The organism is Hafnia psychrotolerans (genome assembly GCF_014639435.1).
Taxonomy (GTDB): domain Bacteria; phylum Pseudomonadota; class Gammaproteobacteria; order Enterobacterales; family Enterobacteriaceae; genus Ewingella; species Ewingella psychrotolerans.
Map to the genome: position 1 here is coordinate 115,343 of NZ_BMFZ01000011.1, position 46,371 is coordinate 161,713.

Annotated in this window: 36 protein-coding genes, 1 tRNA gene and 1 riboswitch (1 of these 38 running past the window's edge); of the genes, 20 read left to right on the forward strand and 17 right to left on the reverse strand. The window is 52.5% G+C overall.

Annotated features, from left to right (window positions below; translation table 11 throughout):
• Together uca and atzF are read right to left on the reverse strand one after the other, a co-directional pair.
• Positions 1 to 3,349, reverse strand: the 5' portion of a protein-coding gene (gene uca / locus IEV89_RS18120; protein ID WP_188474919.1) for an urea carboxylase. Its footprint begins 284 nt before the window's first position; only the first 3,349 of its 3,633 coding nucleotides appear in the window; its start codon is at positions 3,347 to 3,349; its stop codon lies beyond the left edge, outside the window.
• 12 nt (positions 3,350 to 3,361) lie between these two features.
• Entirely contained in the window at positions 3,362 to 5,209 is a 1,848-nt protein-coding gene (atzF, locus tag IEV89_RS18125; protein ID WP_188474920.1) for an allophanate hydrolase, read from the reverse strand.
• A gap of 287 nt (positions 5,210 to 5,496) precedes the next feature.
• Between atzF and IEV89_RS18130 the strand changes: the two genes are divergently transcribed.
• The 5 genes from IEV89_RS18130 (at position 5,497) to IEV89_RS18150 (ending at position 10,220) form a co-directional block, all read left to right on the forward strand.
• Positions 5,497 to 6,939 carry an alpha/beta hydrolase gene (locus tag IEV89_RS18130; protein WP_188474921.1) on the forward strand — a complete coding sequence of 481 codons (1,443 nt, stop codon included), beginning with the start codon at positions 5,497 to 5,499 and terminating at the stop codon, positions 6,937 to 6,939.
• An 81-nt stretch (positions 6,940 to 7,020) separates the two neighbouring features.
• Complete coding sequence (locus IEV89_RS18135) at positions 7,021 to 7,485, forward strand: MarR family winged helix-turn-helix transcriptional regulator (RefSeq protein ID WP_188474922.1); 465 nt, start codon at positions 7,021 to 7,023, stop codon at positions 7,483 to 7,485.
• Between the two features lie 194 nt (positions 7,486 to 7,679).
• Entirely contained in the window at positions 7,680 to 8,102 is a 423-nt protein-coding gene (locus tag IEV89_RS18140; RefSeq protein WP_122097196.1) for an organic hydroperoxide resistance protein, read from the forward strand.
• A 254-nt stretch (positions 8,103 to 8,356) separates the two neighbouring features.
• Positions 8,357 to 10,042, forward strand: a complete 1,686-nt coding sequence (eptB, locus tag IEV89_RS18145; protein WP_188474923.1) for a kdo(2)-lipid A phosphoethanolamine 7''-transferase — start codon at positions 8,357 to 8,359, stop codon at positions 10,040 to 10,042.
• Between the two features lie 101 nt (positions 10,043 to 10,143).
• Positions 10,144 to 10,220, forward strand: a tRNA-Pro gene (locus IEV89_RS18150).
• Positions 10,221 to 10,308: 88 nt separating this feature from the next.
• Here IEV89_RS18150 and glpX read toward each other — a convergent pair.
• The 3 genes from glpX to IEV89_RS18165 all read right to left on the reverse strand — a co-directional run bounded on the left by glpX (position 10,309) and on the right by IEV89_RS18165 (position 13,890).
• On the reverse strand, positions 10,309 to 11,319 hold the full coding sequence (gene glpX, locus IEV89_RS18155; RefSeq protein WP_188474924.1) for a class II fructose-bisphosphatase: 1,011 nt from the start codon (positions 11,317 to 11,319) through the stop codon (positions 10,309 to 10,311).
• Between the two features lie 141 nt (positions 11,320 to 11,460).
• Complete coding sequence (gene glpK, locus IEV89_RS18160; RefSeq protein ID WP_188474925.1) at positions 11,461 to 12,984, reverse strand: glycerol kinase GlpK; 1,524 nt, start codon at positions 12,982 to 12,984, stop codon at positions 11,461 to 11,463.
• A 45-nt stretch (positions 12,985 to 13,029) separates the two neighbouring features.
• Positions 13,030 to 13,890: an MIP/aquaporin family protein gene (locus IEV89_RS18165; protein ID WP_188474926.1), complete on the reverse strand. Its 861-nt coding sequence runs from the start codon at positions 13,888 to 13,890 to the stop codon at positions 13,030 to 13,032.
• A 600-nt stretch (positions 13,891 to 14,490) separates the two neighbouring features.
• Here IEV89_RS18165 and zapB point away from each other — a divergent pair.
• A complete protein-coding gene (gene zapB, locus IEV89_RS18170) occupies positions 14,491 to 14,730 on the forward strand; it encodes a cell division protein ZapB (protein ID WP_140474731.1) in 240 nt (79 codons plus the stop codon).
• Positions 14,731 to 14,806: 76 nt separating this feature from the next.
• Here zapB and rraA read toward each other — a convergent pair whose 3' ends face one another.
• The 7 genes from rraA to priA all read right to left on the reverse strand — a co-directional run bounded on the left by rraA (position 14,807) and on the right by priA (position 22,879).
• A complete protein-coding gene (gene rraA, locus IEV89_RS18175) occupies positions 14,807 to 15,292 on the reverse strand; it encodes a ribonuclease E activity regulator RraA (protein ID WP_188474927.1) in 486 nt (161 codons plus the stop codon).
• Between the two features lie 111 nt (positions 15,293 to 15,403).
• On the reverse strand, positions 15,404 to 16,330 hold the full coding sequence (locus IEV89_RS18180; protein ID WP_188474928.1) for a 1,4-dihydroxy-2-naphthoate polyprenyltransferase: 927 nt from the start codon (positions 16,328 to 16,330) through the stop codon (positions 15,404 to 15,406).
• Between the two features lie 96 nt (positions 16,331 to 16,426).
• Complete coding sequence (gene hslU / locus IEV89_RS18185) at positions 16,427 to 17,761, reverse strand: ATP-dependent protease ATPase subunit HslU (RefSeq protein ID WP_188474929.1); 1,335 nt, start codon at positions 17,759 to 17,761, stop codon at positions 16,427 to 16,429.
• A gap of 12 nt (positions 17,762 to 17,773) precedes the next feature.
• On the reverse strand, positions 17,774 to 18,304 hold the full coding sequence (gene hslV, locus IEV89_RS18190; protein WP_188474930.1) for an ATP-dependent protease subunit HslV: 531 nt from the start codon (positions 18,302 to 18,304) through the stop codon (positions 17,774 to 17,776).
• Between the two features lie 113 nt (positions 18,305 to 18,417).
• Complete coding sequence (gene ftsN / locus IEV89_RS18195; protein ID WP_188474931.1) at positions 18,418 to 19,311, reverse strand: cell division protein FtsN; 894 nt, start codon at positions 19,309 to 19,311, stop codon at positions 18,418 to 18,420.
• 97 nt (positions 19,312 to 19,408) lie between these two features.
• A complete protein-coding gene (gene cytR, locus IEV89_RS18200; RefSeq protein WP_188474932.1) occupies positions 19,409 to 20,437 on the reverse strand; it encodes a DNA-binding transcriptional regulator CytR in 1,029 nt (342 codons plus the stop codon).
• 246 nt (positions 20,438 to 20,683) lie between these two features.
• On the reverse strand, positions 20,684 to 22,879 hold the full coding sequence (priA, locus tag IEV89_RS18205) for a primosomal protein N' (RefSeq protein WP_188474933.1): 2,196 nt from the start codon (positions 22,877 to 22,879) through the stop codon (positions 20,684 to 20,686).
• Positions 22,880 to 23,079: 200 nt separating this feature from the next.
• Between priA and rpmE the strand changes: the two genes are divergently transcribed.
• On the forward strand, positions 23,080 to 23,292 hold the full coding sequence (rpmE, locus tag IEV89_RS18210) for a 50S ribosomal protein L31 (RefSeq protein ID WP_188474934.1): 213 nt from the start codon (positions 23,080 to 23,082) through the stop codon (positions 23,290 to 23,292).
• A gap of 147 nt (positions 23,293 to 23,439) precedes the next feature.
• Here the strand turns inward: rpmE and metJ are convergent, their stop codons facing one another.
• A complete protein-coding gene (gene metJ, locus IEV89_RS18215; protein ID WP_004392248.1) occupies positions 23,440 to 23,757 on the reverse strand; it encodes a met regulon transcriptional regulator MetJ in 318 nt (105 codons plus the stop codon).
• A gap of 326 nt (positions 23,758 to 24,083) precedes the next feature.
• Between metJ and metB the strand changes: the two genes are divergently transcribed.
• From metB to metF, 3 genes are all read left to right on the forward strand, one after another.
• Positions 24,084 to 25,244, forward strand: coding sequence for a cystathionine gamma-synthase (gene metB / locus IEV89_RS18220; protein WP_188474935.1), 1,161 nt, complete (start codon positions 24,084 to 24,086; stop codon positions 25,242 to 25,244).
• A 2-nt stretch (positions 25,245 to 25,246) separates the two neighbouring features.
• Complete coding sequence (locus IEV89_RS18225) at positions 25,247 to 27,682, forward strand: bifunctional aspartate kinase/homoserine dehydrogenase II (protein WP_188474936.1); 2,436 nt, start codon at positions 25,247 to 25,249, stop codon at positions 27,680 to 27,682.
• A gap of 228 nt (positions 27,683 to 27,910) precedes the next feature.
• Positions 27,911 to 28,825 (forward strand): methylenetetrahydrofolate reductase, encoded by a 915-nt coding sequence (gene metF / locus IEV89_RS18230; protein ID WP_188474937.1) that lies wholly within the window; start codon positions 27,911 to 27,913, stop codon positions 28,823 to 28,825.
• Between the two features lie 86 nt (positions 28,826 to 28,911).
• Here the strand turns inward: metF and ppc are convergent, their stop codons facing one another.
• Together ppc and argE are read right to left on the reverse strand one after the other, a co-directional pair.
• The gene (ppc, locus tag IEV89_RS18235) at positions 28,912 to 31,560 is read right to left on the reverse strand and encodes a phosphoenolpyruvate carboxylase (RefSeq protein ID WP_188474938.1); all 2,649 of its coding nucleotides are present in this window, start codon (positions 31,558 to 31,560) and stop codon (positions 28,912 to 28,914) included.
• Between the two features lie 293 nt (positions 31,561 to 31,853).
• Positions 31,854 to 33,005 carry an acetylornithine deacetylase gene (gene argE, locus IEV89_RS18240; protein ID WP_188474939.1) on the reverse strand — a complete coding sequence of 384 codons (1,152 nt, stop codon included), beginning with the start codon at positions 33,003 to 33,005 and terminating at the stop codon, positions 31,854 to 31,856.
• A 225-nt stretch (positions 33,006 to 33,230) separates the two neighbouring features.
• Between argE and argC the strand changes: the two genes are divergently transcribed.
• The 5 genes from argC to oxyR all read left to right on the forward strand — a co-directional run bounded on the left by argC (position 33,231) and on the right by oxyR (position 39,025).
• The gene (gene argC / locus IEV89_RS18245) at positions 33,231 to 34,235 is read left to right on the forward strand and encodes an N-acetyl-gamma-glutamyl-phosphate reductase (protein WP_188474940.1); all 1,005 of its coding nucleotides are present in this window, start codon (positions 33,231 to 33,233) and stop codon (positions 34,233 to 34,235) included.
• A 56-nt stretch (positions 34,236 to 34,291) separates the two neighbouring features.
• Positions 34,292 to 35,065, forward strand: a complete 774-nt coding sequence (gene argB / locus IEV89_RS18250) for an acetylglutamate kinase (protein WP_188474941.1) — start codon at positions 34,292 to 34,294, stop codon at positions 35,063 to 35,065.
• Positions 35,066 to 35,125: 60 nt separating this feature from the next.
• Positions 35,126 to 36,343 carry an argininosuccinate synthase gene (locus IEV89_RS18255; RefSeq protein ID WP_188474942.1) on the forward strand — a complete coding sequence of 406 codons (1,218 nt, stop codon included), beginning with the start codon at positions 35,126 to 35,128 and terminating at the stop codon, positions 36,341 to 36,343.
• A gap of 68 nt (positions 36,344 to 36,411) precedes the next feature.
• A complete protein-coding gene (gene argH, locus IEV89_RS18260) occupies positions 36,412 to 37,785 on the forward strand; it encodes an argininosuccinate lyase (RefSeq protein WP_188474943.1) in 1,374 nt (457 codons plus the stop codon).
• 319 nt (positions 37,786 to 38,104) lie between these two features.
• Entirely contained in the window at positions 38,105 to 39,025 is a 921-nt protein-coding gene (gene oxyR / locus IEV89_RS18265) for a DNA-binding transcriptional regulator OxyR (protein ID WP_188474944.1), read from the forward strand.
• Here oxyR and sthA read toward each other — a convergent pair.
• Positions 39,008 to 40,408 (reverse strand): Si-specific NAD(P)(+) transhydrogenase, encoded by a 1,401-nt coding sequence (gene sthA, locus IEV89_RS18270; protein WP_188474945.1) that lies wholly within the window; start codon positions 40,406 to 40,408, stop codon positions 39,008 to 39,010. The genes oxyR and sthA overlap by 18 nt on opposite strands.
• A gap of 212 nt (positions 40,409 to 40,620) precedes the next feature.
• On the opposite strand from sthA, the gene fabR reads away from it, so the two are divergent.
• The 3 genes from fabR to IEV89_RS18285 are packed head-to-tail and all read left to right on the forward strand — an operon-like array spanning position 40,621 to position 41,813.
• Positions 40,621 to 41,298 (forward strand): HTH-type transcriptional repressor FabR, encoded by a 678-nt coding sequence (gene fabR, locus IEV89_RS18275; RefSeq protein ID WP_188474956.1) that lies wholly within the window; start codon positions 40,621 to 40,623, stop codon positions 41,296 to 41,298.
• Positions 41,273 to 41,632 (forward strand): YijD family membrane protein, encoded by a 360-nt coding sequence (locus tag IEV89_RS18280; RefSeq protein WP_188474946.1) that lies wholly within the window; start codon positions 41,273 to 41,275, stop codon positions 41,630 to 41,632. The genes fabR and IEV89_RS18280 overlap by 26 nt, the downstream gene beginning before the upstream one ends.
• The gene (locus tag IEV89_RS18285; protein WP_188474947.1) at positions 41,625 to 41,813 is read left to right on the forward strand and encodes a hypothetical protein; all 189 of its coding nucleotides are present in this window, start codon (positions 41,625 to 41,627) and stop codon (positions 41,811 to 41,813) included. Before IEV89_RS18280 ends, IEV89_RS18285 begins: the two co-directional genes overlap by 8 nt.
• 125 nt (positions 41,814 to 41,938) lie before the next feature.
• Here the strand turns inward: IEV89_RS18285 and trmA are convergent, their stop codons facing one another.
• On the reverse strand, positions 41,939 to 43,039 hold the full coding sequence (gene trmA / locus IEV89_RS18290) for a tRNA (uridine(54)-C5)-methyltransferase TrmA (RefSeq protein ID WP_188474948.1): 1,101 nt from the start codon (positions 43,037 to 43,039) through the stop codon (positions 41,939 to 41,941).
• A 146-nt stretch (positions 43,040 to 43,185) separates the two neighbouring features.
• Positions 43,186 to 43,436, forward strand: a riboswitch (cobalamin riboswitch).
• A 68-nt stretch (positions 43,437 to 43,504) separates the two neighbouring features.
• Between trmA and btuB the strand changes: the two genes are divergently transcribed.
• Both btuB and murI read left to right on the forward strand, forming a co-directional pair.
• A complete protein-coding gene (gene btuB / locus IEV89_RS18295) occupies positions 43,505 to 45,370 on the forward strand; it encodes a TonB-dependent vitamin B12 receptor BtuB (RefSeq protein WP_188474949.1) in 1,866 nt (621 codons plus the stop codon).
• Positions 45,315 to 46,196, forward strand: a complete 882-nt coding sequence (gene murI / locus IEV89_RS18300; RefSeq protein ID WP_188474950.1) for a glutamate racemase — start codon at positions 45,315 to 45,317, stop codon at positions 46,194 to 46,196. The genes btuB and murI overlap by 56 nt, the downstream gene beginning before the upstream one ends.
• Positions 46,197 to 46,371: the final 175 nt, after the last annotated feature.

Genomic DNA, 46,371 nt, shown 5'->3' on the forward strand with positions numbered 1-46,371 from the left:
TCTCCGCTTCATGCCAGTGCGCAACCTCTTTGGTAAAGGCTTCAGCCTGTTTTGTACGGAAATCGGCAATATCGGCGGCGTTGTCGGCAAGGAATTGGGTATATTGCGCAAAATCGAACTCGGTCTCTTCGATGCGCACCTGCGCACGGCCTTCGCGGAAGGCGTCACGCTGGGCGTCTAGTTCCGCTTCGGTCACTTCATAGAAACGCACCTGATCGAAGAAGTGCAGCAGCCAGGGTTCACCATTTTTGAACTGTTCATTTTTAAGAAACTTGTTCCAGATAGGCAGCGTGCGGCCGACCAGCTGATAGCCACCCGGCGAATCCATACCGTAGATGCACATGTACATCCCGCCGATGCCGACGGTGCCTTCGGCGGTGTAGGTGCGTGCCGGATTGTATTTGGAGCTGAGCAGGCGATGGCGTGGATCGACAGGAACCGCGCACGGCGCGCCGAGATACACATCGCCCAGTCCGAGGATTAAATAGCTGGCGTCGAAAAGGATGTTTTTGACTTCTTCGCGGCTCGCCAACCCGTTAGTGCGCTGGATGAAATCGACGTTGTTCGGCAGCCATGGCGCGTCGGCGCGCACGGTTTGCTGATAACGCTCCACCGCGCCGAGCGTGGCAGAATCCTCAAACGCCATTGGCATATGCACGATGCGGGTCGGGATTTTGAGCTGGCTGACATCCGCCAGACTTTGCTCGAGCGTCAGTAAATGCTCAAGCAGCGCGCTTTGGTGCAGCACGCGGCTGTCGTAGCGAATTTGCAGCGAACGCACGCCCGGCGACAGTTCTTCGATGCCTGCCTGACCGGCGGCGTTGATAGCGTTCATCAGCAGATAAATGCGCATCCGCACCGCCAGATCCAGCACGTTATCGCCGTACTCAATCAGCACGTAGCCGTCGCCCGCCTGCCGGTATTCCACCGCAGGACGATCCGCCGTGGCCGGTAAAGCCGCGAGAATGGTGGCCGAGGTGGTGGTGTCTGGCAGCAACGACGGCACCGGCAGCGGCATGGCCTCAATCGGCATCAGGGAATCGAGGGTGCCTTGCTGCGCCAGTTCCAGCGCCTGCGCCTGTTCGAAACTGATTGGGTGGAAGCAGATTTTATCGCCCGGTTTCACCTGCCCGACTTTCCACAGTTCGGCTTTGGCGATGGTCACCGGACAGACGAAACCGCCGAGGCTTGGCCCGTCGCGGGTCAGGATCACCGGGAAGTCGCCGGTGAAGTTGATCGCGCCGATGGCGTATTCGCAGTCATGCACGTTTGACGGATGCAGACCGGCTTCGCCACCGTCCTGCCGCGCCCATTGCGGTTTCGGGCCGACCAGCCGCACGCCGAGACGGTTGGAGTTGTAATGTACCTGCCATTCGGCGGCGAAAAAGGTGTCGATGGATTCTTTGGTGAAGAAGTCCGGCGCGCCGTGAGGGCCATACAGCACGCCAATGTTCCAGAGATCACCATACGTTGGAACGATGTTTTCCGCCGCAGGCTGCGGCAATCCGACCGGCGCGGGCGTGGTGCAGGCGGCGAGTTCGGGTTGGGAAACCGTCAGCATATCGGCGACGCGCAGCGTGCGACCGGCATGGCCGCCGAACTGGCCGAGGGCAAAGGTCGAACGGCTGCCGAGATAAACCGGTACGTCGAAACCGTTACGCACTGCGAGATAGGTACGGCAGCCTTGTGTGGCGCGGCCTAACGTCAGCGTCTGACCGGCTTTGACCGCCACCGGCTGCCAGTAGTCAATCGTCTCGCCATCAAGATCGGCCGGGCAGCGCGCACCGGTCAGGGCAATGGTCGCCTCGCAGTGAAAACGCAGCGTCGGGCCTTGTAAGGTGAATTCCAGACCGGCGGCATCCAGATGATTGCCGACAATGCGGTTGGCGAGGCGGAACGCAAAATCATCCATCGGACCGGACGGCGGCACGCCGATATCCCAGTAACCGAGACGGCCCGGATAATCCTGTACGCTGCTGTAGGTGCCGGGAGCGATCACTTCGATGGCGTTCGGCGCGTAAGCAAAACTGTCGAGCATCCGCGTCCACATGTCGCCGTCGCGGAACACCGGCGTGGCCACCACCTGACGCAGATAGTCGATATTGGTGGCGATACCGTGCAGGCGCGTAGCAGCTAGCGCGGTGGACATTTTTGCCAGCGCGTCCTGACGGTCGGTGCCGTGGACGATCAGCTTGGCGATCATCGGGTCGTAAAACGCCGAGACTTCACTGCCGGTCGATACCCAGCCATCGACGCGGACATCCTGCGGGAAAAAGACGTCGGTCAGCACGCCGGGGCTTGGCTGGAAGTTTTTCAGCGGGTCTTCGGCGTAAATGCGCACTTCCATTGACGCGCCCTGAGGGGCTTGTTCCAGATGCGGCCAGTCGAGCGGTTCATCCGCGGCGACGCGCAGCATACATTCGATCAGATCCAGCCCGGTGACCATTTCGGTGACCGGATGCTCGACCTGCAAACGGGTGTTCACTTCGAGGAAGTAAAATTCGTCGCGTGCGGCGTCATAAATAAATTCGACGGTACCGGCGCTGCGGTAATTCACCGATTCGCCCAACTGCACGGCGGCGCGATGCAGGGCTTCGCGGCTGGCCTGTGGCAGATTAGGCGCTGGTGTTTCTTCTACGACTTTCTGATTGCGGCGCTGCAGGGAACAGTCGCGTTCGCCGAGCGCTACCACGCGGCCTTTACCGTCGCCAAAAATCTGCACTTCGACGTGACGGGCGCGATCCACAAAGCGCTCCAGAAATACGCCCGCATCACGGAAAAACTGCTCGCCGAGGCGCTTCACGCTGTCCCACGCAGCACGTAGCCCGTCTTCGTCGTCGCAGCGTGTCAGACCAATGCCACCACCACCTGCGGTGCTTTTTAGCATAATCGGATAACCGATGTTTGCCGCGGCGGTCACTGCATCCTCAATGCTGTCGAGCAAACCGGTGCCCGGCGTCATCGGCACATTGGCGGCACCGGCTAGCTCACGGGCGCGGTGCTTGAGGCCGAATTCACGGATCTGGCCGGCGGTCGGGCCGATAAAGGCAATCCCTGCGGCTTCACAGGCATCGGCAAATTCGGCGCTTTCGGATAAAAAACCGTAACCGGGATAAATCGCTTGTGCGCCGGTTTCTTTCGCGGCGGCCAGGATTTTGTCGATCATCAGGTAGCTTTCGCTGGCTTTTTCGCCGCCCAGTGCGATGGCGATATCAGCATCAGCGACGTGCGGTGCATTGCGGTCGGCGTCGGAATACACGGCCACGCTGGTGACCCCAAGGCATTTCAGCGTACGAATAGCGCGGCAGGCGATTTCGCCACGGTTGGCGACCAGAACAGTCGTGAACATAGGTGTGGCTCCTCAGGCGTTTTTCAGGGAGGCGAGGTGAGAGAGGTAACTTCTCCAGCCGCCAAAATGGGTGATGTCGGTGGCGTCAGGGATCGCCCACGGCTCGCAGATAAAGCCTTTCACCGTGCGGCCATCGGCCAGTTCGAGCGAGCCGATGCCGAGCGGTGCCGGGATTTCGGCGACAAACTCGCCAAAGTGCGCCAGCGGGATGTCCCACAGTTCGACGATGATGGCGCTGCCCGTTTCTGCCCGCACCAGCCCCGGCTTGGGCGGCGTGGTGTTGGCCAGAGCGTAGAGTTTGTAGGTCGCGGCCGTGGTGGTTTGCTCGACGCGCACCGCGTTGCGGCTGGTGAGCTGGACATTCAGCGGCATACCGGTCAGGTGCGCACCGACTACCGCGACACGTACGCAGGCAGGGTTGACCGGTATGGACGTCATGAATGCTTCAGGCTTGAGCCTGATCCCGGTCGCGCCGAGCGGCAGGTTGAGACTGCGCTGCCACTGACGTCCAAAGCTGGCTAAGGCATCGTCGTGCCAGGCTGGCGCAATCAGCGTGATCCCGGCGGGCAGGCCGTCAGCACGCAGGCTGGCCGGTAGCGCCAGCGCAGACAAATCCGCCAAATTAGTGAAGTTGGTGTAAACCCCGAATTGCGAGTTATAAAGTATCGGCTCTTGCACCATCTCTTCCTGTGTGCGGATGGTCGGTGAGGTCGGTACCACCAGCGCATCAAACCCTTCCAGCGCCAGATTGATTTTCCTCGACAGCTCAGCGCGCAAATACTCCGCGCGCCAGGCATCGCAGGCGGTGTAATCCAGACCGTTTGCTACAATGCCGCGCACCACCGGGTCCATCGCTGCTGGGTTTCGTTCGAAAATCCCGCCCACGGCCACGGTGCGTTCAGCTACCCATGCGCCGTAGTACAACTGCTCCGCCAGTTCGCGGAACGGCGTGAAATCAATCGGTACCAGCGTAACGCCGCTGCTGCTCAGACGCTCGAGTGCCTGGTCGAATTCAAATTCGGCCAGCGCATCACCACAGAATTCCAGACTGTCGGGTACGGCAAAGCGAGGATGAGCAGAAATCGCGACCGGGGCGGTACGGGGATTTTTACGTGAATAGGCATCGGCGGTGTCATATCCGCCAGCAGCATGGGCGACAGTTTGCGCATCGGTGACGGTCAGAGCGAAAATGGAGACGGAATCATTCAGGCGGCAGGCGGGTACCACACCTTTATTCGATAGCCATCCCTTGGTCGGTTTGAGGCCAACGATGTTGTTGAAACCGGCAGGCACACGGCCGGAACCGGCGGTGTCAGTACCGAGTGAGAAAGCGACCAAACCTCGCGCCAGCACCGAGGCCGAGCCCGAGCTGGAGCCGCCGCTGACGTAGTCCGGGTTGAAGGTGTTGCGTACTGCGCCGAACGGCGAGCGGGTGCCGACCAGACCCGTGGCGAACTGGTCGAGATTGGTTTTGCCGATGACAATGGCGCCTTTGGCTTTCAGATTGGCGACGACGGTAGCATCGGCTTCGGCGGTATAGGTGAAAGCCGGGCAGGCGGCGCTGGTCGGCCAGCCCGCGATATCAATATTGTCTTTGACGGCAAATGGCACGCCAAACAGTGGCAGGGCAGCCTTCGAGCCTTCGGTCTTCTGAAGCAGGCTTTCCAGATGGGCAATCTGGTCTTCAAGCTGATTGGCCGTCGCGCGATAAATCCAGGCGTTATCGCGATGATTCAGACTGCCCAACACCATCGAAAGCGTGGTGCGCAGGCTGCCTGGCGCAGTGCGGTAATGCTCTTGCCATTCCCGCAGGGTAAAACCGCGATAAGGCGAGATGACTGAGTCTGAAGTTGAAGCCATGTTTTGAATTCCATCTAGTACACAAGATTGAATTCACTAAAGCAAAGCCTGTGCCAATTTTTTATTTATTGATTTATAATGGTTTGTTGATGATTCCATCATCGGGTCATTGGTTTGTTGCACCATGACGGGAATATGACTGAACAAAAAAGGGGCGAAAGTTTGCACTTGTGCAGTCGCCGTTCAACTTATATGGCATTATTATTTAGCGAATAAAGTGTGGTGTGAGTGGCATATCGTTGTGCTGCTCGATGCCGCTGTGACGGGTTTTAGGAAAATGCCATTTGATGCAACTTCATACTCTCTTTGAACGCCTGAAAAAGCTGTTACTGGCGATCGTTCTGGTGGTTATCACGCTGTTGGGTGTGCGGACTTATGACGCACTACAGGGACCGCCGCTCGAGCCGTGGCACAAGCTGGTGCCGGATGAACTGAGCGCGGAACAGTTGGATAAAAGCGACTGGACGGCCTATTTACGTGCTGAGCAGCAGGCGTTTATTGAAGTGAAACAAGAAGTGACGGATAAACTGGACGCTGAAGAGCGTATCCCGCTTAACCGGTATTACGATCGCAGCCCGATTTATCCTGAACATTTTTCGCAAGACTGGAACCGTTCTTATGAACTGATGCCCGCAGGAAAACCGGTGGGTGCGGTGGTGTTATTGCACGGGCTGACGGACTCTCCTTATAGCTTGCGTCATATCGCGGAGGATTACCGTCGGCGTGGGTTTGTTGCCGTTGGGATCCGTCTGCCGGGGCACGGCACGGTACCCGGCGGGTTGACCAATGTAGATTGGGAGCAGTGGCTGGCGGCAACCCGCTTAGCTGTACGCGAGGCGCGTCGTGCGGCCGGTGCGGATGTGCCATTGCAACTGGTCGGCTTTTCCAACGGTGGCGCGCTGGCAATGAAATACACGCTCGATACGCTCGACGACTCCGCCCTTACGCGACCTTCCCGCGTCGTGCTGATCTCCCCGATGATTGGCATCACCCGTTTTGCCCGCTTCGCCGGTTACGCGGGCTGGCCGGCTATTTTCCCTGCGTTCGCCAAAACCGCCTGGCTTAACGTGATGCCGGAATTTAATCCGTTTAAATACAATTCATTCCCAGTGAAAGCGGCACGCCAGTCCTATCTGCTCACCCATGTTTTGCAGCAGCAAATCAGTAAAGATGCGCAATCCGGTAAATTGGCGCAGTTGCCGCCGCTGCTGGCGTTTCAGTCGGTGGTGGATTCCACCGTCAGTACCCGCGCGGTGGTGAGCAGTCTGTTTAATCAGTTGCCCGCCAATGGCAGCCAACTGGTGCTGTTTGACATCAACCGCAGCGCGTACGTTGGGCCGCTACTGCGTCCGGCGGTAGAAGCGGCGGTCGAGCGTCTATTACCGCCATCCCCGCGTCATTATCAGACCACGGTGATCACCAATGCTTCGCCCGATCAGTCGGCCACCGTAGCGCAGATAACCCAGGCGGGTCAGACAGAAGCGATAACGACGCCGCTGGGGCTGGATTATCCTGCGGAATTCTTTTCGCTATCGCACGTTGCGCTCCCGTTCCCCACCGATGATTCGCTGTATGGCCGAAATCCGCAGGGCGCACCACAATATGGTATTCATCTTGGTCGTCTTGCTGCCCGTGGGGAAACCGGGGCGCTGGTGGTGAGTATGGACCAATTGATGCGGGTTTCATCGAACCCGTTTTACCCCTATATGCTACAGAGAATTGCAGAGTAAACACCGGCGATACCCCATGATAGGGTGGCTTGGTGTTTAAAGTGCTTGCTATAATATAGTGCGCTATATATATTGAGGTCCATGAGCACCAACAATGATTCTGCCTCACCGGCCAATGCCCTTTTACATCTCGATCAACAGATGTGTTTCGCGCTTTACTCGGCGAACCTGGCATTGCACAAAGTTTACCGTAAGCTGCTGAGCAAGCTCGATTTGACCTATCCGCAATATCTGGTGATGTTGGTCTTGTGGCAGCGCGATGATGTGACGGTGTCTGAGATCGGCGAAAAGTTATTCCTCGACTCGGCGACGTTGACGCCATTGTTGAAACGGCTGGAAGCCGCGGGTTTGCTGATGCGGCACCGCGCAAAAACCGATGAACGACAGGTGATTATCACCCTGACCGACACCGGTAAACTGTTGCGTGAACAAGCCAAAGGTATTCCCGAAGCGATTTTGTGCGCGACCGATTGTGATATCACCGAGATGGTCACGCTCAAGCAGCAGTTGGAATCCCTGCGCGAGAACCTGAAAGATAAATCCTGATCGGGATGGCAACGCTGTGCGGACATCCTTCACGCAATGATTGATTAAACCTATTGCAACAAACAGACAAATCCGGCGTGCGCTTTCGAGTTTGTCTGCTAATATTAAATAAATAGCGCACGATTAAATAGTGTAAAACACATCAATTAAGTACACCTTCACTCTCAGTGATCTGACCCGAAAAGGAACGAAATATGTCTATCGAAAAAGTTGTGTATCGCGCTCATGCCTCTGCTACCGGTGGTCGTGACGGCCGTGCTGTTTCTGACGACGGCGTTCTTGATGTGAAACTGGGCGTGCCGAAAGAAATGGGCGGCATGGGCGGCGGTACCAACCCAGAGCAGTTATTTGCTGCCGGTTACTCAGCTTGCTTCCTCGGCGCACTGAAAGCGGTCGCCGCGCAGGAAAAAATCAAAATCCCTGCTGACGCGAAAATTGAAGGCGCGGTTGGTATCGGTGCAATCCCCGGCGGCTACGGTATTGAAGTTCAGCTTGATATCACCTTGCCAGGCTTTGAACGCAGCGATGCAGAAGCGCTGGTAGCCAAAGCACATCAGGTTTGTCCGTACTCAAATGCCACGCGTGGCAATATCGATGTCACATTGAATATTAAATAATTTCTTAGCAGTAGCGCCTTCACCAGGGCGTTTGGTAGGAAAATATCCAGGAGGCCTCGGCCTCCTTTTTTATTGCCTAGTCACATGCTTAAGTGCTGATTCATTACCTCATCTCGGCCGCAAGGCACTTGTGCACGGAATTTTCTGGAAGTCTGCCGATAAACGCAATCTCAGCATAATCTGGGAACTTGCTGTATATAAACATGTCACAATGATTCAGAATCTTTCTAAAATAGTCTGGATAACCCCATTACATGAATAGAGTGAAGACTCTATCGCAGCAAAATATCTCTTTCTTGTTAGCGATCTATATCGGCATTTTTCTCAATGTCTCCGTTTTTTTCCGACGTTTCGCATCGCTCACCCATAGCGTTAATTTCATTGAATTGTCTCAGGCAGTGACCGAAGTGGTCGTCATTGTGCTTTTCACTTTCTTCTTGCTGCGCTTGCTCTCTCTGGGCGGCCGAACATTTTTCCGCATCGTAGGCAGCTTATTACTGTTGATCTCCGTAGCAGCCAGTTACTACATGGTGATGTTCAATGTGGTGATCGGCTACGGCATTATTGCGTCGGTGATGACCACGGATATTGATCTGAGCAAAGAGGTGGTGGGCTGGTATTTCTTGATATGGATGATAGCCGTCAGCGCTATTCCGCTGCTGCTGATTTGGAAAAATGATCTGCGGTTAACGCTAATTGAACAGCTCAAAACACCGGGCCAGCGATTATTACCCTTAGGTATTTTAGTGATCGTTGTCGCCTTGGTATGGGTGCCGCTGCGCATGCTGGATAGGCAGCAAAGCCGCAATGAAAAGCTGACTAATATCGATTTGCCGAGCTATGGCGGGGTGGTCGCGCACTCCTATTTGCCTTCCAATTGGCTGGCAGCACTGGGTTTGTTTGCTTATACCAAGGTGGATGAAAGTCAGGATGCGGAAAATTTATTCGATCCGGCGAAAGAATTTACCTATGTGCCACCCGTTGGTATCGACGATACCTACATCGTTTTTATCATTGGGGAAACCACGCGTTGGGACCATATGGGTTTGCTAGGCTATGAGCGGGATACCACACCGCGTTTGTCTAAAGAGAAGAATCTGGTCGCGTTTCGCGGCAAGTCTTGTGATACCTCCACTAAGCTCTCTTTACGCTGTATGTTCGTGCGTGAGGGTGGGGTGGAGAATAATCAGCAACGGACTCTGAAAGAGCAGAATATTTTTGCGGTGCTTAAATCATTGGGTTTCAGTTCTGAGCTGTTCGCGATGCAAAGTGAAGTGTGGTTTTACAATAACACCAATCCTGATGACTACTCATTCCGTGAAATTATCGCCTCTGAGAAACGCAATGACGGTAAACCGGTGGATGACATGCTGTTGGTTAACGAGTTGAAGGAGTCCCTGAAAACGCATCCACAGGGCAAGCATCTGGTGGTGCTGCACACCAAAGGGTCGCACTACCTTTATTCCCAGCGTTATCCGCGCAGTTTTGCGCGCTATACCCCAGAATGCATGGGAGTAGATCGTGCCTGTAGTAAGGATCAGTTGATCAATGCTTTCGATAACAGTGTGCTATATACCGATACCTTCATTGCGAACGTGATGGATCAGCTGCGCGATAAAAAGGCATTGGTGTTTTACGCGGCTGATCACGGTGAATCTATTGATGAGAACTCGCATCTGCATGGGACACCACGTGAGATGGCTCCACCGGAGCAGTTCCGCGTGCCAATGCTGGTATGGGCATCTGACAGCTTCCTCGACCAACCCGATCACCAGCAGGCGTTCGAACGCTTGAAAGCCCAACAGCGAGTCGGAGGTGAAAAGCGCCACGAAGCGTTGTTTGATTCGGTCCTCGGCTGTTTAGGATATACGTCACCGGACGGCGGGATTAACCCAGCGAACAATTGGTGTGCTAAACCTCAGGCTAACAAGACTATTTAAGCCAGAAAACAGGGGATTCGCTGGAATTCTAAGCAGTCAGCATCTGGACGACAAAAAGGCATTGACGCTCTGAATCAGCAGCAGTAACATGCGCTCCGATTCGGCGAGTAGCGCAGCTTGGTAGCGCAACTGGTTTGGGACCAGTGGGTCGGAGGTTCGAATCCTCTCTCGCCGACCACATTTGAAAAACCTGCTTTAAAAGCAGGTTTTTTTTCGCCATCTAAACAGCGCTACCATGGTGCTGCTTGGTGCTTTATACCTGCCCGTCAGATTATAAACTCATGCAGCGCGATATCTTTGCGATCGAGATAGTGCGTGGAGCGGATGCGGCGGATAGTGCGTGATTTACCACGGATTAACAGCGTTTCGGTGGTTGCCATATTGCCCTGGCGGCTAATGCCTTCCAGCAAATCGCCCTTGGTTATACCGGTGGCGGAGAAAATCACGTTATCGTTGCGCGCCATATCATCGAGTTGTAAAACCTTACCCACTTCAATGCCCATCGCCTTACAGCGCACTAGCTCCTCTGCGCCGATGCGGAGGTTCTCAAGCGTATCCCCTTTTACATGGTGACGTGCCAGCAGGCGGCCCTGCATATCGCCGTCAAGTGCACGGATCACAGCAGCGGAAATCACACCTTCCGGTGCGCCACCAATACCGTACAGCACATCCACTTCACTTTCTGGCATACAGGTCAGAATGGTGGCTGCGACATCGCCATCAGGAAAGGCAAACACCCGCACACCGGATTGCAGCATTTCACGGATGGCATCGTCATGACGCGGTTTTGCCAGCACAGCGACGGTCAGTTCGCTCAATGGTTTATTCAGCGCTTTCGCCACATTGGCGAGATTCTCAGCCAATGTCAGAGCCAGGTTAATCGCACCTTTAGCGCCAGGACCGACGGCAATTTTTTCCATGTACATATCCGGTGCATTCAGAAAGGAGCCTTGGTCGCCCACAGCCAGCACGGCCAAGGCATTGGATTGGCCCATGGCGGTCATGCGCGTGCCTTCGATAGGATCTACGGCGATGTCTACGGCATCACCGTTACCGGTGCCGACTTTCTCGCCGATATAGAGCATTGGCGCTTCATCTATCTCTCCTTCGCCAATCACGATGGTGCCATCAATATCGACTTTGTTGAGCATGATACGCATCGCCTGAACGGCGGCGTTGTCGGCGAGATTTTTATCGCCACGGCCAAGCCATTTGTAACCCGCAAGTGCGGCTGCTTCGGTCACGCGGGAGAACTCGATTGCTAATTCACGTTTCATTGGAAAGCCTGTAAGAAAAAAAAAGAGGTCGGTGAGGCAAAGGCTCATCTGTGCCGGGATTTTAGCACAGTGGGAAAGACGCATAAAAAAACTCCCCGATCGGGGAGTTTTGAAGAATGTTTTTTGCGATGAAGCCGGCGATTACTCGTCGTGATCTTCCCATGAACGTACGCGGGCAACAGCTTTTTGCCAGCCTTTATAGCGCACATTACGTTCGGTTGTTTCGATGCTCGGACGGAACTCGCGTTCAATCGTTGCTTTGCTGCGGACTTCTTCCAGATCGCTCCAGAAACCCACGGCCAGACCGGCAAGGAAGGCCGAACCCAGCGCGGTGACTTCCAGAACAGCCGGGCGCTCAACGCGAGTACCGAGAATGTCGGACTGGAACTGCATCAGGAAGTTGTTGGCTACTGCGCCGCCGTCAACACGTAGGGATTGCAGACGGGTACCGGAATCAGCTTGCATCGCGTCGAGTACGTCGCGGGTTTGATAAGCAATAGACTCCAGCGTGGCACGAATAATGTGATTGCTGTTGGCACCACGGCTCAGACCGAAGATCGCGCCACGGGCATACGGGTCCCAGTAAGGTGCGCCAAGGCCGGTGAACGCAGGCACCACGTAAACGCCGTTGGTGTCTTTCACTTTACCGGCAAAGTATTCCGAGTCTGTGGCATCGCTGATCAGTTTCAGCTCATCGCGCAGCCACTGAATCGATGCACCACCGACGAATACCGCACCTTCCAGCGCATAGTTCACTTCGCCACGCGGACCGCAGGCGATAGTTGTCAACAGGCCGTTTTTAGATACCACGGCTTCTGTGCCGGTATTCATCAACAGGAAGCAGCCGGTACCGTAGGTATTTTTCGCCATACCCGGTTGAACACATAGCTGTCCATAGAGCGCAGCCTGCTGATCACCGGCAATACCCGCGATAGGAATACGTGTTCCGCCTTTACCCCCGATGTTGGTTTGGCCATAGATCTCCGACGATGGACGCACTTCCGGCAGCATAGCGCGCGGGATATCCAGCGCTTCCAACATGCGTTCGTCCCATTCCAGGCTGTGAATGTTGAACATCATCGTACGGGAAGCGTTGGTGTAATCTGTAACGTGAACACGTCCCTGAGTCATTTTCCATACCAGCCAGGTATCAACAGTACCGAACAGCAACTCGCCGCGGGCAGCGCGTTCACGTGAGCCTTCAACGTTGTCCAAGATCCATTTCAATTTGGTGCCTGAGAAATATGGGTCAACAACCAGACCGGTGTTGTTGCGGATGTACTCTTCCATCCCGTCTTTCTTCAGTTTTTCACAGATATCAGCCGTGCGACGGCATTGCCAGACGATGGCGTTATAAATGGGCTTACCGGACTCTTTTTCCCACACGATGGTGGTTTCACGTTGGTTGGTGATACCAATACCGGCGATTTGGTCTGAATTGATGTCGGCTTTCGCCAGTACCTCAACCAGTACCGAACTTTGCGAAGCCCAGATTTCCATCGGATCGTGTTCGACCCAGCCAGATTTTGGATAAATCTGCGCGAATTCACGCTGTGACACACTGATAATATTGGCATCGTGGTCCAGGATGACAGCGCGGGAACTGGTGGTACCTTGATCCAGTGCGACGATATATTTTTTTTCGTGAGTCGTATCTGCTGACATAATAATATTCCTACGAATGAGAGTGCTGTGGAACAGTTTAGCCGATCAGGCTTTGCGTTGTTTGGCTGGCTGTTGTGCGGCCGCCGCTGCTGCTGCTTCTTCTGCGTCGTGAATTTCATAAGGTAGATGGCGACCAATCAGTGCTTTATAACCGAAAGCACCAAGACATGCCCCGATCAGCGGCCCAAAAATAGGCACCAGGAAATAAGGGATGTCGCGGGCACCGGTGAAGGCAACTTTGCCCCAGCCGGCGAAGTAGGCAAATACCTTAGGACCGAAGTCACGCGCTGGGTTCAGGGCAAAACCGGTTAACGGTCCCATTGACGCGCCGATGACTGCGATCAAAATACCGATCAACAGAGGTGCCAGCGGGCCGCGTGGGATACCGTTGCCGTCATCGGTCAGACCGAGAATTAAGGCCATCAGAATTGCAGTTATCACAGTTTCAACCAGGAAGGCCTGGAAAACACTGATGTGCGGGTTTGGATAGGTTGAGAATATACCGGCCAGATCCAAGCTTTCTACGCTGCCACGTACCATGTGGTGAGATTGTTCGAAGTCGAAGAAAAGGTTGTAGTAAAGGCCGTAAACCAGTGCAGCGGCACAAAAGGCCCCGGCAACCTGCGCGAGAATGTATGGCAAAACTTTGCGTCCTTCAAAGTGTGCAAATATACAGAGCGCGACGGTGACTGCAGGGTTGAGGTGAGCGCCAGAAATCGCTGCGGTCAGATAAATGGCCATTGCCACACCCAGCCCCCAGATAATACTGATTTCCCACTGACCAAAAACTGCCCCGGCAAGCTTCAGTGCAGCAACGCAACCGGCTCCGAAAAATATGATAAGCCCGGTGCCCAGGAACTCAGCGATGCACTGACCTTTTAATGTGGAACTCATTGTTTGGCTCATAGTCAGATCCTATCAAGGATGATGTTAAGGGTTAGTTATAGTTTTTCTTACCAGAAGTACATTGAACGTAATCGGAATAAGACGTTCGTCATCAAATGAGAACGCAATGTGAATTTATCGTTAACGAGCATAAACGAGAAATAGCGAAATCAAATTTTGTGTGTTGTGTCATAAAAATGAGCGTATTCGAGTGTTCCTTGTGTTGTATCTCTCCTAAAAAACGGTCCCTTGCCCGGTTTGCTCCTCATTCATGGCCTCTCATTCTGAATCTGATTGTCGACCACCCGACACTGTCATCCACCGTCTCTGGGTACGTTATGCGAAATTAGCCTTTGATTCTCACGATAACTCGTGATTTTTAAGCATTTACTGATGGTTTGGGCGATAAAATTGCAACAGACTGCGTTTAGGGTCGGTATGTTGCTAGACAGGGCAAGATTGGCTACATACAATCGTATTTCAAGACATCGGCAGGTTTTACGGCGTTTCCTTCAGAAAACATCAGGAAAATCTGCGTGGTGCGAGAATTTTTGAGCCGTATCCGGATGATGCGGCAGAACTTACAAGATGTGCGCCTTGCGAACATAAGGGGAACGAAGAATGTCATTCGAAGTATTTGAGAAATTAGAAGCAAAAGTTCAGCAAGCGATTGATACTATTACCTTGCTGCAGATGGAAATTGAAGAGCTGAAAGAGCAGAACAACACGCTGTCTCAGGAAGTTCAACAAGCCAGCGGAAACCATGAGTCTTTAGTGCGTGAAAATGCGCAGTTGAAAGATGAGCAACACGTATGGCAGGATCGTCTGCGTGCGCTATTGGGCAAAATGGAAGAAGTTTGAATTCCGACTTTTTCCCATTAAAAAAGGACGCCGCGGCGTCCTTTTTTAATGGGCTGTCCCAGCCGTAAGAGAGGATTTACTCAATATCAAGCGGGTCTTCAGACAGGATGATACCCGTGTTGTCCGCATAAAGATGGTCACCGGTAAAGAAGGTTACACTACCGAAATTCACGCGGATATCACTCTCGCCAATACCTTCACTTGCAGCACCCGCCGGGATCGCGGCCATAGCCTGAATGCCAATATCAAGGTCCTGTAAGTCATCCACCTGACGGACTGCGCCGTAAATCAGGATACCTTCCCATTGGTTTTCTAGTGCAATTGCGGCCAGGTCAGCGTCGAGTAATGCGCGGCGAACTGAACCACCGCCGTCAACGACCAGAACCCGGCCTAAACCGTTCTGCTCGAGCAGGTCATAGAGCAAGCCATTGTCTTCAAAGCACTTCACCGTGGTGATCTGCCCGCCAAATGAAGTACGTCCGCCAAAGTTGGAGAACAAGGGTTCAACGACATTCACTTCTTCGTGATAGATGTCGCATAGTTCGGAAGTATCGTATTTCATAGGATTTCATCTGGTTGCTGCATGAGTATTGAGTATATCCCTTTCTGAAGTGTGTTGGCAAAACCATCAATTGTTAAATTTTCGCCAGGGACAAGAACGGTGCTCCGCCTGTTAATCGAGCAATAGGCCCAGCGCAAACAGCACATTAGTCAGTAACGCCGCCTTGACCATGTTTTCCAGAAGAGGACGGATGCCTTCTGCGGATTGCTCGCGGATGACCTGAGAGACATGTTTCGCCAGCATTGGAATAGCCAAAACAAACAGCCATCCTGACCAGCGTTGCAGATAGAGTAAAGCAAATAGCGCCAGGCAAATTACCGCCGCAGAGACAATGATTGCATGGTATCGGCGGGCATTTTTCGGTCCGAGACGGACAGCCAGCGTATTTTTACCGTTGGCGGAGTCGGTGTCGATATCGCGCAGATTATTGATGTTCAGAACCGCTGTCGCCAGCAAACCTGTCGCTGTTGCAGGCAGCATGACGATCCAATCGAAATGTCCCGCCTGTAGATAGAATGTTCCGGCAACGCTTATCCAACCAAAGAAAATCAGCACCGAAATATCACCCAGGCCCATATATCCATACGGGCGGGTACCCACGGTATACGTGATGGCAGCACCAATCGACAGTAAGCCGAGGATCAAGAAACCGAATACGTCGCTGGGCTTTTGGCAGGCCACGGCAATCAGGCCGATGCCTGAAACAACAGTCAGCGCCACCGTTAGCATGATGGCCTGTTTCATCTGTGGGGCGGTGATCAATCCTTTTTGCATACCGCGCAATGGCCCTACGCGATCCAACGTATCACTGCCTTTTTCGGCATCGCCATAATCATTGGCAAGGTTAGACAGTATTTGCAGTAAACCAGCCGTGACGAGTGCCAACAGGGCGGTCAGCGGATGGAAAACGCCTTGCAGGCTGGCAATCGCAGATCCCATCACAATAGAAGCAAAGGCCAGAGGCAAAGTACGTAGACGCAGACTCTCAATCCAGGCTTTGGCATGTGATGTGGTGTTGCAGGGAGTCATTATGCTCATATTATTTTTCGCTCAGTAAAGCCAAGAGTCCGTTTAGAAATAACACAGGGAGGCATAACGCCTCCCTGTGGATCACTTTCGGAACGTATGAGCGAATTATAAGATAAATCGGCTCAGATCTTCATCTGCTACCAGTTGGTCAAGGTGGCTTCTAACATAATCTGCATCAATGTTTATGGAGATACCGTGACTTTCGCTGGCATCATAGGAGATATCTTCCATCAAACGCTCCAGAACCGTGTGAAGACGACGCGCCCCGATGTTCTCGGTGGTTTCGTTAACCTGCCATGCGGCCTCGGCAATACGGCGAATGCCATCGGCGGTAAAATCAATAGTGACGCCTTCGGTGGCCATCAGGGCTTTGTACTGATGCGTCAGCGATGCGCTTGGCTCGGTTAGGATGCGTTCGAAGTCTTCGGTAGACAGCGCCTGCAACTCAACGCGGATCGGCAAACGGCCTTGTAATTCCGGAATTAAATCAGAGGGTTTAGCCGTCTGGAAAGCGCCGGAGGCGATAAACAAGATATGGTCCGTTTTGACCATACCGTGTTTGGTCGACACCGTACAGCCTTCCACCAGTGGCAAGAGATCTCGCTGGACGCCTTCGCGTGACACATCCGGACCTGAGTTCTGACCATCGCGTTTACAGATTTTGTCGATCTCATCGATAAAGACGATACCGTGTTGTTCAACGGCTTCGATCGCCTGCTCTTTCAGCTCTTCCGGGTTGACGAGTTTGGCCGCTTCTTCTTCAACCAACAGCTTGTAGGCTTCTTTTATCGTCATTTTGCGCGGTTTTTGTTTTTGACCGGCCATGTTCTGGAACATGGATTGCAGCTGATTGGTCATCTCTTCCATGCCCGGTGGGGACATGATTTCGACACCCATTGAGGCGGCTGCAACATTGATTTCAATCTCTTTATCGTCGAGCTGGCCTTCGCGCAGTTTCTTACGGAAGGATTGACGCGCAGTCGAGGGTTCCTGGGCTTCGTCGGCCTGGCCCCAATTGTTCTTCGCTGGAGGGATCAACACATCAAGAATGCGTTCTTCTGCCAGCTCTTCGGCACGGTGACGGTTCTTGTCGATGGACTGCATACGGACCATTTTCACGGCGGAATCAGTCAGGTCACGAATAATGGAATCGACTTCTTTACCGACATAACCCACTTCGGTGAATTTTGTGGCTTCAACCTTGATGAACGGTGCGTTAGCTAATTTTGCCAGACGACGGGCGATTTCGGTTTTACCGACACCGGTCGGACCGATCATCAGAATATTTTTGGGGGTAACTTCGTGGCGCAGCGCTTCGTCGAGCTGCATGCGGCGCCAGCGGTTACGCAGAGCGATGGCAACTGCGCGCTTCGCTTTGTCTTGGCCAATGATGTAGCTGTCTAATTCGCTGACTATCTCGCGCGGGGTCATTTCAGACATGGTTTTCGATCCTTACGCTTTAGAAGATAATTCTTCGATGGTGTGGAATTGGTTAGTGTAGATACAGATGTCACCAGCAATGCTGAGCGATTTCTCAACGATATCGTGGGCACTCAGTTCTGTATTTTCCAGCAACGCGCGAGCAGAGGCCTGTGCGTAAGGACCACCAGAGCCGATAGCAATAAGGTCGTTTTCTGGCTGGATCACGTCACCGTTGCCGCTAATGATCAGCGATGCATTTTCATCAGCGACGGCCAGCAGTGCTTCGAGGCGGCGTAACATGCGGTCGGTGCGCCAGTCTTTTGCCAGTTCCACCGCGGCTTTCACCAGATGGCCCTGATGCATTTCCAGCTTGCGTTCGAACAGCTCAAACAGCGTGAAAGCATCAGCGGTACCGCCCGCGAAACCGGCGATGACTTTGTCATGATACAGGCGACGTACTTTCTTCACGTTGCCTTTCATCACCGTATTTCCCAATGTGGCCTGACCATCACCACCGATAACGACATGGCCGTTGCGGCGTACACTTACAATTGTTGTCACGAGCAGTTCCTCGTTGCAGACGGAAAAGATCCCCGCACTCTTGTGTTACACCTGAGTGTCACATCAGTGTACGGGGCATATTGAAGTAATAGATTGGGGATGAAAACAGGTTTTCAACCCCCGATGGTGAGGGGAATGCAACCGGAGATACCTGAGCTCTTCAGGCGTGAAAGAATACTGTCAGCCCCTGCGCGGTTATTGTAAGGACCGATGACAACACGATTCCAGCCACCGCCAGTGGTTATCCGGCCTTCAATCCCTTCAAATGCCAGTTTGGCGCGCTGAGATTCCGCCTGTTCTGTGCCTTTGAATGAACCACACTGCACCATAAACTTCTGCGTTTTTTCCTGCTCTTTCGGTTTGTCTTTTGCCTTCTCTGGCGTCACCTGGGTGATCACCGCCGGTGGCTCTTTCGGTTTTTGTTTTGGCTGAACCGGCTCAGTCTGCACTTGGGCTTGCGGTGCACGAACCGGTTGCGTCGGCGCCGTTTGCACATTTCTTGGCGCGGTTTGTTGCTGAATATAAGGTTGCTGGCTGGTGGTCTGCCGCTGAGCTGGCGCACTATGAGTGACCTGAGTTTGGTCGTTATATGGCACTTCAGACAGCGTAGTTGGCTGCTGGCGCATATCTGCCTGCATCTGTTCAAGCAACTGCTGCTGTTCCGGTGTCAGTTGGGTTTTGGTCTGTGCTGCACCACCGCCAGTCGGCTCGGTGGGGGCGGGGACACCCATCTGCCGGTTTTCCAGCTCTTTAATGTAGCGCCAACGCTCTTCTGGTTTCGGCGGCAAGCCGTTGCCCGGCCGAACAGAATGCATTGGCAAAATGACCGCATCTTCAGCTTTGTTGTGCGTAATGAAATAGAGGCCACCGATGAACACTACCAAGACAGCCACGGCTAACACCACCATGGTTTTGGAGATCATTGGGGAACTGCTTTTTTTCTTCCGGCTGGTACTTTTCCGCCGCGCTCCTGAGCGCCCACGGCTTACATAGTCTCTTTGTGCCACTATCGTTTCGCTGTGTCGTTATAATGAGAGAAGTGCGTCATGTTACTGAACCCTGAGTCTTTACTGAAACAAAAACGTGCTGAAGGAGAACATCTTATCAGCGCTTGGGGGCAGCAGTACTGCCACGGACGATCAGTTCGCTTTCCAGCAAACGCGAGCCACTATTGACAGAATTGCCATACAACTGTTCGAGTAACAATAACATGGCCTGGCGGCCAAGCTGGAATCTTGGCTGCGCCACGGTGGTCAGCGGAGGATCGAAGTACTGGCTGAGCTTAATGTCATCAAATCCGACAACCGATAAATCCTGCGGGATGTGCAGCCCCATTTTCTTCGCCTGATACATGGCACCAATTGCCATGACGTCGTTATGGCAAAAAATGGCTGTCGGCGGTACCGACTGGCTCATCAATTCGGCAAGCGCCAATGCCCCTGATTCGTAACTGAAATCGCCTTTTGCCGTATAGCTACTTTCCACCGTCAGTCCGTTACGGCGCAAAGCCTGAATGTACCCCTGAGATCGATACTGACATAGTGGCATGTTGTCTGGCCCAGCAATACACCCGATACGCTGATGGCCCAGACCAATCAGGTAATGTACGGCTTCGTAGGCGGCGGTCAGATTGTCGATATGCACTGTAGGTAGTTCAAGTTCCGGTGCGAATTCATTCGCCATCACCATTGGCGGTAAATTACGTTGCTCTTCTTTGCTTGCATCAAAAGGTAAATCAGATCCGAGCAGCAGCATGCCATCAATCTGCTTGGTGATAATCAGATTGATGAAGGTTTTTTCTTGCTGATTCTGCTGTGCGCAGTCGCCGATCAACACCAGATAACCATTCTCAGCGGCTGTACGTTCGATCCCCTGTATGACGTCAGCGAAATAGGGATCGCAGATATCCGGGACGATCACCAGAATAGTGCGGGACTCATTGCGTTTCAGATTGCGGGATAGCGCATGCGGAGAATAGCCCACCGCGACGACGGCCAGCTCCACCTTTTGGCGAGTTGCTGCCGATACTTTTTCTGGATTCATTAATGCGCGAGATACTGTAGCCGTCGAAACACCTGCCATTTCTGCCACATCTTTCATGGTGGCGGCAGCTAATTCTTTTTTTTCGTCCAACGTCTCTCTCCTTGCAACTACATCATTCTGATACGACAACATGGATTCGTCCTCAACGCTACACAGGTTTCCCGAGATTCAGCCGATATTAATCCGCGACTTAACGCATCCGGTTTACAGAGGCTGCGTAGCTCATCACATTCTAAACAGTTTGTGGTTAGGATTTGTTACCTAATTTGCATGAAAAGTGTGACCCAGATGATTTTTTTCGATCCATCATGCAGAAAACATCAGGCTTCGTGCATATCAGCTGTCAATTGGGTCAACATCCAGCGTCCATTTCACTTTTCTTGACTGCGGTAAATTAGCAATCAAAGGTTGAGAACTTTTAATCAAATGCTGCAAAGCGCGGCGTGAAGGATGCTGCAAAAGGAGCTGCCAGCGGAAGCGGCCATTACGTTTAGCAGCCAGTGCGGGGACCGGGCCTAAAATCCACAGGGATTCGTCTTTCAGTGGGCTGGCTTCAAATAAATTACGTAGCTGCTGTAAAAACAGCAGGGATTGCTGATTGTCGTGATCTTCCGAGCGAATCAAAATGTGGCTGGTGTAAGGTGGTAAAAACACACTTTTGCGTTCTGCCAGCGTCTGCCTGGCAAAGGCGTCGTAGCCCTGCTCAAGCAATCCCTTCAGCAGCGGGTGATCGGGATGATGAGTTTGCAGCACTACTTCACCTGGCTTACCGGCACGCCCCGCACGCCCTGAAACCTGCGTGTAAAGCTGGGCGAAACGTTCAGCAGAACGAAAATCGGCCGAGAACAAAGCCCCATCGACATCCAGGAGTGATACCAGCGTGACATCGGGGAAGTGGTGGCCTTTGGCCAACATTTGCGTGCCGATGAGGATCCGCGCGCCACCACGATGCACTTCCGCTAAATGCTGTTCCAGTGAGCCTTTGCGGCTGGTGGTATCGCGGTCGATGCGGGTGATGGGCGTGTCAGGAAAGAGCGGTGCCAGTTCGTGCTCAAGCTGCTCAGTACCTACGCCAACGGAGACCAGTTGCGTAGAGCCACAATCCGGGCACTGATGAGGAACGGCACGCTGGCTATCGCAATGGTGACAGCGCAATTGACGCTGATTCTGATGCAGTGTGTAGTAGTGATCACAGCGTTGACATTCAGCTATCCAGCCGCACTCATGGCATAACAGTGCTGGGGCGTAACCTCGGCGGTTAAGGAACAGCATCACCTGATTGTCAGCTTTCAGGTGTTGTTGCATTCGCTGGATCAGCGGTTGCGAAAGGCCAACTTTCAGCGGCATACCTTTCAGGTCTATCAGATGCTGCTGCGGCGGTTTTGCATTCCCGGCACGTTTGGTCAGCTTCAACGAACGATATTTGCCAAGTTCGACGTTATGCAGCGTTTCCAGCGCGGGCGTTGCGGAGCCCATAATAATCGGAATATTTTCTTCGTGTGCGCGGAAAACCGCCAAATCACGGGCGTGGTAGCGCCAGCCTTCCTGCTGCTTGTAGGAGCTGTCGTGTTCTTCATCAATGATGATCACGCCTAACCGTGCAAAAGGCGTAAATAAAGAAGAGCGCGTGCCGATGACAATGCCTGCTTCGCCATTACGTGCCCGCAGCCAGACGGCCAGGCGCTCACTGTCGTTCAAACCTGAGTGCAGGACATCGACGGGAGCGCTAAACCTTTCGCGGAAACGGGCAATTGTCTGTGGTGTTAAGCCGATTTCCGGCACCATTACCAGCGCCTGGCGGCCTTGCGCAAGTATGTTTTCCAGCACACTCAGGTAAACTTCGGTCTTTCCTGAACCCGTAACACCGGCCAGCAACCAGGCGGAGAATTGCTGGTCTTCGCTGCGAATAGCCCCGACGGCGGTGGCCTGCTCGGTATTCAACCGCAGGCGTTCCCCGATAATGGTGAAATCCTTTCGCCAGTCCTGAGTGATGGGCGCGATACTGCGCAAATCCGCCAGCCCTTTGGCACGTAAGGCCTGAAGTGCGGCATCGGTCAGTTCGAGAGTATTCACCTGATGGCGATAAATTCCACCCTGCATCAGCGCCGCCATGGCTTGCTGCTGTTTGGCTGCCCGTTTCAGGCTGTCGAGTGGTGTGGCGCGCCCTTGCTCGGTGGCGAACCACTGCCATAAAGGTGTCAGTTCGGCGGGCTTTCCCTGGCGCAACAAGATGGGGAGTGCGTGAAAAAGAACTTCACCCAACGGAAAGTGATAATACTCCGTTGCCCAAAGCAGAATGCGCCACAAATCTGGGGTGAAGAGGCTGGTTGAATCGAGAACCTCTCGCACCGGCTTGAGTTTATCAAGACCGAATTCACTGGTCTCACTGATGGCCGTCACAATGCCAATCGCGTCGCGTTTACCAAAAGGCACGCTGACGCGACAACCTTTCACCACTCTCATGCCTTCAGGTAAGAGATAGTCAAATGTGCGGGAAAGCGGAACGGGTAACGCAACGTGAGCAACAGGCATTGGGGGTCCAGACTTTAAAAAAATGACGAGATAGTGTACACTGTGCCATTCGAAATGCATGAACATCATTGCGTGGCTCAGTTAGATTCTGTATGATTCGCCGCCTTTGATGCATTTCGCATCAAAACCTAATCATCCACTACGCGTGGTGTCCGACAAAACAGGGTTGGATAGCGACGCGGCCTTAAGAAGAGGTTTCCATGAAACAAGGTATTCACCCTAAATACGTAGAAATTACTGCATCTTGCTCATGCGGTAATGTTATCAAAACTCACTCAACTGTGGGTCACGATCTGAACCTGGACGTGTGTGGCGAATGTCACCCGTTCTACACTGGTAAGCAACGTGAAGTCGCTACCGGTGGCCGTGTTGACCGCTTCAACAAGCGTTTCAGCATGCCAAGCAGCAAGTAATCGCTGTTTGAGAGCAAAAAAACCCGCTTCGGCGGGTTTTTTGTTGCCTGTTATTCAGGCATCACGTTCATTTCATTTACTGGGTAGGCCATTCTTACAGCCAATGCGTGCCTGCACGAGGGCTGCGCAGGCTGCTCATCGCTTCGTCTAATATTCCCAGGTATCAGGATCCACACCCAGTTCACGCATCAGGATCTTTGCCGCTTCCGGTATTTCATCACTGCGTTCTTTGCGCAGATCTTCGTCATTCGGCAAAGGCTGTCCGGTAAAGGCGTGAAGGAAAGCCTCACACAACAATTCACTGTTGGTCGCATGACGCAGGTTATTCACCTGTCGACGTGTGCGTTCATCGGTGAGGATCTTGAGGACTTTCAGCGGAATAGAAACTGTAATTTTCTTAACTTGCTCGCTTTTTTTACCGTGTTCAGCGTAAGGGCTGACATATTCGCCGTTCCACTCAGCCATGGGACACCTTAAAATTTATCAAAAAATAATAGTCTGAAAACCCGGGGATTATGCCCGATTTTCGCTGATCTCACTAAATAAATGTCCCTCAGGGACCGGGTAATACCAGAGAAATGTGCGCTTTGCTGTTCATTTGGTCTGTTTGCTGCCCTGTCCAGGCACCTACTGAACACGCCAGTACTGATAAGGTTATAATTTTAGCGGGTATTACCCTATTGCTCAATCTATACGCAAAGAAGTTTAGATGTCCAGATGTATTGACGTCTATATCAACAGCGACTAGTCTTGATGACCTATCCTCAGCATCCTGGCAGAGAGAAACAACTATGACGCACAAGCAAGCGACGATTGTCGTCGGCAGTGGACTGAACAATGACCAGCAATATGGCTGTGTCGTTCCCCCGATCCATCTTTCCAGTACCTACAATTTCGAAGATTTTAATCAGCCAAGAGCCCATGACTATTCACGCCGTGGAAATCCCTCGCGTGATGTCGTTCAGCGCGCACTGGCCGATCTCGAAGGCGGAGCCGGTGCGGTAATGACCAGCAGCGGTATGTCGGCGATTCATTTAGTTTGCACCGTGTTTCTCAAGCCTGGAGATCTGCTGGTTGCACCGCATGACTGCTATGGTGGCAGCTACCGTCTGTTTGACAGCCTAAGCAAGCGCGGGGCTTATCGTGTGTTATTCGTCGATCAGGGAAACCCGCAGGCGCTGGCAGCGGCACTCGCTGAAAAGCCCAAACTGGTGCTGATTGAGACGCCGAGTAATCCGCTACTGCGCGTTGTTGATATTCAGGAAATTTGTGATGCTTCGCACGCGGCTGGCGCACTGACCGTCGTCGATAATACCTTTCTCAGCCCGGTGTTGCAGCAGCCGTTGAAACTTGGTGCGGATTTAGTGGTCCATTCCTGTACTAAATATCTTAACGGCCACTCTGACGTTGTCGCCGGAACGGTAATTTCTAAAACGGCTGAGCATGCGACAGAACTTGCCTGGTGGGCCAATAACATTGGCGTAACCGGCGCCGCCTTTGACAGTTATTTGTTGCTGCGCGGCCTTCGGACGTTGACGGTTCGCGTAAAACAGCAGCAGGAAAATGCGCTGGCCATTGTTACTTATTTACAGCAACAACCCTTGGTGAAAAAGCTGTATCATCCTTCCCTGCCAGAGAACCAAGGGCATGAGATAGCCTGTCGCCAGCAATATGGCTTTGGCGCCATGATTAGTTTTGAATTCGACGGAGATGAAGCCCGGTTACGGCATTTCCTCTCTGAATTGAAGCTGTTTACCCTCGCTGAATCTCTGGGCGGCGTTGAGAGCCTGATTTCCCATACGGCGACCATGACCCATGCGGGCATGGCACCAGAGGCGCGTAAAGCGGCCGGGATATCTGACAGCCTGCTCAGGGTTTCTGTAGGTCTTGAAGACAGCGAAGATTTGATTGCCGATCTGGAACACGCATTTCAGGCGGCGGCAACGAGGTAAGTATGAATGCAATAGCGGTAGCAGCACCGGCGGGAAGCCGGCAGTTGCATAAGTTTGGTGGTAGCAGTCTGGCTGATGTGAAATGTTATCTGCGCGTGGTCGGGATCATGGCCGAGTACGGTAACCCAGGCGACATAATGGTGGTCTCTGCAGCAGGTCGCACCACTAACCAACTGATCAGTTGGTTGAAACTCAGCCAGACCGATCGCTTATCGGCGCATCAGGTTCAACAGGCCTTGCGCCGGTATCAAAGTGATCTGATCACCGGTCTTCTGCCACCGGAAATGGCAGAACCGCTTATTGTAAGATTTATTCAGGATCTCGAACGTCTGGCGACGCTGCTGGATGGCAAAATCACCGATGCTGTGCATGCCGAAGTGGTCGGGCATGGTGAGATCTGGTCGGCACGCCTTATGGCTGCGCTGCTGGCGACGAAAGACCTGCCGGCTGCCTGGCTTGATGCGCGTGATTTTCTGCGCGCAGAACGTGCTGCTCAACCTCAGGTTGATGAAGGACGTTCATACCCGCTGTTGCAACAACTTCTGGCGCAACATCCGCAGCAATATTTGGTCGTGACCGGTTTTATCTCGCGTAACGAAGCGGGTGAAACCGTATTGCTGGGCCGTAACGGCAGTGACTACTCAGCCACGCAGATTGGCGCGCTGGCAGGCGTCAACCGTGTCACCATCTGGAGCGATGTCGCTGGGGTTTACAGCGCGGATCCTCGCAAAGTGAAAGATGCCTGTTTGCTGCCCTTATTACGTCTCGACGAAGCCAGTGAACTGGCCCGTTTGGCTGCACCGGTTCTGCATACTCGCACTCTGCAGCCTGTTTCCGGCAGCGACATCGACCTGCAACTGCGCTGTAGTTATCAGCCGGAGCAAGGCTCAACCCGAATTGAACGCGTGTTGGCCTCCGGGACCGGTGCGAAAATTGTCACCAGTCATGACGACATTTGCCTGATTGAAATTGTCATCCCGTCGCAGCATGACTTCCAACTGGCGCATAAAGATGTCGAGCTACTGCTTAAGCGTGCTCAGGTCAAACCGCTGGCTACCGGTATCCATCCGGACCGTAACTTGCTGCAACTTTGCTACACGTCGGAAGTGGTCGGCAGCGCCATGCAGGCGTTGGAAGAGGCTGGTTTGCCGGGACGTTTATCGTTACGTGAAGGGTTAGCGCTGGTGGCATTAGTCGGTGCTGGCGTGTGCAAGAACCCGCTGCACAGTCACCGTTTCTATCAGGAATTGAAAGACCAGCCTGTTGAATTTGTCTGGCAGGCGGAAGATGGCATCAGTCTGGTAGCCGTACTGCGCCTTGGGCCGACCGAACATCTGGTTCAGGGGTTGCATAACACGCTATTCCGCGCGGAAAAACGCATCGGCTTGATGCTGTTCGGCAAAGGCAACATCGGTTCACGCTGGCTCGAACTTTTTGCCCGTGAACAACGAAATATTTCCGCCCGCAGTGGTTTTGAATTCGTTCTGGCAGGCGTTGTGGATAGTAAACGCAGCCTGTTGAGTTATGACGGGCTGGACGCCAGCCGTGCGCTCGCGTTCTTTGATGATGAAGCCCGTGACCACGATGACGAATCATTGTTCCTGTGGATGCGCGCACATCCCTATGATGATTTAGTGGTGCTGGACGTCACCGCGAGTGTCGAGCTGGCTGATCAATATCTGGATTTCGCCAGCTATGGCTTCCACGTCATCAGCGCAAATAAAGTGGCCGGTGCCTCCAGCAGCAATCAGTATCGTCAGATCCGTGACGCCTTCGCCAAAACCGGCGGTCATTGGTTGTATAACGCCACCGTCGGCGCCGGTTTACCCGTCAACCACACGGTGCGAGATTTACGCGACAGCGGCGATAGCATTCTGGCGATTAGCGGGATTTTCTCAGGTACCTTGTCATGGTTATTCTTGCAATTTGACGGCACTCTGCCTTTCACCGAACTGGTGGACTTGGCCTGGCAGCAAGGGCTGACTGAACCGGATCCGCGAGTCGACCTGTCTGGTCAGGATGTGATGCGCAAACTGGTGATTCTGGCGCGGGAAGCGGGCTATGACATCGAACCAACCCAGGTGCGAGTTGAGTCTCTGGTACCGCTCGGCTGTGAAAGCGGCTCAGTAGATCAGTTCTTTGAAGATGGAGAAACACTGAATCAGCAGATGCTGCAACGTCTGGAGGCGGCCCAGGAAATGGGGCTGGTACTGCGTTATGTGGCAAGATTTGATGCGAACGGCAAAGCGCGCGTTGGTGTCGAAGCTGTACGTGACGATCACCCGCTGGCGTCATTACTGCCTTGTGATAACGTTTTTGCCATCGAAAGCCGCTGGTATCGGGACAACCCGCTGGTCATCCGCGGGCCAGGTGCCGGGCGTGATGTCACCGCTGGCGCCCTGCAATCCGATCTTAACCGGTTGACTCAACTGCTATAATTGCTCTTCCCCTTCTGGCGTCGACCCGAAGGGGCTTCATGCATCTATTTCATCGTCCTGTGCGGCAAAATCCCCAACGTGAAATTTCTTCAATTTGAATGAAGATTAATCATATGCGGATGCATTTTTGGCGTTGACAGTTTTGCTGACTTCCTTCATTGTCTATCTATCCGTTTAGACGTCTAGACGCTTATAATATAAAACGAAGTGAGCAACGAGGTAGAGAGCATGAGTTTTTTCCACGTCAACCAGCGCGAAGCACTGAACCAGAACCTGGCCGAGTTGCAAGGTCAGATTAACGTCTCTTTTGAGTTTTTCCCGCCGCGAACTAGCGAAATGGAAGATACGTTGTGGAGCTCTATCGACCGCCTCAGTAGCCTCAAACCCAAATTCGTTTCCGTGACATACGGTGCTAACTCCGGTGAGCGTGACCGTACGCACAGTATCATTAAAGGCATCAAAGAACGCACCGGGCTGGAAGCCGCACCGCATTTGACCTGTGTTGATGCCAGTCGCGAAGAACTGATTCAAATTGCCGAAGATTATTGGCAAAGCGGTATCCGTCACATTGTGGCGCTGCGCGGTGATTTACCCCCAGGCGGCGGTAAACCTGACCTTTATGCCGCCGATTTGGTGCACTTGCTGAAGGGCGTGGGGGATTTTGATATCTCGGTTGCAGCTTATCCGGAAGTTCACCCGGAAGCCAAAAGCGCACAGGCTGACCTTATTAATCTTAAACGTAAAATCGATGCCGGTGCCAACCGCGCTATTACTCAATTCTTCTTCGACGTCGAAAGCTATCTCCGTTTTCGTGACCGTTGCGCCGGGCAGGGCATCGACGTGGAGATCGTGCCAGGCATTCTACCGGTATCGAATTTCAAACAGCTGACCCGTTTTGCCACCATGACCAACGTGCGTGTGCCAAACTGGATGACCAGCATGTTTGAAGGGCTTGATGATGACCCCGAGACCCGCAAAATGGTTGGCGCCAATATCGCTATGGATATGGTGAAAATTCTCAGTCGTGAAGGCGTGAAAGACTTCCACTTCTACACTCTCAACCGTGCCGAGATGAGCTATGCTATCTGCCATACGCTGGGTGTCCGCCCGGAAGCTGCTGCGCCGATTCGCGCTACGGTTTGATCCACTCGTCAGACAACGCTTTCTGGCATAAATATCAGGCGAAAAAAAACCGGCATCTGCGCCGGTTTTTTGCTTTTATCGGTGTGCTAACCGGTATTGCGCATACCTGCTGCGACACCCGCGATAGTGACCATCAGCGCCTGTTCAACACGAGCGTCAGGAGTATGACCGTCTTTTTCCAGCTGACGTGAGCGATGTAGCAATTCAGCCTGCAACACGTTCAGCGGGTCAGTGTAGACGTTACGCAGCGCGATTGATTCGGCAATCCACGGCAGATCGGCCATCAGATGGTCGTCGTTGGAAATCGCCAGGACCACGTTAATGTCGTTTGCCAACTGGTCACGCAGCTTTTGTCCGAGTGGCCAAAGCTCTTTGTCCACCAGGCGCTGATCATAGTACTCCGCCAGCCACAGGTCGGCTTTGGCGAACACCATTTCCAGCATACCTATGCGGGTTGAGAAGAACGGCCAGTCACGGCACATGGATTCCAGCTCACCGCGTTTCCCTGCATCCACCACGGCTTGCAGACCGGCACCTGCGCCTAACCATGCAGGCAGCATCAGACGGTTTTGTGTCCAGGCGAAGATCCAGGGAATGGCACGCAGGCTTTCGACGCCGCCGTTAGCTTTACGTTTTGCTGGCCGTGAACCCAAGGGTAATTTCCCCAGTTCTTGCTCTGGTGTTGCGGCGCGGAAATAAGGTACGAAGTCTTTGTTTTCACGCACATAGCCACGGTACATGTTGCAAGAGACGTCAGATAGCTGTTCCATGATACTCACCCAAGCCTCTTTTGGCTCCGGCGGTGGCAACAGGTTGGCTTCCAGAATCGCGCCAGTGTAGAGCGCCAGGCTGCTGATGGTGACTTCTGGCAGGCCGAATTTGAAGCGGATCATCTCGCCCTGTTCGGTCACGCGCAGGCCGCCTTTCAGGCTGCCCGGCGGTTGTGACAGCAATGCCGCGTGGGCAGGTGCCCCGCCGCGACCAATGGAGCCGCCGCGTCCGTGGAAAAGTGTCAGTAGAACACCGGCCTTCTCACAGGTTTTGATCAGTGCATCCTGTGCACGGTATTGCGCCCATGATGCTGCCATCACGCCCGCATCCTTCGCAGAGTCGGAGTAACCGATCATCACCATCTGTTTGCCCTGAATACAGCCACGGTACCAGTCGATACTGAGCAACTGGGTCATGACGGAATCGGCATTGTTCAGGTCGTCGAGGGTTTCGAACAGTGGCGCGACGGGTAGAGTGAACGGACAGCCCGCCTCTTTCAGCAGTAAATGTACTGCCAGAACGTCTGATGGGGTTTTCGCCATCGAAATCACGTAGGCGGCAATCGACCCTTCCGGCGCTTCTGCGATGACCTGACAGGTATCGAGCACCTCTTTGGTGAGCTCGCTTGGTTCCCAAAAACGTGGCACCAGTGGACGCTGAGAATTCAGTTCGCGGATCAAGAATGCCTGTTTGTCAGACTCTGACCAGCTTTCGTAGTCACCGAGGCCCAGATAGCGGGTGATCTCTGCAATCGCGTCGGTATGACGGGTGCTCTCCTGACGAATGTCGATACGTACCAGCGGCACGCCGAAACAGCGGACGCGTCGCAGTGTATCCAACAACTGGCCATTAGCAATAATACCCATGCCGCAGGCTTGCAGCGACTGGTAACACGCGTACAGCGGCTCCCACAACTGCTCATTGTGCACCAGTAAATCATGCGGGATTGGCAGACTTTCGCCTTTCAGACGCGCTTCCAGATAGGCTTGGGTGGAAAGCAATTGAGCACGCAAACGTTTCATGATCACGCGGTAAGCTTCCGCCTCACTTTCGTCATTGGCGAGTGCACGCAACTCTGGCGTACATTCGGTCATGGAAAGCTCCGAAACCAGTACAGCGACATCGCGCAGGAACAGGTCAGTGGCTTTCCAGCGGCTCAGCAGCAGCACATGACGGGTAATGTCAGCAGTGACGTTTGGGTTACCGTCGCGGTCACCGCCCATCCATGATGTGAAGCGTACGGGGACGGCCTCAACCGGCATTTTGTAGTCGAGTGAGGTTTCCAGCTGTTCGTTGAACTCACGCAGGAAAGCAGGAACGCCTTCCCAAAGACTGTTTTCAACCACCGTAAAGCCCCACTTGGCTTCATCAACCGGAGACGGACGGTTTTTACGGATTTCATCGGTATGCCATGACTGGGCAATGAGCTGGCGCAGACGGCGCATGATCTGTTTGCGCTCGTAGTCGGCCAGATCGTTATGGTCGAGCTGCTTCAGGCAGCTGTTCACTTCCACCAGTTTGTGGATCAGGGTCCGGCGGGCAATTTCAGTCGGGTGTGCCGTGAGCACCAGTTCAATGGAGAGTTGTTCAACTGCATCACGCAGTTGCTGAGAAGTCAGATTTTTAGACTTCAAACGTTCAATCAGTTGCGCCAACACATCCGGATTACTCGCGGCTTCACCGTGTGGTGAAATGCTGTGATATTGCTCGGCAACATTGGTTAAATTCAAAAATTGGCTGAAAGCACGGGCCACAGGCAGGAGTTCGTCATTGGACAAATTTTGCAGCGTGGAAAGGAGTTCCTGACGATCTGCATCATTACCGGCACGTGAAGATTTGGATAACTTACGAATTTTCTCAACACGATCAAGGATATGCTCTCCCAGAGTATCCTTGATCGTATCGCCAAGCAGTTTCCCTAAGGTACTGACATTACTGCGCATTGCGGAATATTGTTCGTTCATATCGCCTCTGACCCGTTCTCATATTTAAAATTATATTTTGTAAATAACTATCACCCGTTAGACGTTTTCGCCTTAAATCATTTTTACGCTGCGAACGTGATCACATTTTCAAAAACAGCACATGTTTTACCGCAAAACCCCCAATTCCCTCACTAAAAAAATGGTGTTTTTGGCAAATTACAGAACTTTCATCATCGCCAGCGGCATATTAGTTTGGCTAATCACGCTTTTGTACAGTATCAAAGGATACCCGTAGGTACCCTGTTTGTTTCTGTCGTCTGGGTAATACAGAATTAGTGGTAGCAGAAATGGTTCACAACCTGTGTGATCAACTCGCGGGTTGGTTTGATAAATGCGGTATCAAGGTATTCATCTGGTTGATGCGCCTGTTCTATTGAACCGGGACCCAGCACCAGCGTCGGGCATAGCTCCTGAATGAACGGTGCCTCGGTACAGTAGTTGACGATCTCGGTTTCCACGCCGAGCAACTTTTCCACTACCTGGACCAACGGGTGGTCTGGAGGGCATTCGTAGCCGGGGATCGGTGGATGCAACTTTTCGATGGCCACCCGGCCGGGCCAGCGGCTGCTTACCGGTTCCAGCGCTTCCTGAAGCAGACCGTCAAGATCGGAGAGAGTCAGACCCGGTAATGGACGGATGTCCATGTGCAATTCGCAGCAGGCACAGATGCGGTTGGCTGCGTCACCGCCGCTGATGTGGCCGAAATTCATGGTTGGATAAGGAATAACAAAACCGCTGTGGTTATAACGCTTTTTCAGCGTATTGCGCAGTTCCATTAGATGGGTGATCGACTCATGCATCAGATCAATAGCATTAACGCCACGGCTTGGGTCACTAGAGTGACCGGACTGGCCGGTAATGCGTAGTGCATTCGAGATGTGACCTTTATGTGCACGTACCGGTTTCAGCGAGGTCGGTTCGCCGATGATCGCGCAGTCCGGACGAATCGTGGCATTCCTGGCAAAATAGCTGGCTCCGGCCATGGTGGTTTCTTCATCAGCGGTCGCCAGAATATAGAGTGGTTTAGTCAGTTTGCTAGTATCGATGTCACGCAGTGCATCGACGATAAAAGCAAAGAAACCTTTCATGTCCGCTGTACCCAAACCGTAGAGTTTATTTTCGTGTTCGGTCAGGGTGAAGGGGTCGCGGGTCCAACGTCCGTCGTCGTAAGGAACCGTATCGGTATGACCTGCCAGCAATAGACCACCTGCACCTTCGCCTGTGCTTGCCAACATGTTGAATTTATTACGAGTATTGGGTACCGGTTGAATCTCAATCTTAAAGCCGAGATCGCGGAACCAGCCAGCGAATACATTGATTAAGGTTTCATTACTCTGATCCAATGCGCTGTCGGTAGCACTGATCGAAGGTATCGCGATTAACGCCCGGTATAGCTCAATAAAAGGAGGTAATTTCATCTTCACTGTTGACAGCCTTTAGTTAGGGTAGTATTCATATTCATGCAGTTTATGTGAATAAAAATACAATAACCCAGTCCGTAAGGAAACCGGAATATTTTACCGGCCCTGTAAAACGAAATGGTTGAAAATTTCGCGGGTGAACGGCGTATAACGCGGTAAGCCCTGTTACCTAAGAAGTACACTGTATCGCGGAGCCATACAGTTAAGTTGAGAAGGTGAACAGACCCCATGTTGAATACGCTGATTGTTGGTGCCACGGGTTATGCCGGAGCTGAACTCGCGACCTACCTAAGTCGCCACCCACATATGAACATAACCGGTTTAACGGTTTCAGCGCAAAGTGCAGATGCAGGAAAATTACTTTCTGATTTGCATCCGCACTTGAAAGGCATCGTTGATCTGCCTGTTTTAGCAATGAAAGATGTCCAGGAAGCGGCGAAAGGTGTTGATGTCGTTTTTCTCGCAACGGCCCATGAAGTCAGCCACGATTTAGCCCCACAGTTTCTGGCTGCCGGTTGCGTAGTGTTTGACCTCTCCGGCGCGTTCCGCGTCAAAAAACCTGAGTTTTACTCCGAATTTTACGGCTTTGAGCACCAGCATATCGACTGGCTCAACAAAGCAGTGTACGGTCTGGCTGAATGGCAAGATGACAAAATCAAAGATGCACAGTTGATCGCTGTACCGGGCTGCTACCCGACGGCTTCACAGCTGGCGATCAAACCGCTGCTTGAAAACGACCTGCTCAATGACAGCCAGTGGCCGGTCATCAATGCCACTAGCGGCGTTAGCGGCGCAGGGCGCAAAGCCTCTATTGGCAACAGTTTCTGTGAAGTCAGCCTGAAGCCATATGGCCTATTCAATCACCGTCATCACCCAGAAATTGTTGAACACCTTGGTGTACCGGTGATTTTCACTCCGCATTTGGGTAACTTCCCGCGCGGTATTCTTGCCACCATCACCTGCCGTCTGAAAGCCGGTGTGACGTCGCAGGATATAGCACAAGCGTTCCACAATGCCTATCACGACAAACCTCTGGTGCGTTTGTACGCTAAAGGTGTTCCCGCACTGAAAGATGTGGTCGGGCTGCCGTTCTGCGATATTGGTTTTGCGGTCAAAGGAGAGCACCTGATTGTTGTCGCGACCGAAGACAACCTGCTTAAAGGCGCATCAGCGCAGGCAGTACAATGTTTGAACCTGCGATTTGGTTTCCCTGAAACGCTCTCCCTGATTTGATAAACCTTAAGTTAAAATCAAATACTTACTTTTTACCGATTGAGGCGCAAACAGCTATGAATCCGTTAGTCATTAAATTGGGTGGTGTGTTACTAGATAATGAAGAAGCGCTTGAGCGCCTGTTCATGGCGCTGGTGACTTATCGTCAGCAATATCAGCGCCCATTGGTTATCGTTCACGGCGGCGGCTGCTTGGTCGATGAGCTGATGAAAAAGCTGAACCTGCCGGTGGTGAAAAAAGCTGGTCTGCGTGTCACTCCCGCTGACCAGATCGATATTATTACTGGCGCACTGGCTGGCAGCGCCAATAAAGCCCTGCTGGCCTGGGCGATCAAAAGTAATATCAATGCGGTTGGCCTGTCGCTGGCCGACGGCGGTTCTGTGAGTGTGACGCAGTTGAGCGAAGATCTGGGTAACGTCGGTAAAGCCGAAGCCGGTTCTCCTGTGTTGATTAACACGCTCACCGGGGCCGGTTATCTGCCGATTGTTAGTTCTATCGGTATCACCGCGTCAGGTGAACTGATGAACGTCAACGCCGATCAGGCCGCGACGGCACTGGCGGCAACGCTGGGCGCAGATTTAATCCTGCTGTCAGATGTGAGTGGTATCCTCGATGGCAAAGGTCAGCGTATTCCTGAAATGTCGGCAGAAGCAGCCGAGCTGCTGATTGAACAGGGTATTATTACCGACGGCATGATTGTTAAAGTTCACGCTGCGCTGGACGCCGCCCGTACGCTCGGACGCCCGGTGGATATCGCCAGCTGGCGTCACGCCGAGCAGTTACCGGCACTTTTTAACGGCGTCGCGATCGGGACACGCATCTCAGCGTAATTCACCGTTCGGCACGTTTATTACTCATTAGATATATTGAATTTTTTGAAGGAAATCATCATGGCAGCAACTCAAGGCATCAAGAAAATTGTTCTGGCTTACTCCGGCGGTCTGGACACTTCAGCGATCATTCCATGGCTGAAAGAAAACTATGGCGACTGCGAAGTGGTCGCGTTCGTGGCGGATATTGGTCAGGAACGTGCCGATCTGGAAGGCATCGAGCAAAAAGCACTGCGTACCGGTGCCTCTGAGTGCCACGTTGTCGATCTGCGTGAAGAGTTCATCAAAGACTACGTGTATCCGGTACTGAAATCCGGCGCACTGTACGAAGGTAGCTATCTGCTGGGGACCTCAATGGCGCGTCCGTTGATCGCCAAAGCGCAGGTTGAACTGGCGCTAAAAATTGGCGCAGATGCACTGTGCCATGGTGCGACCGGTAAAGGGAATGACCAGGTGCGTTTCGAAACCACCTACACCGCGCTGGCACCACAATTGAAAGTGGTTGCACCTTGGCGTGAGTGGGATCTGCGTTCTCGCGAAGCTCTGCTGGATTATCTGAAAGAGCGTAAGATTCCAACCACCGCATCGCTGGAAAAAATCTACAGCCGTGATGAAAATGCATGGCACATCTCCACCGAAGGCGGCGTGCTGGAAAGCCCGTGGAATGCAGCTAACAAAGATTGCTGGGCATGGACTGTTGCACCAGAAGATGCGCCGGACCAGGCCGAAACGGTCACCGTTAAAGTGGCAAAAGGTGAAGTCGTTGCGGTAAACGGCGTTGAACTCAGCCCGTTCCAGTGCCTCGAAGCGCTGAACGTGCTAGGTGTGAAACACGGTATCGGTCGTATCGACATCGTTGAAAATCGTCTGGTTGGCATTAAATCCCGTGGTTGCTACGAAACGCCTGGCGGCACCATCATGATGGCAGCTTTGCGTGGCGTTGAGCAGTTGGTTCTGGATCGCGACAGCTTCAAATGGCGTGAGCAGTTGGGCCATGAAATGTCTTACGTGGTTTACGATGGCCGCTGGTTCGCGCCACTGCGTGAGTCTATTCAGGCAGCCGTTGATGCACTGGCTGAGGATGTTAACGGCGAAGTGGTGCTCAAACTTTATAAAGGTACTGCTACAGCGATTCAGAAACAATCGCCAAACAGCATGTACTCAGAGGAGTTTGCCACCTTTGGTGAAGACGAAGTGTATGACCACAGCCACGCGGGCGGCTTTATTCGTCTGTTCTCGTTGTCATCACGTATTCGCGCACTGAACGCCAAAAAATAGTTCGCGCACAGACACATTTTAGGGCGCACAGGCTGCGCCCTTTTGCATACATTTCAGGAGGGGATCTTATGGCACTTTGGGGCGGACGGTTCAGCCAGGCAGCCGATCAACGGTTTAAAGAGTTAAACGATTCACTACGCTTTGATTACCGGCTGGCAGAGCAGGATATCGTTGGGTCTGTGGCCTGGTCAAAAGCGCTGGTGACCGTCAATGTCTTGACCGTTGACGAACAATTACAGCTGGAAGAAGCATTGAATATCTTGCTGGAAGAGGTCCGTGCTAATCCGCGTGCCATTCTGGAAAGCGATGCTGAAGATATTCATAGCTGGGTTGAGCAGAAGTTGATCGACAAAGTCGGCAATCTCGGCAAGAAATTGCATACTGGCCGCAGCCGTAACGACCAGGTAGCGACTGACCTCAAACTGTGGTGCAAAGAGCAGGTGGTTGAACTGCAACTGGCTGTAAAACAGCTGCAACATGCATTAGTGGAAACGGCTGAAGCGAATCAAGACGCCGTTATGCCGGGCTATACGCATTTACAACGTGCTCAACCGGTTACGTTCGCCCATTGGTGTATGGCTTATGTGGAAATGCTGGCGCGTGATGAAAGCCGTTTACAAGATACCCTGAAACGTCTGGATGTTAGCCCGTTGGGCAGTGGTGCATTGGCCGGTACCGCCTATCCTATGGACCGAGAACAACTGGCTGGTTGGCTTGGGTTTACTTCCGCGACCCGCAACAGCCTCGACAGCGTCTCTGACCGTGACCATGTGCTGGAACTGCTTTCTAATGCGTCCATCAGCATGGTACATCTGTCGCGTTTCGCTGAAGATTTGATTTTCTTCAATAGCGGTGAAGCGGCGTTTGTGGACCTGTCAGATCGCGTGACCTCAGGCTCTTCACTGATGCCACAGAAGAAAAACCCGGATGCGCTGGAACTGATTCGCGGCAAGTGTGGCCGCGTGCAGGGCGCACTGACCGGCATGATGATGACCATGAAAGGCCTGCCGCTGGCGTACAACAAAGACATGCAGGAAGACAAAGAGGGGTTGTTCGACGCACTCGATACCTGGATGGATTGCCTGAACATGGCGGCACTGGTGCTGGATGGCATTCAGGTGAAGCGTCCGCGTGCGAAAGAAGCGGCTCAGCAGGGTTACGCTAATTCCACCGAGCTGGCGGATTACCTGGTCGCTAAAGATATTCCTTTCCGTGAAGCGCATCATATCGTCGGCGAAGTCGTCGTGGAAGCCATTGCTCAAGGCAAAGCGCTGGAAGCTCTGACGCTGGCTGACCTGCAAAAATTCAGTAGCGTGATAGGCGACGACGTTTACCCGATCCTCGAACTGCAATCCTGTCTCGACAAGCGTGCAGCCAAAGGTGGCGTATCACCTGAGCAGGTTGCATTTGCGATCCGTGAAGCAAAAGCACGATTAGCGTAACCTTTATCGGAGAGAATAAGAAAGGCGGGCACTCAGGCCCGCCCGGTTTGTTCGGTTCTACAAACATTTTTCTACTATGCTGTTACACACCATTGTTCGTCCTGACGTGTATAGAATGTCACTTGCGGTACTTGTTTCCCTTCGCGGCTTACAAATATGAATAACTTCTTAATTTATAAAAAATAAAGTCGCCATTCTGGCTGTGCCATTTTGATAATGGGCATTGCTAACGATTGTTGTTGATAGTTATAATCGTTGATTGCTATCTTATCTATCGTCTCGAACTATCGTAGCGACCCGTTATGAGAATGGAGGATAAATGAATATTCGTGATTTAGAGTATCTGGTGGCACTGGCTGAGTTTCGTCATTTCCGTCGTGCGGCTGATTCTTGCCATGTGAGCCAGCCAACATTAAGCGGGCAGATCCGCAAGCTGGAAGATGAATTGGGCGTGATGCTGCTGGAAAGAACCAGCCGTAAGGTATTGTTCACTCAGGCCGGTCTGTTGCTGGTAGATCAGGCGCGGACGGTGTTGCGTGAAGTCAAAGTATTGCGTGAAATGGCGAGTCAACAGGGCGAGGCGATGTCCGGGCCGTTGCATATCGGGTTGATCCCAACAGTCGGGCCTTATTTACTGCCACAAATTATTCCCACGCTACACAAAACCTTTCCAAAGCTGGAGATGTATCTACACGAAGCTCAAACCCTGCAACTGCTGGCGCAGCTCGACAGCGGAAAGCTGGACTGTGCAATTTTAGCGTTGGTCAAAGAGAGTGAGGCATTCATTGAAGTGCCGCTGTTTGATGAGCCGATGAAACTGGCGGTTTACGATGAGCATCCTTGGGCATCGCGCGATCGTGTGGCCATGGCTGACCTAGCCGGCGAGAAGTTGTTGATGCTGGAAGACGGACATTGCTTGCGCGATCAGGCTCTGGGTTTCTGTTTCCAGGCCGGAGCTGATGAGGACACGCATTTTCGTGCCACCAGTCTTGAAACGTTACGCAATATGGTCGCCGCAGGTAGCGGTATCACGCTATTACCCGCGTTGGCCGTGCCGAAAGAGCGCAGCCGTGATGGTGTAACCTATCTAGTGTGTGACAAACCGGAACCGAGACGCACCATTGCTTTGGTATATCGTCCCGGTTCCCCACTGCGTGGCCGCTATGAGCAGCTTGCAGAAGCCATTAAGGTTCACATGCAGGCTCATATGGACGCCGCTGCGTTAAAACAGGCGATTTAATCCGTTAAGTGCGGCAACGCGGTAGGCTTCAGCCATGGTCGGATAGTTGAAGGTTGTATTAACGAAATACTCAATCGTATTGCCTTCGCCTTTTTGTTCCATGATCGCCTGGCCGATGTGAATGATTTCCGCTGCGCGCTCTCCAAAGCAATGTATACCGAGTATTTCCTTGGTTTCACGATGGAAGAGCAGCTTCAGGCTACCTACATTCATACCGGCAATCTGCGCACGGGCCAGATGTTTAAACTGTGCGCGACCTACTTCGTACGGCACCTTCATCGCCGTCAGTTCCTGTTCGGTTTTGCCGACGGAACTGATTTCTGGAATGGTGTAAATGCCGGTCGGAATGTTTTCGATTAAATGCACCTTTGCTTCACCTTGGATCATTGCCTGCGCGGCAATGCGTCCTTGATCGTAAGCAGCGGAAGCCAGACTCGGATAGCCAATCACATCACCGACCGCGTAAATATGCGACAGTGCCGTTTGGTACATACTGTTTACTTTCAGCAAGCCTCGGCTATCGGCGAGCAGACCAATATTTTCCAAACCCAGATTGTCGGTGTTACCCGTGCGTCCGTTGGCATACAACAGAGCATCCGCTTTCACTTTCTTGCCGGATTTCAGATGCATAATCACGCCATCTTCAACCCCTTCGATCTTCTCGAACTCTTCGTTGTGGCGAATGACCACGCCGTTATTCCAGAAGTGATAGGAAAGAGCGTCTGACATCTCCTGATCAAGGAACGACAGTAAGCGGTCACGCGTGTTAATTAAATCAACTTTTACGTTTAATCCACGGAAGATCGACGCATATTCGCACCCGATAACCCCTGCGCCGTAGATGATCACATGCCGCGGCTCGTGGCTCAGTTCGAGAATTAAATCGCTATCGTAAATACGCGGATGATTGAAATCGACGTCGTGCGGGCGGTACGGACGTGAGCCACAGGCAATAATGATGTTGTCTGCGGTGATCTGTTCATGGGTGCCATCAGCGAAGCGGATATTGATGGTATGTTCGTCAACGAAACTTGCATCGCCGGAAATAAGCTTGCACTGATTACGCTCGTAGAATCCCTCACGCATCCGGGTCTGCTGATTAATCACGGTATCAGCATGGCGCAAAATGTCAGGAAAGCTGGAACTCATTGTGCGTGAGTTGTCGCTATAGAGCGGGTTTTGGTTGAATTCGATAATTCTGCTGACGGCGTGGCGCAGTGCTTTCGAAGGGATAGTACCCCAGTGAGTACAGCCGCCACCGACGTTATTATAGCGCTCGATGACCGCAACTCTGGCCCCTTGTTTAACCAGTCCCATCGCGGCGCCTTCTCCGCCAGGGCCTGAGCCAATGATGATGGCATCAAAATGAGATTGTTGTTGCATGGTTTGAAACCTATTTTATACAAAATAACAACGAGAAAGTAACATATTAGTCCGATTTTCCCTACGCTGAGTTGTCAAATTGTGGGAAAACCGCAACATTCTTACCCAGTTAATGCTGTGGTTTCTTTCGCTCGGACGATCAAAAACTTTGGTATAGTGAAATTGCATTGGGCAAACAGTTAAATAAGAAGAAAAAATTCCGTATGAAGGTTATGGGCGTAAGAGCACAACAAAAAGAGCGTACGCGTCGCTCACTGATTGAGGCGGCATTTAGCCAACTCAGTGCCGAACGCAGTTTTGCCAGTTTGAGTTTGCGTGAGGTGTCCCGTGAGGCGGGGATCGCACCGACGTCATTTTACCGGCATTTCCGTGACGTCGACGAACTCGGTCTGACCATGGTAGATGAGAGCGGTTTAATGCTTCGTCAACTGATGCGTCAGGCGCGCCAGCGTATTGCCAAAGGTGGCAGTGTGATCCGTACTTCTGTTTCCACCTTTATGGAGTTCATTGGAAATAACCCCAATGCATTTCGTCTGCTGTTGCGTGAACGTTCCGGGACTTCTTCGGCCTTCCGCGCCGCTGTTGCCCGTGAAATTCAGCACTTCATTGCGGAACTTGCTGACTATCTGCAACTCGAAAACCATATGCCCCGCAGTTTTACCGAAGCGCAGGCAGAAGCTATGGTCATCATCGTGTTCAACGCCGGTGCCGAGGCACTTGATGTAGACATTGCTCAGCGGCGTCAGCTTGAAGAACGGTTGGTGCTGCAGTTACGGATGATTTCCAAAGGCGCGTATTACTGGTATCGCCGTCAGCAGGAGAGGACGGCACTGTCTCCAATCAATAAGCCCAGAGGTACAGAAAATGACCGAACAAGCGAACCAGGATAATGGCACCCTGGTCCTGGCTTTGATTTCTGGACTGTCGATCAGCGGAACATTCGCGGCGTTCTTCAGCCCTGTTGTTACATTCTCTATTTTCCCGATCATTACACTGGTGCTGACCGTCTATTGTCTGCACTTGCGTTATCATCAAGGTGAAATGTCCAAAGGCCTACCGACTTTGGTCGCTCTCTGTTTTCTGCTGGGGATGTTACTCCATAGTACAATTATACGTGCAGAGTATCCGCAGATCGGGTCCAATTTCCTGCCGTCCGTGATTTGTGTTGTGCTGCTCTTCTGGATTGGCGCCAAGCTGAAGAAGCGCAAATCCGAGCATGTTTGATATCGATTTCCTGCTCTGTGTGTCGCACAGATGCATGTCACAAAAAGTGATTGAGGGCAGCCTGCGGGTTGCCCTTTTTATTGACGGTTATGTTTCCCAACTCATAGGTCAAAACTCATTGATGGCAGGTTTATTGCACGTCTGGCTGAAGGAACGCCGACCAAAAACATCAATTCCATGAGCTCTTTCCTGACGCTGGCGATTCTGTGTCTGTTGGAATATCTGCGCGTGTATTGGTCATCATGTTACGGCCGTAAAAAGAACGGGCACGCTGAGGTGCCCGTTTTTACGTCTGCATTTCGTGAATCAGATCTTTTCCAGCAGAACGCCCGATTCCATATGATGGGTATACGGGAACTGATCAAACAGGGCGAGACGTGTGACGCGGTGCGTCTGGCTCAGTGTTTCCAGATTGGCGCACAGTGTTTCCGGGTTGCAGGAGATATAAAGGATGCGGTCGTAGCCCTGAACCATTTTTAGCGTATCTGAATCCAGCCCGCTGCGTGGGGGATCGACGAAAATGGTGTTGCAGTTGTAGCGGGTCAGTTCGATGTCTTTCAGACGGCGGAATTCACGTATACCGTTCATCGCTTGCGTGAAATCTTCAGCGGCCATACGGACAATTTGCACGTTGTCGATATGATTAGCCGCAATGTTGTACTGAGCCGCAGCGACCGAGGGTTTGGCAATTTCTGTCGCCAGCACACGGTTAAAATTACGCGCCAGCGCCAGCGAGAAGTTACCATTACCGCAATACAGCTCCAGCAAGTCGCCGGTTGACCCTTCGGTCACATCCAGCGCCCACTCAAGCATCTGAATATTCATCTCGGCATTCGGCTGGGTAAAACTGTTCTCTACCTGACGGTAAATCATGTCGCGACCCGCTACGGGTAACACTTCATCGATGTAGTCCTGATCGAGCATGATTTTGGTTTTGGATGCACGGCCAATAAGCTGAATATCAAAACCTTGTTCGCGCAGTTGATCACGAAGTGCCTTGGCGGCTTGTGTCCACTCATCATCCAGTTTGCGGTGGTAAAGCAGCGAGGCGATAATTTTTCCGCTGCGTGTGGATAAATAATCAATCTGGAAGATCTTACGGCGCAGTACTGGCTCCTGCTTAATTGCCGAGATCAGTAGTGGCATCAAGCGATTGATGATCTCGCTGGCGGCAGGAAACTGATCGACCCGTACGCGGGCTTTGGTCTGCTGATCAAACATGATGTGGTACAGATCCCCTTCGTCATGCCAGACGCGGAATTCTGCACGCATACGGTAATGGCTGACCGGGGAACGAAAAACCTTTGCAGTCGGTGCCTGAAAAGGCGACATCATCGCCGTGAGACGTGCGGTCTTTTCCGCCAGTTGATCGTCATATTGTTCAGTGGGCAAGTTTTCAGGCGTCATGGCTTATCTCGTCTAACTGGGAATAAATGGGCGAACTTTGCGGGGGATTGTAGGGAATGTGCCCATGATGTCCAGTTTTACCCGTCGTAATTAAGGTATCGCTTATACATAATTACGGATGTCTGGATTTCCAAATGGGTTGATCGTAGGATTGCCGTTCGGCCTCATGACTGAGTTAAAAGGGAATCCGGTGTGAATCCGGAACTGGCGCGCAGCGGTATGGGGAAAGCACGGCGATAGCACACTTATTATGCAGACACTGTCTTCTTCTTATTCTTGTTTATAAGGGAGAGCAAAGAAGAGATGGGAAGTCATCGCCCGGTGGCGGTCTATTATTTCTTTCTTTAATGACCAACAAATCCTAAGTCCGAAAACCTGCCGATATTACGTCGCAACTTCACTGTCGTCGCGAAAACGCCGGTGTTTTTCTGCGGCATCCGCCAATTAATTTTGGATGCTCAATTCATGACAATTAAAAAGCACGCGCTGATGGCGGTATTATCTGTCACAGCTTTTTCAGGGTGGGCGCAAGACAATACCTCTTCTGCGGATAACAGCGATAATATGGTTGTTACCGCCAATCGTTTTCCGCAGCCAGTGTCTTCCGTACTGGCACCGACTGATGTGGTGACGCGTGAAGATATCGACAGATGGCAGTCAAAATCTGTCGCTGATGTATTACGTCGTTTACCGGGCGTCGATATTGCGCAGAGTGGTGGTATGGGGCAGCAGACGTCTTTATTTGTTCGCGGTACCAACTCCAATCACACGTTAGTATTAATTGACGGTGTACGTCTTAATCAGGCCGGTATTTCCGGCGCGGCGGATATCAGCCAGATCCCACTTTCACTGGTTCAGCGTATCGAATTCATTCGTGGACCGCGTTCTGCGGTATACGGTTCGGATGCGGTCGGTGGCGTTGTTAACATTATTACGACGCGTGATAAAGATGGCACGACGCTCGGCGCGGGTGTCGGTTCAAACGGTTATCAGAACTATAACGGCTCCACGCAGCAGAAGCTGGGCGAGAACACCACGCTGACGGCCGCAGGGGATTACACTTATACCCGCGGTATCGACGTTGTCGCGGAGGGTAATAACGGCGGCATTCCTCAGCCTGACCGCGACGGTTTCATGAGCAAGACGTTGTATCTCGCGCTGCAACACCAGTTCAATCAGGAAATCAATGGTTTCGCCCGCGCGTATGGTTACGACAACCGTACGGCGTATGACGCGTATGACACCCCAGGTAGCCCGCTGATCGACACTCGTCAGCTTTATAGTCGCACCTATGATACCGGCTTGCGTTATGAGAACGGCATTTATGCCACGCAACTTATCGGCAGCTACAGCCACGTCAAAGACTATAACTACGATCCGAAATATGGCCCGTACGACTCTTCGGCCTCGCTGGATGATTCCGATCAGTACAACGTGCAATGGGGCAACACATTCCAGATCGGGAAAGGTGAAGTCAGCGCAGGCCTCGACTGGCAGAAGCTGACGACTGAACCGGGCACCAACTATCTGGATGATGGCTATAACCAGCACAATACCGGCGTCTATCTGACGACTCAGCAGAAAATCAGTGATTTCACGCTCGAAGGCGCGGTACGCAGCGATGATAACTCCCAGTTTGGTCAGCATACGACCTGGCAGAGCAGCGCAGCATGGGAATTTATCGACGGATACCGTTTCATCGCTTCTTACGGTACGGCATACAAATCACCGAACCTTGGGCAGCTTTACAGCAGTTTTGGCGGCAATCCGGATCTGAATCCTGAAGAGAGCAAGCAATGGGAAGGCGGCCTGGAAGGATTGACCGGTCCACTTAACTGGCGCTTGTCGGCATACCGTAACGACATCGATCAGATGATCGATTACAACAGTTTTACCAACAAGTACTACAACATCGGCAAAGCGACCATCAAAGGCGTTGAATGGACAGGATCATTCGATACCGGTCCGTTGCAGCATCAGATTACGCTGGAATATCTTGACCCGCGTAATGCCGAGACCAACGAAATTCTGGAGCGTCGTGCGAAACAGCAGGTGAAATACCAGGTTGACTGGAATATCGCTGACATCGACTGGTCCATCAATTATCAGTATCTGGGACAGCGTTACGACACCGACTACGGTACGTATCCTTATCAGACCGTCAAACTTGGTGGCGTCAGTTTATGGGATCTGGCAGCATCATATCCGGTGACCTCACATCTGACGGTTCGTGGTAGAATTGCCAACTTGTTTGATAAAGATTACGAGACGGCTTATGGCTATGCCACACCAGGACGTGAGTTCTACCTTACTGGAAGCTATACCTTCTGATACAACGCAAGTTCCTGGCCGCCCGACGGTGCTGGTTTTCGATTCCGGCGTCGGCGGGCTGTCGGTCTATCAAGAGGTCCGGCAGATGTTGCCGGACCTACACTATATTTATGCCTTCGATAATGTGGCTTTTCCTTATGGCGAGAAGTCTGAAGAGTTCATCGTTGAGCGTGTGGTCGAGATCGTCAGCGCGATCGCAAAACGTTATCCCCTTTCCATAATTGTTATTGCCTGCAATACGGCGAGTACGGTCTCCCTTCCTGCACTGCGAGCGAAGTTTGATTGTCCGGTCATCGGTGTTGTCCCTGCTATCAAACCTGCGGCAAAATTAACACGCAATGGTGTCGTCGGCTTGCTGGCAACACGCGCGACCGTTCAGCGTCCTTATACACATGATCTGGTGGCGCGGTTTGCGACGGATTGTCAAATTCTGATGCTGGGCTCGGCGGAGCTGGTCGAACTGGCAGAGGCGAAGCTGCATGGCCAAGAGGTTTCTCTGGAGGCGCTGAAGAAAATCTTGCATCCGTGGCTGCGTCTGCGTGAGCCACCGGACACGGTGGTATTAGGTTGTACGCATTTCCCGTTGCTTTCAGATGAGCTCGCGCAGGTTTTACCCGACGGCACACGTATGATCGACTCCGGTTCTGCCATTGCCCGTCGTGCACACTGGTTAATTGAGACGTCTGGTGTGCCAATTCCGCAGAAAAAAGCCGATGTGGAAATAGAGAGCGTCGCCTACTGCATGGCGATGACAACTGAGGCCCAAAGTTTACTGCCTGTTTTACAGTCATATGGCTTTAGAAGTATCCAGGAATTGTCGCTTTAAACGGCATTTGGCGAAAGAATCAGCGGTCGGTAAATTATTTGTATTTTAGGGGTTGCGGCCTTCTGAGAACTCCCTATAATGCGCCTCCACTGACCGGGAACAACGACTGACAAGTCGCTCGGACAGGAAGAGGAAAAGATGAAAGTTCGAATGAATAATCTCTTGACTCTTCAGC

What these genes read in the sequence shown, in the direction of transcription:
- atzF (WP_188474920.1), bottom strand. Translation starts at nt 5,209, where the DNA reads ATGGCTTCAACTTCAGACTCAGTCATCTCGCCTTATCGCGGTTTTACC.
- IEV89_RS18130 (WP_188474921.1), top strand. Translation starts at nt 5,497, where the DNA reads ATGCAACTTCATACTCTCTTTGAACGCCTGAAAAAGCTGTTACTGGCG.
- IEV89_RS18135 (WP_188474922.1), top strand. Translation starts at nt 7,021, where the DNA reads ATGAGCACCAACAATGATTCTGCCTCACCGGCCAATGCCCTTTTACAT.
- IEV89_RS18140 (WP_122097196.1), top strand. Translation starts at nt 7,680, where the DNA reads ATGTCTATCGAAAAAGTTGTGTATCGCGCTCATGCCTCTGCTACCGGT.
- eptB (WP_188474923.1), top strand. Translation starts at nt 8,357, where the DNA reads ATGAATAGAGTGAAGACTCTATCGCAGCAAAATATCTCTTTCTTGTTA.
- glpX (WP_188474924.1), bottom strand. Translation starts at nt 11,319, where the DNA reads ATGAAACGTGAATTAGCAATCGAGTTCTCCCGCGTGACCGAAGCAGCC.
- glpK (WP_188474925.1), bottom strand. Translation starts at nt 12,984, where the DNA reads ATGTCAGCAGATACGACTCACGAAAAAAAATATATCGTCGCACTGGAT.
- IEV89_RS18165 (WP_188474926.1), bottom strand. Translation starts at nt 13,890, where the DNA reads ATGAGCCAAACAATGAGTTCCACATTAAAAGGTCAGTGCATCGCTGAG.
- zapB (WP_140474731.1), top strand. Translation starts at nt 14,491, where the DNA reads ATGTCATTCGAAGTATTTGAGAAATTAGAAGCAAAAGTTCAGCAAGCG.
- rraA (WP_188474927.1), bottom strand. Translation starts at nt 15,292, where the DNA reads ATGAAATACGATACTTCCGAACTATGCGACATCTATCACGAAGAAGTG.
- IEV89_RS18180 (WP_188474928.1), bottom strand. Translation starts at nt 16,330, where the DNA reads ATGAGCATAATGACTCCCTGCAACACCACATCACATGCCAAAGCCTGG.
- hslU (WP_188474929.1), bottom strand. Translation starts at nt 17,761, where the DNA reads ATGTCTGAAATGACCCCGCGCGAGATAGTCAGCGAATTAGACAGCTAC.
- priA (WP_188474933.1), bottom strand. Translation starts at nt 22,879, where the DNA reads ATGCCTGTTGCTCACGTTGCGTTACCCGTTCCGCTTTCCCGCACATTT.
- rpmE (WP_188474934.1), top strand. Translation starts at nt 23,080, where the DNA reads ATGAAACAAGGTATTCACCCTAAATACGTAGAAATTACTGCATCTTGC.
- metJ (WP_004392248.1), bottom strand. Translation starts at nt 23,757, where the DNA reads ATGGCTGAGTGGAACGGCGAATATGTCAGCCCTTACGCTGAACACGGT.
- metB (WP_188474935.1), top strand. Translation starts at nt 24,084, where the DNA reads ATGACGCACAAGCAAGCGACGATTGTCGTCGGCAGTGGACTGAACAAT.
- IEV89_RS18225 (WP_188474936.1), top strand. Translation starts at nt 25,247, where the DNA reads ATGAATGCAATAGCGGTAGCAGCACCGGCGGGAAGCCGGCAGTTGCAT.
- metF (WP_188474937.1), top strand. Translation starts at nt 27,911, where the DNA reads ATGAGTTTTTTCCACGTCAACCAGCGCGAAGCACTGAACCAGAACCTG.
- ppc (WP_188474938.1), bottom strand. Translation starts at nt 31,560, where the DNA reads ATGAACGAACAATATTCCGCAATGCGCAGTAATGTCAGTACCTTAGGG.
- argC (WP_188474940.1), top strand. Translation starts at nt 33,231, where the DNA reads ATGTTGAATACGCTGATTGTTGGTGCCACGGGTTATGCCGGAGCTGAA.
- argB (WP_188474941.1), top strand. Translation starts at nt 34,292, where the DNA reads ATGAATCCGTTAGTCATTAAATTGGGTGGTGTGTTACTAGATAATGAA.
- IEV89_RS18255 (WP_188474942.1), top strand. Translation starts at nt 35,126, where the DNA reads ATGGCAGCAACTCAAGGCATCAAGAAAATTGTTCTGGCTTACTCCGGC.
- argH (WP_188474943.1), top strand. Translation starts at nt 36,412, where the DNA reads ATGGCACTTTGGGGCGGACGGTTCAGCCAGGCAGCCGATCAACGGTTT.
- oxyR (WP_188474944.1), top strand. Translation starts at nt 38,105, where the DNA reads ATGAATATTCGTGATTTAGAGTATCTGGTGGCACTGGCTGAGTTTCGT.
- sthA (WP_188474945.1), bottom strand. Translation starts at nt 40,408, where the DNA reads ATGCAACAACAATCTCATTTTGATGCCATCATCATTGGCTCAGGCCCT.
- fabR (WP_188474956.1), top strand. Translation starts at nt 40,621, where the DNA reads ATGGGCGTAAGAGCACAACAAAAAGAGCGTACGCGTCGCTCACTGATT.
- IEV89_RS18280 (WP_188474946.1), top strand. Translation starts at nt 41,273, where the DNA reads ATGACCGAACAAGCGAACCAGGATAATGGCACCCTGGTCCTGGCTTTG.
- IEV89_RS18285 (WP_188474947.1), top strand. Translation starts at nt 41,625, where the DNA reads ATGTTTGATATCGATTTCCTGCTCTGTGTGTCGCACAGATGCATGTCA.
- trmA (WP_188474948.1), bottom strand. Translation starts at nt 43,039, where the DNA reads ATGACGCCTGAAAACTTGCCCACTGAACAATATGACGATCAACTGGCG.
- btuB (WP_188474949.1), top strand. Translation starts at nt 43,505, where the DNA reads ATGACAATTAAAAAGCACGCGCTGATGGCGGTATTATCTGTCACAGCT.
- murI (WP_188474950.1), top strand. Translation starts at nt 45,315, where the DNA reads ATGGCTATGCCACACCAGGACGTGAGTTCTACCTTACTGGAAGCTATA.